This window comes from uncultured Ellagibacter sp., assembly GCF_934643285.1.
In the GTDB taxonomy this organism is placed as follows: Bacteria; Actinomycetota; Coriobacteriia; order Coriobacteriales; family Eggerthellaceae; genus Ellagibacter.
The window spans coordinates 230,248-286,509 of sequence record NZ_CAKUBT010000001.1; the positions used below are offsets into that span (position 1 = coordinate 230,248).

55 protein-coding genes, 1 tRNA gene and 1 pseudogene (1 of these 57 only partly in view) are annotated in these 56,262 nt (G+C 62.1%); 5 read left to right on the forward strand and 52 right to left on the reverse strand.

Features of this window, described 5'->3' with window-relative positions; genetic code table 11:
* Positions 1-26: 26 nt before the first annotated feature.
* The 9 genes and pseudogenes from rpsO to Q0I65_RS01080 form a co-directional block, all read right to left on the reverse strand.
* A complete protein-coding gene (gene rpsO, locus Q0I65_RS01040) occupies positions 27-314 on the reverse strand; it encodes a 30S ribosomal protein S15 (RefSeq protein WP_158048528.1) in 288 nt (95 codons plus the stop codon).
* A gap of 177 nt (positions 315-491) precedes the next feature.
* The gene (locus Q0I65_RS01045) at positions 492-740 is read right to left on the reverse strand and encodes a TIGR03905 family TSCPD domain-containing protein (RefSeq protein WP_296058857.1); all 249 of its coding nucleotides are present in this window, start codon (positions 738-740) and stop codon (positions 492-494) included.
* Between the two features lie 15 nt (positions 741-755).
* Positions 756-1,532, reverse strand: a complete 777-nt coding sequence (recO, locus tag Q0I65_RS01050; RefSeq protein WP_296058859.1) for a DNA repair protein RecO — start codon at positions 1,530-1,532, stop codon at positions 756-758.
* Positions 1,533-1,537: 5 nt separating this feature from the next.
* Positions 1,538-3,139, reverse strand: a complete 1,602-nt coding sequence (locus Q0I65_RS01055; protein ID WP_296058861.1) for a PASTA domain-containing protein — start codon at positions 3,137-3,139, stop codon at positions 1,538-1,540.
* Between the two features lie 126 nt (positions 3,140-3,265).
* Complete coding sequence (era, locus tag Q0I65_RS01060) at positions 3,266-4,171, reverse strand: GTPase Era (protein WP_296058863.1); 906 nt, start codon at positions 4,169-4,171, stop codon at positions 3,266-3,268.
* A 2-nt stretch (positions 4,172-4,173) separates the two neighbouring features.
* Positions 4,174-4,533, reverse strand: a complete 360-nt coding sequence (locus Q0I65_RS01065) for a diacylglycerol kinase family protein (RefSeq protein WP_296058865.1) — start codon at positions 4,531-4,533, stop codon at positions 4,174-4,176.
* On the reverse strand, positions 4,534-5,064 hold the full coding sequence (gene ybeY / locus Q0I65_RS01070) for an rRNA maturation RNase YbeY (protein WP_296058866.1): 531 nt from the start codon (positions 5,062-5,064) through the stop codon (positions 4,534-4,536). It lies immediately after the preceding gene.
* Positions 5,065-5,083: 19 nt separating this feature from the next.
* Positions 5,084-5,374, reverse strand: a complete 291-nt coding sequence (locus Q0I65_RS01075) for a PhoH family protein (RefSeq protein ID WP_296058868.1) — start codon at positions 5,372-5,374, stop codon at positions 5,084-5,086.
* Between the two features lie 64 nt (positions 5,375-5,438).
* Positions 5,439-6,083, reverse strand: a pseudogene (locus Q0I65_RS01080) (PhoH family protein); the annotation flags it as partial.
* Positions 6,084-6,115: 32 nt separating this feature from the next.
* Here Q0I65_RS01080 and Q0I65_RS01085 point away from each other — a divergent pair.
* The 3 genes from Q0I65_RS01085 (at position 6,116) to Q0I65_RS01095 (ending at position 10,281) form a co-directional block, all read left to right on the forward strand.
* Positions 6,116-6,985 carry a methylenetetrahydrofolate reductase gene (locus Q0I65_RS01085; protein WP_296058871.1) on the forward strand — a complete coding sequence of 290 codons (870 nt, stop codon included), beginning with the start codon at positions 6,116-6,118 and terminating at the stop codon, positions 6,983-6,985.
* Between the two features lie 85 nt (positions 6,986-7,070).
* Entirely contained in the window at positions 7,071-7,760 is a 690-nt protein-coding gene (locus tag Q0I65_RS01090; RefSeq protein WP_296058873.1) for a vitamin B12 dependent methionine synthase, read from the forward strand.
* Positions 7,753-10,281: a homocysteine S-methyltransferase family protein gene (locus Q0I65_RS01095; RefSeq protein WP_296058875.1), complete on the forward strand. Its 2,529-nt coding sequence runs from the start codon at positions 7,753-7,755 to the stop codon at positions 10,279-10,281. Before Q0I65_RS01090 ends, Q0I65_RS01095 begins: the two co-directional genes overlap by 8 nt.
* Positions 10,282-10,408: 127 nt before the next feature.
* Here the strand turns inward: Q0I65_RS01095 and Q0I65_RS01100 are convergent, their stop codons facing one another.
* The 8 genes from Q0I65_RS01100 to lepA all read right to left on the reverse strand — a co-directional run bounded on the left by Q0I65_RS01100 (position 10,409) and on the right by lepA (position 18,971).
* Complete coding sequence (locus tag Q0I65_RS01100) at positions 10,409-11,641, reverse strand: MiaB/RimO family radical SAM methylthiotransferase (protein ID WP_296058877.1); 1,233 nt, start codon at positions 11,639-11,641, stop codon at positions 10,409-10,411.
* Entirely contained in the window at positions 11,638-12,432 is a 795-nt protein-coding gene (locus tag Q0I65_RS01105; RefSeq protein WP_296058878.1) for an RsmE family RNA methyltransferase, read from the reverse strand. The genes Q0I65_RS01100 and Q0I65_RS01105 overlap by 4 nt, the downstream gene beginning before the upstream one ends.
* Before the next feature lie 29 nt (positions 12,433-12,461).
* Entirely contained in the window at positions 12,462-13,604 is a 1,143-nt protein-coding gene (gene dnaJ, locus Q0I65_RS01110) for a molecular chaperone DnaJ (RefSeq protein ID WP_296058880.1), read from the reverse strand.
* 54 nt (positions 13,605-13,658) lie between these two features.
* Positions 13,659-14,669 (reverse strand): heat-inducible transcriptional repressor HrcA, encoded by a 1,011-nt coding sequence (gene hrcA, locus Q0I65_RS01115; protein WP_296058882.1) that lies wholly within the window; start codon positions 14,667-14,669, stop codon positions 13,659-13,661.
* Positions 14,670-14,804: 135 nt separating this feature from the next.
* A complete protein-coding gene (gene hemW, locus Q0I65_RS01120; RefSeq protein ID WP_296058884.1) occupies positions 14,805-15,914 on the reverse strand; it encodes a radical SAM family heme chaperone HemW in 1,110 nt (369 codons plus the stop codon).
* Positions 15,914-16,933, reverse strand: a complete 1,020-nt coding sequence (gene dusB, locus Q0I65_RS01125) for a tRNA dihydrouridine synthase DusB (RefSeq protein WP_296059015.1) — start codon at positions 16,931-16,933, stop codon at positions 15,914-15,916. The genes hemW and dusB overlap by 1 nt, the downstream gene beginning before the upstream one ends.
* A 29-nt stretch (positions 16,934-16,962) precedes the next feature.
* The gene (locus Q0I65_RS01130) at positions 16,963-17,166 is read right to left on the reverse strand and encodes a hypothetical protein (protein WP_296058886.1); all 204 of its coding nucleotides are present in this window, start codon (positions 17,164-17,166) and stop codon (positions 16,963-16,965) included.
* 2 nt (positions 17,167-17,168) lie between these two features.
* Positions 17,169-18,971: a translation elongation factor 4 gene (gene lepA / locus Q0I65_RS01135; RefSeq protein WP_296059017.1), complete on the reverse strand. Its 1,803-nt coding sequence runs from the start codon at positions 18,969-18,971 to the stop codon at positions 17,169-17,171.
* Positions 18,972-19,343: 372 nt separating this feature from the next.
* Between lepA and rpsT the strand changes: the two genes are divergently transcribed.
* Positions 19,344-19,844, forward strand: a complete 501-nt coding sequence (gene rpsT / locus Q0I65_RS01140; protein WP_158048512.1) for a 30S ribosomal protein S20 — start codon at positions 19,344-19,346, stop codon at positions 19,842-19,844.
* A 122-nt stretch (positions 19,845-19,966) separates the two neighbouring features.
* Here the strand turns inward: rpsT and holA are convergent, their stop codons facing one another.
* From holA to Q0I65_RS01315, 35 genes are all read right to left on the reverse strand, one after another.
* Positions 19,967-20,977 (reverse strand): DNA polymerase III subunit delta, encoded by a 1,011-nt coding sequence (gene holA, locus Q0I65_RS01145; RefSeq protein ID WP_296058890.1) that lies wholly within the window; start codon positions 20,975-20,977, stop codon positions 19,967-19,969.
* Between the two features lie 9 nt (positions 20,978-20,986).
* The gene (locus Q0I65_RS01150; protein WP_296058892.1) at positions 20,987-23,269 is read right to left on the reverse strand and encodes a DNA internalization-related competence protein ComEC/Rec2; all 2,283 of its coding nucleotides are present in this window, start codon (positions 23,267-23,269) and stop codon (positions 20,987-20,989) included.
* A gap of 124 nt (positions 23,270-23,393) precedes the next feature.
* Complete coding sequence (locus Q0I65_RS01155) at positions 23,394-24,053, reverse strand: ComEA family DNA-binding protein (protein WP_296058894.1); 660 nt, start codon at positions 24,051-24,053, stop codon at positions 23,394-23,396.
* A 199-nt stretch (positions 24,054-24,252) separates the two neighbouring features.
* Positions 24,253-25,497 carry a tRNA uracil 4-sulfurtransferase ThiI gene (gene thiI / locus Q0I65_RS01160; protein ID WP_296058896.1) on the reverse strand — a complete coding sequence of 415 codons (1,245 nt, stop codon included), beginning with the start codon at positions 25,495-25,497 and terminating at the stop codon, positions 24,253-24,255.
* Positions 25,497-25,757 carry a DNA-directed RNA polymerase subunit omega gene (locus Q0I65_RS01165; protein ID WP_296058898.1) on the reverse strand — a complete coding sequence of 87 codons (261 nt, stop codon included), beginning with the start codon at positions 25,755-25,757 and terminating at the stop codon, positions 25,497-25,499. Before Q0I65_RS01165 ends, thiI begins: the two co-directional genes overlap by 1 nt.
* 16 nt (positions 25,758-25,773) lie before the next feature.
* Positions 25,774-26,337 carry a guanylate kinase gene (gene gmk / locus Q0I65_RS01170; RefSeq protein ID WP_296059018.1) on the reverse strand — a complete coding sequence of 188 codons (564 nt, stop codon included), beginning with the start codon at positions 26,335-26,337 and terminating at the stop codon, positions 25,774-25,776.
* A gap of 8 nt (positions 26,338-26,345) precedes the next feature.
* Positions 26,346-26,654, reverse strand: a complete 309-nt coding sequence (gene mihF / locus Q0I65_RS01175; RefSeq protein WP_158048505.1) for an integration host factor, actinobacterial type — start codon at positions 26,652-26,654, stop codon at positions 26,346-26,348.
* 441 nt (positions 26,655-27,095) lie between these two features.
* Positions 27,096-27,824 (reverse strand): orotidine-5'-phosphate decarboxylase, encoded by a 729-nt coding sequence (pyrF, locus tag Q0I65_RS01180; protein ID WP_296058900.1) that lies wholly within the window; start codon positions 27,822-27,824, stop codon positions 27,096-27,098.
* Positions 27,818-28,753 carry a dihydroorotate dehydrogenase gene (locus Q0I65_RS01185; protein ID WP_296058902.1) on the reverse strand — a complete coding sequence of 312 codons (936 nt, stop codon included), beginning with the start codon at positions 28,751-28,753 and terminating at the stop codon, positions 27,818-27,820. Before Q0I65_RS01185 ends, pyrF begins: the two co-directional genes overlap by 7 nt.
* Entirely contained in the window at positions 28,753-29,568 is an 816-nt protein-coding gene (locus Q0I65_RS01190) for a dihydroorotate dehydrogenase electron transfer subunit (RefSeq protein WP_296058904.1), read from the reverse strand. Before Q0I65_RS01190 ends, Q0I65_RS01185 begins: the two co-directional genes overlap by 1 nt.
* A 3-nt stretch (positions 29,569-29,571) precedes the next feature.
* Complete coding sequence (carB, locus tag Q0I65_RS01195; RefSeq protein ID WP_296058905.1) at positions 29,572-32,802, reverse strand: carbamoyl-phosphate synthase large subunit; 3,231 nt, start codon at positions 32,800-32,802, stop codon at positions 29,572-29,574.
* Positions 32,795-34,138, reverse strand: coding sequence for a glutamine-hydrolyzing carbamoyl-phosphate synthase small subunit (gene carA, locus Q0I65_RS01200; RefSeq protein ID WP_296058907.1), 1,344 nt, complete (start codon positions 34,136-34,138; stop codon positions 32,795-32,797). Before carA ends, carB begins: the two co-directional genes overlap by 8 nt.
* 73 nt (positions 34,139-34,211) lie before the next feature.
* Positions 34,212-35,516, reverse strand: coding sequence for a dihydroorotase (locus Q0I65_RS01205; protein ID WP_296058911.1), 1,305 nt, complete (start codon positions 35,514-35,516; stop codon positions 34,212-34,214).
* The gene (locus Q0I65_RS01210; protein ID WP_296058913.1) at positions 35,500-36,444 is read right to left on the reverse strand and encodes an aspartate carbamoyltransferase catalytic subunit; all 945 of its coding nucleotides are present in this window, start codon (positions 36,442-36,444) and stop codon (positions 35,500-35,502) included. The genes Q0I65_RS01205 and Q0I65_RS01210 overlap by 17 nt, the downstream gene beginning before the upstream one ends.
* Before the next feature lie 5 nt (positions 36,445-36,449).
* Positions 36,450-37,058: a bifunctional pyr operon transcriptional regulator/uracil phosphoribosyltransferase PyrR gene (gene pyrR, locus Q0I65_RS01215; RefSeq protein ID WP_296058914.1), complete on the reverse strand. Its 609-nt coding sequence runs from the start codon at positions 37,056-37,058 to the stop codon at positions 36,450-36,452.
* Positions 37,059-37,222: 164 nt separating this feature from the next.
* Positions 37,223-38,497: an ArsB/NhaD family transporter gene (locus Q0I65_RS01220; protein ID WP_296058916.1), complete on the reverse strand. Its 1,275-nt coding sequence runs from the start codon at positions 38,495-38,497 to the stop codon at positions 37,223-37,225.
* A gap of 157 nt (positions 38,498-38,654) precedes the next feature.
* Complete coding sequence (locus tag Q0I65_RS01225; protein ID WP_296058918.1) at positions 38,655-39,470, reverse strand: hypothetical protein; 816 nt, start codon at positions 39,468-39,470, stop codon at positions 38,655-38,657.
* Positions 39,471-39,527: 57 nt separating this feature from the next.
* Complete coding sequence (locus Q0I65_RS01230; protein WP_296058920.1) at positions 39,528-40,346, reverse strand: formate/nitrite transporter family protein; 819 nt, start codon at positions 40,344-40,346, stop codon at positions 39,528-39,530.
* 80 nt (positions 40,347-40,426) lie between these two features.
* Positions 40,427-40,523: transfer RNA gene (locus Q0I65_RS01235), tRNA-Sec, on the reverse strand.
* A 110-nt stretch (positions 40,524-40,633) separates the two neighbouring features.
* Positions 40,634-41,128, reverse strand: coding sequence for a transporter substrate-binding domain-containing protein (locus tag Q0I65_RS01240; protein ID WP_296058922.1), 495 nt, complete (start codon positions 41,126-41,128; stop codon positions 40,634-40,636).
* Positions 41,129-41,143: 15 nt separating this feature from the next.
* Positions 41,144-41,326, reverse strand: a complete 183-nt coding sequence (locus Q0I65_RS01245) for a hypothetical protein (RefSeq protein WP_296058924.1) — start codon at positions 41,324-41,326, stop codon at positions 41,144-41,146.
* A 187-nt stretch (positions 41,327-41,513) separates the two neighbouring features.
* A complete protein-coding gene (locus tag Q0I65_RS01250) occupies positions 41,514-42,062 on the reverse strand; it encodes a 2-oxoacid:acceptor oxidoreductase family protein (protein ID WP_296058926.1) in 549 nt (182 codons plus the stop codon).
* Positions 42,062-42,901 (reverse strand): thiamine pyrophosphate-dependent enzyme, encoded by an 840-nt coding sequence (locus Q0I65_RS01255; protein WP_296058927.1) that lies wholly within the window; start codon positions 42,899-42,901, stop codon positions 42,062-42,064. The genes Q0I65_RS01250 and Q0I65_RS01255 overlap by 1 nt, the downstream gene beginning before the upstream one ends.
* Complete coding sequence (locus Q0I65_RS01260; protein ID WP_296058929.1) at positions 42,901-43,968, reverse strand: 3-methyl-2-oxobutanoate dehydrogenase subunit VorB; 1,068 nt, start codon at positions 43,966-43,968, stop codon at positions 42,901-42,903. Before Q0I65_RS01260 ends, Q0I65_RS01255 begins: the two co-directional genes overlap by 1 nt.
* Before the next feature lie 3 nt (positions 43,969-43,971).
* Positions 43,972-44,178 carry a 4Fe-4S binding protein gene (locus Q0I65_RS01265; protein WP_296058931.1) on the reverse strand — a complete coding sequence of 69 codons (207 nt, stop codon included), beginning with the start codon at positions 44,176-44,178 and terminating at the stop codon, positions 43,972-43,974.
* A gap of 28 nt (positions 44,179-44,206) precedes the next feature.
* Positions 44,207-44,938, reverse strand: a complete 732-nt coding sequence (locus Q0I65_RS01270) for a ParA family protein (RefSeq protein WP_296058933.1) — start codon at positions 44,936-44,938, stop codon at positions 44,207-44,209.
* Between the two features lies 1 nt (position 44,939).
* Positions 44,940-46,727, reverse strand: coding sequence for an AMP-binding protein (locus Q0I65_RS01275; RefSeq protein WP_296058935.1), 1,788 nt, complete (start codon positions 46,725-46,727; stop codon positions 44,940-44,942).
* Positions 46,728-46,826: 99 nt separating this feature from the next.
* Entirely contained in the window at positions 46,827-47,411 is a 585-nt protein-coding gene (locus Q0I65_RS01280; protein ID WP_276996578.1) for a cupin domain-containing protein, read from the reverse strand.
* Between the two features lie 167 nt (positions 47,412-47,578).
* A complete protein-coding gene (locus Q0I65_RS01285) occupies positions 47,579-49,855 on the reverse strand; it encodes a transcription antitermination factor NusB (RefSeq protein WP_296058940.1) in 2,277 nt (758 codons plus the stop codon).
* The gene (fmt, locus tag Q0I65_RS01290) at positions 49,782-50,741 is read right to left on the reverse strand and encodes a methionyl-tRNA formyltransferase (protein WP_296058942.1); all 960 of its coding nucleotides are present in this window, start codon (positions 50,739-50,741) and stop codon (positions 49,782-49,784) included. The genes Q0I65_RS01285 and fmt overlap by 74 nt, the downstream gene beginning before the upstream one ends.
* Positions 50,742-51,284: a peptide deformylase gene (gene def / locus Q0I65_RS01295; RefSeq protein WP_296058943.1), complete on the reverse strand. Its 543-nt coding sequence runs from the start codon at positions 51,282-51,284 to the stop codon at positions 50,742-50,744.
* A 166-nt stretch (positions 51,285-51,450) separates the two neighbouring features.
* Positions 51,451-52,413 (reverse strand): stomatin-like protein, encoded by a 963-nt coding sequence (locus Q0I65_RS01300; RefSeq protein WP_158048483.1) that lies wholly within the window; start codon positions 52,411-52,413, stop codon positions 51,451-51,453.
* Positions 52,414-52,439: 26 nt separating this feature from the next.
* On the reverse strand, positions 52,440-52,877 hold the full coding sequence (locus Q0I65_RS01305) for an NfeD family protein (protein ID WP_296058944.1): 438 nt from the start codon (positions 52,875-52,877) through the stop codon (positions 52,440-52,442).
* 104 nt (positions 52,878-52,981) lie between these two features.
* A complete protein-coding gene (gene dnaG / locus Q0I65_RS01310; RefSeq protein ID WP_296058945.1) occupies positions 52,982-54,871 on the reverse strand; it encodes a DNA primase in 1,890 nt (629 codons plus the stop codon).
* 12 nt (positions 54,872-54,883) lie between these two features.
* Positions 54,884-55,603, reverse strand: coding sequence for a hypothetical protein (locus Q0I65_RS01315; protein WP_296058947.1), 720 nt, complete (start codon positions 55,601-55,603; stop codon positions 54,884-54,886).
* Between the two features lie 218 nt (positions 55,604-55,821).
* Here Q0I65_RS01315 and Q0I65_RS01320 point away from each other — a divergent pair, with 218 nt between their 5' ends.
* Positions 55,822-56,262, forward strand: the beginning of a protein-coding gene (locus Q0I65_RS01320) for an HD domain-containing protein (RefSeq protein ID WP_296058949.1). Its footprint extends 789 nt past the window's final position; only the first 441 of its 1,230 coding nucleotides appear in the window; it begins with the start codon at positions 55,822-55,824; its stop codon lies off the right edge, out of view.

Genomic DNA, 56,262 nt, shown 5'->3' on the forward strand with positions numbered 1-56,262 from the left:
GCAACTTGCGGGCCCACGTTCCAAGCTTAGATGTTGTCGCGAATACCGAGCTTCTTGATGAGTGCGCGGTACTCTTCGATGTCGCGCTCCTTGATGTGCTTCAGGAGGCCGCGACGCTTACCGATGAGCTTCATCAGGCCACGACGGGTGTGATTGTCCTTCTTGTGGGACTTCAGATGCTCGGTAAGATTGCGAATGCGCTCGGAGAGGATTGCGACCTGGACCTCGGCGGAACCGGAGTCGTTGTCGGACTTGCCGAATTCCTTGATGAGTTCGGCGGTCTTCTCCTTGGAGATGCTGAGCTTCGTTGCCATTGTTTTCCACCTTTCAAGTATCTAAGCTCTCGATCGTCCCGGGTAGGCAAGCGGGTGGCGCATGCGAACTAGGGGCGAACCAGCTGCCGTTATGACAGCCTGCTTATTGTAATGGGACGTCTTCGGTGCGGCAAGCGAGATAAGGGGCATTCCCACCTGTTCTGCACAATCTTGCCGTTATTCGGCCGCTTTCGCCTCGCGAAGGGCGTGGCAGAGCTGGTCTGCGCACGACGTAGAGCGGTTGCCGCAGGTGTTTCCGTCGAGGATCGAGCAGACATCGGCAATGTCTTTGCCCTCGACGAGCTTGGAGATGGCCTTCAGGTTGCCGTTGCATCCGCCGATGAAGTCGACGTGTTTGATTGTGTCGCCCTCGACCTCGACGTTGATGGCGCGGGAGCAAACCCCTTTGGTGCGATAGGTGTACATTTCTTCCTCTTTCCGTCATTTCGATTCGTAAAGCCCGCTCGTGAACATAAACGAGAGCGAGCGAAGCCTGCAGCCGACATGCTCGACGCACCATCTCTGGCACAGATCGAGCACCGAGAACGCCTCGCGTACCCCCATGCGCGCGCCTGCGATGTCGGAAAACGTCGAGCGCAGAAGGAAGTTCGACCACTCGGCGGCTTGGGCGTCGATGTAGCCGGCTTCAGTGTGCGCTCGACAGTGCGAGCATATCACACCGCCTTCGCGCGGGGAGAAGGCGAGCGAGCCGTCCGGCAGGGGCGTCACGGGATTTCCGCAAGCGGCGCACTCGGAGAGCACGGGTCGCACACCGGTCATGGCGAACGCCTTCAGAAGATGGCCGGCAGCGATTGAAGGCGAACCTGAGGCGTCGGTGTTGCACATCGCTCGAAGCGCGGTCTGCGTCATCGCAAAGAGGTTCGGGCATTCGAGGCCTGCTTGCGTGGTGCGCTCGACGAGCTCGGCTATCGGGGCGGCGGCGGAGATGCGCTCGATGTCGCCGCGCAGGGCGGCGTTGCCTTCGACAAGGCGCGCCTCGGACACCACGTCGAGCGAGCGGCCCTTTGCGCACAGGACGTCTGCCACCGAGAAGAGTTCGAGCCGCGAGGCGAAGCTGCTTTTCGGCTTGCGCGCCCCCTTGGCGACAGTACGAAGCTGCGAACCGTCCTCGGCAAGAAGGGTGAGGATAAGGTCGCTCTCCCCCAGCTTCGTCTTGCGCACGACGATGACGCGCGCGGTATAGGTGGGACGTGCCACAAGCGCTACTTCTTAAGCGATGGTTTGCTGGAGGCGATGCTGTTGTCTGAGTTCCACTTGATGGTGCCCGACTTCTGCTCCGCCGAGCCGTAAATCGTGCCGAAAAGCAGCGTGTTCTCGAACTTCTTGGCGGTGATTGTGTAGCTCACGACCCCGTCGCCCTCGTAGTTCACGCTGTCGCAGGAGACCACCTCGTAGTTAATGCCGTCCATGACAACGGTTGCGCCCTTGCTGAAGAAGGAATAGGTTTCGGAGACGAGCTCCTTCTCGCGCGACTTCGACACGGTGATCGTCACAGTGGAGCCCGATTTCAGCTTGGTCTCCGCGGCGGGATCGGTGGAAAGCACCGTGCCCTCGGAGCTGTCTTCGGAATACTTGGTTGCGACTTCAACGGCAAAGCCCGCCTCCTTGAGCGCGGCGGTGGCGTCGTCCTGCGATTTGCCAGTGACGTCAGGCACAACGTAGGATTCGGCAACCGTGACAGTCACGGCCGTCGCCGACTTCACCTTCGTTCCTGCTTGGGGCTCGACTTCGAGCACGGTGCCCTCGGCCTCGTCGGATTTCACTGTCTTGAACGTGACGTTGCCAAGACCCTCTTTCTCAAAGGCGGCCTTCGCCTCATCTTGGGTGCTCCCCACGATGTCGGGGACGGCACGCGGGGTCGCAATGGAGACGTTCACCGTGGTACCGCTGGGAACGCGCGAACCTGCAGCGGGGTCGGTGATGAGAACGATGCCCTCGACTTCGTCCGATTTTACCTGCGACGTGTCGACTGCGAATCCCTTGCTCTCGAGGAGCCAGATCGCGTCAGCCTGAGCCTCCCCCGTCACATCGGGTACAGTCTTTCCGCCCCAAAGCTCGAGAGAATAAGTAATACCGATTGCCGCGGCGGCAATGATGGCAACGACGACGACCGCGACAATCGCGCGGGTCCTACGGGCAGCCTTGCGTTTCTTCGCTTCCTTCTCGGCGTCGGGTGACTCGTATTTCTTCTGGGTGGGCGCGGGCTCGCCCTCGATTTTGGGAAGCTCCATCGTATCGCCGGAGCGCCACGAGCGCGCAGGCGGAACATAGCTCGAGTCGACGAGCCGTTCGAAGCCCGACAGGTCGACGGTGTTCGCCGCGTTCAGGTCGATCTTGTGGGTCTGCTCGCTGGCGAGGGAGTCGGCGCAATCGGCTCGAGGGATGCCAATGCGCGGCAGGGCCTCATCGAGTGCCTCGCGTTCGGCATCGTCGATCGAGTCATGTGAGGCCGCGTGCTCGTCGGAGCTTTGCCCGAGGTCCTCGTCTTCCGCTTCCTCGATGTCCGACAAAGCTGCATCGTCGATGGAATCGGAGTCGTCTTCGATGGCGGGCTCGATGGAGCTCGTCTCATCGGTGCAGGACACCATCGGGTCCTCGGTGGTCAGAGGCGCGGCAGCATCGATGACCTGCGTCTTGTCCGCATCGTATGCTTCCTCGCACCCGTCAGGATCCTGTATATCGCTGAGGGTCACCGCATCGATGACCTGCGTCTTGTCGGCGCTCGAGAGCAGAGGGCTCCCGCATTCATTGCAGAATTTGGCTCCTTCGCGATTTTCGCTTTGGCAATGAGGGCAGATCATCATGCGCGCATTCTCCCGTTCAAACGTCTCATCTGCGTTATTGTAGCTGAACGGCCGTCGGGATTTCGGCGTCGCGGCGCACTCCGGCCGATACGCGACAATACCTGCACAAAGCGAAGGCCGCGAGAATTAAGCGCCCTCGCCGTAGCCAAAGCGGCGAATTTGCGTGGCGTCGCGGCGCCAGTTTTTCTTCACCTTCACGTTCAAATCGAGGAACACGCGGCAGCCGAGCAGCTGCTCGAGGTCAGCGCGGGCCTCGCTGCCGATGCGCTTGATCGCAGCGCCCTTCTTCCCGATGATCATACCTTTTTGGCTGTCGCGCTCGACGTAGATGGTGGCGAAAATACGCTGGAGGTCTTTTTTCTTGTCGTACTGCATGTTGTCGACGGCGACGCCGATTGAGTGTGGCACTTCGTCGTGGAACGAGCGCAGGATCTTCTCGCGGATGAACTCGGCGATCACGACTTCCATCGGCTGGTCGGTCTGCATGTCGGGTGGGAACCATGCGGGGCCCTCGGGCAAGAAGAAGACAGCCTCTTCGACGAAGGCGTCGACGTTCGCGCCGCTGCGAGCGGAGAGCGCCACCATGGCGTCCCAGGTCATAAGGGCTTCTGCTGCCTCGCGCTGCGCAGCGATCTGCTCGGGTGTCGCGATGTCGGTCTTAGAGAGCACGCAGATGCGGCGCGCCTTGCAGGCGGCAACCTGCTTGGCGACCCATTCATCGCCGCGGCCAATTGGCTGGGAGGCGTCGATCACCATGGCAACGACGTCGATGTCTTGCAGGCCCTTGAGCGCGGACTCGTTGAGCTCCTCGCCGAGGGCGTCGTGGGGCTTGTGGATGCCCGGCGTATCGACGAGGATGAGCTGGAAATCATCGCGCGTCAAGACAGCGCGGAAACGGTGGCGGGTCGTTTGGGCGGTCGAGGAGGTGATGGCGATCTTCTTGCCCATGATAGCGTTCAAAAGCGTCGACTTGCCCGCGTTCGGACGTCCGACGAGGGTGGCGAAACCCGACTTGAAACCTTCTTTTTGCATTCCTAGCACAGCAGTTCTCCGATCTTGGGGATGAAAACGATGGCGGCGACGACAACCGAGGCAACGGCGAGAATGAAAGCCGCTCCCGCCGCACAGTCTTTGGCGTGCTTTGCGAGCACGTGGTATTCGGGCGACACCAAGTCGACGACTGCCTCGATGGCGGTGTTCGCGGTCTCGGCCGCCATGACAGCACCGATGCAGATGACGATAGCAAGCCATGAAGGGGCATCGATACGCAGGGCGAACCCAAGCACAACGGCGGCAACGGCGAAGCCGGCGTCTATGCGCATGTTGCGTTGCTTAAAGGCGAACGCGACGCCCTCGGCTGCGCATTTGAAAGCATGAGGGAGCGATTGGGTCATCTAATGCTCTCCCCTCACAAGCGCTCCCGGGCCGTTCATCTCGCCGAAGATGGAAAGCTCGAGCCCTCGCTTGCGCGCCCATTCGCGAAGAAGTTCCGCCTCGCGCGACTCCATGACCTCGGCCTCGTCATCTTCGATGTGGTCGTAGCCGCACAGGTGCAAAAGGCCGTGGACGAGAAGGACGGAAAGCTCGCCTTCGAAGGTGGTGCCGAACAGCTCGGTTTGCCGCTCGGCGACGTCGACCGCGATGATCACGTCTCCGAGCTCGAAGGGCATCCCGGGAATTTCGCCTTCCCCCTCGCCCATCTCGTCGTCGAGCCCGTCGCATTCGAACGAGAGGACGTCGGTGGGGCCGGTCTTTCCGCGGAATTCCTCGTTGAGGCGGGCCATCTCATCGTCGTCGATGAAGCTTACCGAGACCTCGGTGTTTTGCGGGCAGTCCTCTTGGGAGAGTACGAAGGCGGCAAGCTCGGAGACGGGCACGCTCGCGATGAGGTCCTCTTTGTATTCGCAGTTCACTTCGATGTTCATGAAAATCTCCTTGCGTGCTTTAAGCGTCGGCCCGGTCGTAGGCGGCGACGATTGCGGCCACGAGCGAATGTCGCACAACGTCTTTCCCCGAAAGGCGGCAAAACGACACGTCGTCGATGTCCCCAAGAACGCGCTCGGCGTCGGCAAGGCCCGAGCGCGACCCCGGAAGGTCCCGCTGCGTCAAGTCGCCGGTGACAATCATCTTCGAGTTGAAGCCGAGCCTGGTCAGGAACATCTTCATCTGCTCGGGCGTGGTGTTTTGCGCCTCGTCGAGGATGATGAAGCTGTCGTTGAGCGTGCGCCCGCGCATGAAAGCGAGCGCACGCGATCTCGATGACCCCGCTGTCGATGAGGTCGTTGGCGCGCTCCATGTCGGTCATGTCGAAAAGCGCGTCATAGAGCGGCCGGATATAGGGGTCGACTTTCTCGTTGATCGTACCCGGCAAAAAGCCCAGGTTCTCCCCCGCCTCAACGATGGGCCTGGTCAAGATGATGCGCCCGACTTCCTTGCGCTTAAGCGCGGCGACGGCCATCGCCATAGCAAGATAGGTCTTGCCTGTTCCTGCGGGGCCAAGCCCGAACGTGATGGCGTGGGAGCGGATGGCGTCGACGTAGCGCTTCTGGCCTGCCGTTTTCGGCCTGATGGCTCGCCCGCGGAACGTGAGGAGAATATCCTCGCGCAGCGCCTGGGGCGAGAATTCCGCGCTGCGGAGAAGCTCGATCGAGCGCAAGGCGTACTCGGGAGTCACTTCCTCGCCCCGTTCCGCAACCTTGATGAAGTCGGAGAAAAGTGCCGTAAGCGACTGCACTTCGCTTTGATCGCCTGCGAGGATGATGGAATCGCCCCTCACGGTGATGTTCGCCTCAAATGCCGATTCGACGACCCGCAGCGTCGAGTCCGCAGGTCCGACGACAAGCGCCAAATCGACGCTCGCCGGTGCAGTTAGTGTAATTTGCGTTTTGTCTGTCATGCTTGCCATTGTAGCATGCGGGCAACACGTTACCCTGATGCCCGACATTCACCACATCACTGGATGCAAAAGGAACTATCATGACCACGGTAAAGCAACTGTTCGACGAGTCGCGAGCCGCTTCGCGCCCAACGCTCTCGTTCGAGATCTTCCCGCCGAAGGGCGATCTGGACCACCGTACCGCGCGCGAGGTTGCAGGAGGCCTCGCCCCCCTTGGCCCCGACTTCATCTCTGTCACCTACTCGGCGGGCGGCGGCGGCAACAAGCATTCCACCAACGATGTGGCCGAGCTCATCCAGTCTGACTTCGGCACGGTCTGCGTAGCGCACCTCACCTGCGCGGGGGCGACCGCATCTTCGATTGCGGCCTCCATCGAGGATTTGCACGCGCACAACATCGAGAACGTCCTCGCACTGCGCGGCGATATCCCGGCAGGAGTCGAGCCCACTGAGTTCCGCTTCGCGAAGGACCTCATCCCCACGCTTGCCGACGCCGGCTTCTGCGTGGGCGCTGCGGCGTATCCCGAGGGGCACATCGACTGCATCGACCCGAAGGTAAACATCGAGCATTTGAAGGAGAAGGTCGATGCAGGAGCGAGCTTCCTCGTGACGCAGCTGTTCTTCGACAACGATTATTTCTACCGCTTCCGTGAGCGTTGCACCTCCGCGCGGATTTATGCCCCGATCACCTGCGGCATCATGCCGTTTTTGAGTAAGCAGCAGATCCAGCGCATGGTGTTCATGTGCGGTGCCTCTCTTCCGAGCCCCATCATCAAACTGCTCGCCCGCTACGAGGACGACCCCGCAAGTCTTCGTGCGGCTGGCATCGAGTATGCTTGCAAGCAGCTCGTCGACCTTGAGGAACACGGCGCGGACGGCCTTCATGTCTACACGATGAACCACCCCGACATCGCGCGCGCCTGCACCGAGGCGATACGCCGTGCCGGCTAGGAGCGACAGCGCTTCGCGTTTCGCTTGTTTCTTCGACGGGAAGCCGAAAAGCGCAACGTTTCCCTGCGCTCCGGCGGAAGGGTCTTTGCGACTCGATCGTGACGAGGCGCTCGGGTACCTTGGCTACGGCGACCAGGAACTCGATTGCAAGCTTGCTGCCCGCTTCGACGCGATAGCGAAAGAGTGCGAGGAGACGCTTTCGCCCGCCTACTCGTGGGCGGCGTTCGCCATCGATCGCAACGTGCCTGATGGAGAAGACGCAGGGGTGTATCTTTCCGGGACGTCCGCTCGCCTTGAGGGAATGAGCATGGCGGCGCACATGAAAGGTGCTGCTGGCGTGGCGCTGCTCTCGTGTACGGTGGGAATGGCATCCGAGCGCGCGATCGCGCGCTACCAAGCGACAAGCCCGACCGAGGCGCTCTTCTACAGCGCCTGCGCTTCCGCGCTTGTGGAAGCGTGCGCGAACCGCGTCGAAGCCGAGGTGGTCGCAGAAGCGAGCGAGGCGGGGCTACGCACCAACTGGCGTTTCAGCCCAGGCTACGGCGATGCGCCGCTCTCGATGCAGCCCGCTCTGCTGCGAGCGCTCGGCGCACCTGGGCGTTTGGCGGTGAGCTGCACCGACAGTTTCCTGCTCGTGCCGTCGAAGAGTATCACGTCGGCCATCGGGCTTTTCGAGCCTGGAACGCGTGCGGCAGGCGTAAGACGAAGCTGCGCCACGTGCTCGCTCGGGCAGGTGTGCATGATACGAAAGCAAGGGAGGACATGCCATGGCTAGCGATTTGAGCGGCCTTACCATCAAAGACGAGCACTTAAAGCGCGCACTCGAGGGGCGGGAGTACCTGCTCGTTGACGGTGCCACGGGAACGCAGATGCAGGAACGAGGCCTCGATGCGCTCGAAGCCGTCCCCGAGCTGCTCTGCAAGACGCACGCAGACGATATCACGGCGATTCACGCATCTTACATCGCGGCGGGCGCCGAGGTCATCACGACCAATACGTTCAGCGCGAACCGCCTGAAGCTCGGCGATAAGATGAGCGTCGAGGAAGCGTACCGGCTAGCTGCCGACTGCGCGCGAGCTGCCGGCGCGCCCTACATCGCGGGCGACATCGGCCCGACGGGCTCGCTGCTCGAACCGATGGGAACGCTTTCCTTCGACGAGGCCTACGACATCTTCGCTGAACAGGTGCGCGCAGCTGTCGCCGCGGAATGCGACATCATCCTTATCGAGACGATGGCGGATCTGCGCGAGGCGAAGGCCGCCCTGCTCGCGACGCGCGAAAACTCGACGCTGCCGGTGTTCGTTACGATGACCTTCGGGGAAGACAGCCGAACGTTCCTCGGTACCACTCCCGTGATCGCAGCCGAGGTCTTAAGCTCGCTCGGCGCGCAGGCGGTCGGCTTCAACTGCTCGCTCGGTCCGGCCGAGCTGACCGGTGCTGCGCGCGCCATGGCGTCCCGCGTGCGCTGCCCGCTCATAGCGCAGCCCAATGCCGGTTTGCCCCATATGGAAAACGGCGAGACCGTCTTCGACGTCGGTCCTGAGGAGTTCGCGCGCGCAATGGCCCCTCTGCTCGATGCCGGCGCGAGCATCGTCGGAGGCTGCTGCGGAACGAGTCCCCGATCAATCGAGCTGCTTTCAAAAGAACTCGCCCGCCGCGGGAAGCCGACGCCGCGTGCCTTCAAGCCTGCCTGCGTTCTTGCGAGCGCCCAGGAAGCGGTTGTGCTTGAAAAGGGAAAACACGCTGTTGCCGTCATCGGTGAGCGCATCAACCCCACGGGCAAGAAAAAGCTTAAAGCCGCGCTGCGCTCGGGCAATCTGGACTACGTCATCGGCGAAGCGGTCACGCAGAGAAACTCAGGCGCCGATGTGCTCGACGTGAACGTCGGCCTTCCCGAGCTCGATGAGCCCGCCATGCTCTCCGCCGTCGTCGAAAAGCTCTCGGCCACGGTGACGCTGCCGCTCGTCATCGACTCGAGCAACCCCGACGCCATCGAGCGCGTGGTCCGCAGCTACGCAGGAAAGCCGCTGATCAATTCCGTAAACGGCAAGCGCGAGAGCCTCGACGCCGTGTTGCCGCTCGCCAAGAAGTACGGCTGCGCGGTCATCGGGCTCGCACTCGACGAGTCAGGCATCCCGCCGACAGCCGAGGGGCGTTTTGCCGTTGCCGAGAAGATCGTCGCCGAAGCCGAGCGCATCGGAATCCCCCGCGAGGACATCGTGATCGACTGCCTCGTCATGGCCGTCGCCACAAATCAGAACGAAGCGATGGAAATCGTGAAGGCAGTGTCGCTTGTCAAGGAGCGCCTCGGAGTACGCACGGTGCTCGGTGTGTCAAATGTGAGCTTCGGCATCCCCCAGCGCGCGCTTCTGAACAGCACGTTTCTAGCGGCTGCTCTCGGCTGCGGGCTCGACTTTCCGATCCTTAACCCCTCTTCGGCGCGCTATATGGACACGGTGCACGCCTTCCGGGTCTTAAATATGCAGGACGAGGGCGCGGTGCGCTACATCGAGGACTACGCGAATGCGCCCGACCCCTACACGGCGTCCGTAGGCACGGCGGCGGCGCAGGCGGGAACCCTTCCGCAGCCGCAGCCCGCGAAGCCAACCGACGCCGCTTGCCCGATCGCTATACCGGAGTCGCTCGCGCATGCATCGGGCGAGATCGAGCAGGTTGTCAATCTCATCATGTCAGGCCGTAAGGGCCCTATGGGAGAAATGACCGAGAAGCTTCTTGCGTCCTGCGATGCGCTCGACGTCGTGAACGGGGCATTCATCCCCGCACTCGATGTCGTTGGCAAGAAATTCGATGCAGGCGAGTTCTTCTTGCCCCAGCTCATGGCGTCGGCCGAGGCCGTGAAGGCGGGCTTCGACGTCGTGCGCGAGCATATGGGAGAATCGGGCGCAGCCATCGACGACGGGCGCGCGATCGTCGTCGCGACCGTGAAGGGCGACATCCACGACATCGGCAAGAACATCGTGAAGATGCTGCTTGAGAATTACGGGTACCGTGTCATTGACCTGGGGCGCGACGTTGATCCGAGCGAGATTTTGCGCGTCGTGCGCGAGCAGAACGTCCGCCTCGTCGGCCTATCGGCCCTCATGACGACGACCGTGAAGGCGATGGAGGAGACGATCGAGCTGCTGCATCGCGAAGTGCCAGGGTGCTCGGTGTTCGTCGGCGGTGCCGTGCTCACGCCCGAATACGCCGCTCAGATCCACGCCGACCACTACAGCAAGGACGCGGCAGATTCGGCGCGCTATGCGGAAGAGTATTTCGCGAGCATCGGCCTGTAAGAGGCGCTGCTGCGTCATGGATGCGAAGGAGCCTTCCGTTTCCCGTGATCGGGAAACGGAAGGCTCCTTTAGCTTGGAGGCAATATTACTTCGGCGAACGTTCGTCTCGCACAGCGGGAAACCCCAGCTAGAGCGTAACCTCGATCATCTCGCCCGCCTTCGCGTTCTTTGGCGCGGGGACCTCGAAGTAGCTCTCCGTGAGGGCAATTCCCTCTTCCTCGACGACGGCGAGCTCGCGTGTGCCCTTGCGGGCCTCGCGCTCCTTGTCGCGCAGCAGGTCTCCCAAATCGCGCAGTCGCTGGGCGCGATCGGCCTTCACGCCGGGAGGTACTTGATCGATGCGCGCCGCTGCGGGCGTTCCCTCGCGCTTCGAGTACGGGAACACGTGAATCTTCGAGAACCGGCAGGTGCGGGCGACGCGGAGCGTGTCTTCGAACTCCGCTTCCGTCTCGCCGGGGAACCCGCAGATGATGTCAGTCGACAGCGACAGCTCGGGAACGCGCTCGTACAGGTTTGCGACGATTGCCTCGAAATGCTCTGCGCTGTAAGGGCGGTGCATCTCGCGCAGCACCTTCGAGTTGCCCGATTGCAGGGGAAGGTGAAGGTGTCGGCAGACGCGCCCGCCTGCCGTTGCGAGCACCTCGACCAGATCGTCATGCACGTCGCGCGGCTCGACGCTCGAAACGCGGAAGCGCACGGGGTATTCCCCCTCTTCGTGCAGGTCAGCCGTCTCTTCGAGAAGCGTCCGCAAAAGGTCGGCGAGCCCTGTCGCCTCCCCCGTCTCCTCGTTGCGCCATCGGTAGGAGCCGAGGTTTATCCCGGTGAGGACGATTTCTTTCACGCCGGCACTCGCAAGCGCTCGGCATTGACGCACGACCTCGCAAGGATCCACGCTGGTCGCCTTCCCGCGTGCAACGTGCACGACGCAGTAGGTGCAGGCATTGTTGCAGCCGTCCTGGACCTTTACGCCCACGCGGGTGCGGTAGCCCTCCCCAACGGGAAGCGCGGGCCCGTGCGCCGCGGCGTCAAGTCCCCAAGCGCCGGCATCGATCGAGGATGCAAGTTCGGCTTTCCCCATGACGCGCACGCGAGGATCCATTGCAAGGAAGGTGTCCTTGTCGATGGCCGCGGCGCACCCAGTGACGATGACGGTCGCACGGTCGTTCGCGCGCAACGCTCCTCGCACGGCCTTGCGCGTCTTCTTCTCGGCCTCGCCCGTAACCGTGCAGGTGTTCACCACGATGAGGTCGGCGTCGGCCGCATCGCAGCTTTTCGCACCGTGGGCATCGAGGGAAGACGCGAAGGCGTCCGACTCGACGCGGTTAACCTTGCAGCCGAGGTTGACGACGGCATACTTCATCGAGTGCCTCCAAGTTTTCCCAGCTCATACAAGGCGAGAGCTGGTGCTACGACGCCCGCCGTCTCCGTGCGGAGAATCGATGAGCCCAAGCTGACGAGCGATGAGCGGGGGTTCGCGTCCAAAAAGAATCCGACCTCGCGCTCGGTGAGCCCGCCCTCGGGCCCGACCACGACGGCGATGCGCGCATCGCTACGGCTGCAGGTGCACTCCGAAAGCCCCCGCTCGATCGCGTGCGCAAGCGAAGCAGTTTGGGGAGCCTCCTCCCAGCAGATGAGCACGGCGGTCGCCTCTGCAAGCTCGGACGCCGCCTCCTTCGCGCTCCGGGGCTCAACTACCTCGGGGATGCGCGGCTGACCCGACTGCATCGCGGCGCTCTTCGCGATGGAGCGCCAGCGGTCAAGGCGTGTCCTCGTTTTCTTCTGGTCGAGCTTCACGATGGAGCGCTCGCAGGTCAGGGGCATAAATGCCACCACGCCGAGCTCGGTTGCATGTCGAATGACCGAATCCATCTTCTCGCCCTTGGCAAGACCCTGCACGAGCATCACAAGCGGGCCGTCGTCGGTCGCGTCCTCGTGGCGCGTTATGCGCACGAGGGGGAAATCGTCGTCAAAGGATGTAATCTCGCATTCGAAGTAATCCTGAGCCGCATCGATGACCGCGATGTGCTCGCCCGGGGCCAAGCGCAAAACTTTAGCGTGCTTGGCGTCATCGCGCGCGAGCCGCAAGGGGAAAACCTCCTGCGGCTCGACGGCGATAACCTGACTCTCAAGGAAGAAACGTGGCAGTGACATGGGTGTTTGCAACCTACCCTTCAGGTGCGCTAATTGAAGGCGTCGCGCAGCTTTTGTAGCGGGCTTCGGGGAGCCGCCACCTCTTCGCCCATCTCGTCTGCGAGCTTCTCAAGCAGTTCGCGCTGCTTCTTCGTGATCTTTTCGGGGATGATAACGTTCACATGGACGTACATGTTCCCGCGGATGTCGCTCTTCAAGCGCGGCATGCCGAAGCCCTTCACGCGAACAACCTGCTCGTTTTGGCATCCCGCGGGGATGCGGACCTGCACCTTCTCGTCGGGCATGATGCCGTCGATCTCGATTTCGGCACCGAGAATCGCCTGGATGAAGGACACGTTCGCGCGCCCATGCAAGTCGTCGCCGTCGCGCTCGAAGAACTCATGCGGCTGGACGCGACAGGTGACGATAAGGTCGCCCGCCTGCGCACCCTGGATGCCTGCTTCGCCGAAGCCGCCCACGCGCAGCTGCTGGCCGTCGCGGATACCCGCAGGTACCTTCACCGTGACGCGCTGGCGATCGGGGACGCGGCCCTGACCTTCGCATTCGGGGCAGGGATTCTCGATCGACGAACCGGTGCCGTTGCACTTCTTGCAGGTCGTGGCCGTCTGCATGTCGCCCAAAAACGTGCGTTGAACGCTGACGACGCGGCCCTTGCCGCCGCATTCGGGGCAGGTGACGACCTTGCCGTTCTCGCCGAGGCCCGTGCCTTTGCAGTCGGGGCAGGGAGCGAGGCGGTCGTAGACGATTTCCTTCTCGACGCCGCGTGCGACTTCTTCGAGCGTGATGCGCAGGCCGACGCCCATGTCGCGGCCTTCCTTGCGCGCGGGCCGTCCGCCCTGGCCGCCTTGGCCGCCGAAGAACGACGAGAAGATGTCGCCCATGCCGCCGAAGCCGCCGCCAAACAGGTCGTCGAAGTCGACGTAGCCGGACCCGCCGCCGTATCCGCCGCCCGCAGCGCCGGGGATAGTCCCGAAACGGTCGTACTGCGCGCGCTTGTTGGGGTCGGAGAGAACGTCGTATGCCTCGTTGAGCTCCTTGAACTGGTCCTCAGCGTCGGCAGCTTTGTTCACGTCGGGGTGCAGCTCGCGCGCACGGCGACGAAACGCTTTCTTGATCTCGGCGTCGGACGCGTCCTTCGACACGCCGAGAATCTCATACAGGTCCTTGGCCATCTCTTGCCTTTCTCAACTACTCTCGTCAGCGGCTCGTCAAAGCCGCACAGTTCACTACGATTCGCCAAGCGCCGCGCTTGCCGCGCGCACGGCTTGGATAACCTTCGAATAATCCATTCGCGTCGGCCCGATGACGGCAACGACGCCTTCCGCCTCTCCGCGTCCGTAGCGGCTCGCCACGACGGACACCCCCGAGAGGCCCTCGGTCTTGTTTTCCTTCCCGATTTGCACGGAGAGGTCCTCGTCGGTGCTCGTCAGATCGTCGAGGATATGCAGAAGCACCGTGTCGTCCTCGAGCACCTGCACAAGCGGCAGCACCGCGTCGGTGTGCGAGAACTCGGGCTGCGCGAGAAGCGCGCTCATACCGAGCTGATGAGTGCGCCCCGTCTGCCCTTCCTGGATGCAGGAGAGCACCTCGTCGAGCACTGCGCGCACGAGCGGATCGGAGAAGGCGCGCTTCATGCCAAAAGACAGGCCGCGTTCCACGTCGGAGAGCGATTTCCCGCAAAGTGCCTTGCTGAGCAGGACTTGGATGCGCGAAAGCTCGTCGCTGCCGACGGGGATGGTGAAGTCCATTTGGCGGTTGAAGACGTTGCCGTCTTCGGTCACGACAACACAGATAGCGCGAAACGCCGTAAGGCTCACGAGCGTAATCTGCTTGATGCGCGTCTCGAGAACCGTCGGCGCAAGGACAATCGACAGGCAATCGGTAAGCCTGGCGAGCGCGCTTGAGGTTTGCTCGAGGAGCGAATCGAGTTCCGAGGCGCTTTTGCGCAGGTTCTCGGCGACCGCTCGGTAGCGCTCCTCGTCAGGAAGCGAATCATTTGCCAGCAAATCGTCCACGAAGGTGCGGTACCCGAAATCGGTCGGGATGCGACCTGCGGAAGTATGGGGCTGCGCGATATAGCCTTCGTCTTCGAGGATCGAAAGCTCGTTTCGGACGGTGGCAGGGCTCACGCCGAGCTTATAGCGCTCGGTGAGCGTTCGAGACCCGACGGGCAAAGCGCGCGCCACGTATTCCTCGATGAGCGCCGCGAGAACGCGCTGCCTTCTATCTGAGAGCATGACTTCACCCCTTTCATCTCGATGTCTGCCATGCCAAAAAGCCATTCTAGCAGCCGATGCCTTCGAGTGCTAAAGAATTTGGCAAGGTGCGCCATATCTTGATAGATGCATCACAGGACTCGTGTGCGCAGAGGCTTATGCGAGGTCGAAAAGCGCGCCGTAGAGCTCGTTTCCGAGGAGCCATCCCCGCTCGGTCGGGCGCAGGCGGCCCTCGCTCCAGTCTGCGAGGCCCTCCTCGACAAGCTCGCCGATCGTCTCGTCGAGGCGCGGGAGCATGAGCCTGGCCTCGGCAATCTTCTCCTCGGAGACGCCGCGCGTCATGCGCATGCCGAGCATGAGGTCCTCGGCGACCATCTGCGCGGCGTTCAAGTCGTCAGTCACCGAACCGTCGGTCATGCGCATCCGCCGCTCGCTGTTCTGCGTCATAGTTGCCGCTGAAGTGCCGATTCCCAAATACGGCACGCCCGTCCAGTAGGCGATGTTGTGGCGGCATGCAAAGCCCGGCTTCGCGTAGCTTGCGACCTCGTAGCGCTCAAAGCCGGCGGCGGTAAGAAGCGACTGCGCGATTTCCATCTGATCAGCCTCAACGTCGTCGTCGGGCTCGGGCAGCTCACCTGAGAGCACCATGCGGTCGAAAGGAGTATGCGGTTCGATGGTGAGCGGGTAGACGCTTATGTGAGAGACTCCGAGCTCGATAGCGCGAGAGACGCTTTGCTCGAAGGATTCCGCGCTCTGCCCGGGGATTCCGCACATAAGATCGCAGCTCACGTTGGCGAATCGCTCGTGAGCCGCCTCGATAGCGCGGCAGGCAGCCTGCGCGTCGTGGGCGCGCCCGATGGTTTCAAGCACCTTGTCGTCGAAGCTCTGCACGCCAATGGAGAGCCTGTTCACCCCAAGAGCCCAGATGTCGCGGACCATGTTCGGAGTGAGGCTTTCGGGGTTCGCCTCCATCGAGCATTCCACGTCGGGCTCGAGTCGCATCGATGTCGAGAGCGCGTAGAGCAGCATAGACAGCCGAGACATCCCGATATGGCTCGGAGTGCCCCCGCCCAGATATAACGTCTCGATTGCTGAGAGCTCGCCTTCCTTCGACTTGCGGCGGATTGCGAGGCAGAGGTCTTCCACGTACGCGTCGATGCGCGGGTCGTCCGCGGCGACGGCAGACGTGGTGAAATCGCAGTACGAGCAGCGCTTCACGCAGAAAGGCAGGTGCAGATAGAGAGCGCGGTAGGGATCGTGCGGCATCAGTTGGCCTCCTTGTTTATGAAAGCGCCCGACGCCGAGTTGTGCGCGCTATCGTGCGCTGCTGTGAAGGCGAGCAGCTCGTCGAACACCTTGTCGAAATCTTCCGGCGTGACGCAGGCGTTGATCTTCCCGCGCGCGGTCGCAGCCCCAGGAAGGCCCGCCATGTACCACATCGCGTGCTTACGCATCCGCACGATGTTGCGCCCTTCCCGCTCGGCGAGCAAGTGCGCATGGCGGCGCGCCATGGCAAGACGTTCGGCGATATTGGGCCGCGCAGGTTCTTCTTTACCCGCGAGTGCAGCTTTCACCTGGGCGAATACCCAGGGGTTGCCTTCGGCCCCGCGTCCGATCATGATCGCATCGCAGCCTGTTTTCTCGCGCAGGGCGACCGCATCGGTGCCGCAGCGCACGTCCCCGTTCCCCACGACGGGGATGGCGACGCCGCGCTTGACCTTCGCGATGACGTCCCAGTCGGCGCTCCCGCGGTAGAGCTGCTCGGAGTAGCGCCCGTGCACGGTGACGGCACACGCCCCTGCGTCTTCCATTCGGCGGGCGAACTCGGGGGCTGTTTCCTCCCCCATCTTGAACCCGCGGCGGAACTTCACCGTGACAGGATGTTTCACGGCGCCGCGCACCGCCGACACGATGGATGCGGCGAGCGCAGGGTCGCACATGAGCGCCGAGCCGTCGCCTTTCGTCACGATCTTGCGCGCGGGGCAGCCCATGTTGATGTCGAGGTACGCGAGCGTGTCGCCCATCGTCTGCTCGATCCATGCGGCCTGCTCGGCCATGACGGCGGGCTCGTGCCCGAACAGCTGCACGGCCACGAGGTCCTCCCCCGGAGCGAGGCGCAGCAGGTGGCGCGTCTTCTCGTTTGCGAAAGAAAGGCCCTTCGCTGAAACCATCTCGGTATATGCAAGCGAGGCTCCCTGCTCGCGGCAAAGCGCGCGGAACGCCTCGTCGGTCACGCCCGCCATCGGCGCGAGGAGCAGCCGATGCTCGGCGAAGAAATCATGCATCATGCGAATCTCTCAAAACGTCGTTGCTATTAAGCGCTCGCAAGCGTGCCGAGCGTAAGGGCGCCCATGACGAAGAGCGCCACGACGAGAATCAAGGCGACAACTCCCACGATGAGGCATCCGGCTACGGGGAAAGCCCCCTTCGCATTCATGCGCTCGCGCTCGGCAGCCGCTTTCTTCTCGTCGAAGGGGTCGTCTAACCAGTTGTAAGATTCTTTTTCTCTTCTCGACATGGTTAATCGTCAACCTTAAGGATCGCCATGAACGCCTCTTGCGGGACCTCCACGTTACCGATGGCCTTCATACGCTTCTTGCCCTGCTTCTGCTTCTCGAGCAGCTTGCGTTTGCGCGAAATGTCGCCGCCGTAGCATTTCGCGAGGACGTCCTTGCGCTTCGCCTTCACCGTCTCGCGCGCGAGCACGCGTCCGCCGATGGCTGCCTGAATGGGCACCTCGAACATCTGGCGCGGGATGATTTCCTTCAGCTTTTCGGTGAGCACGCGCCCGCGGTCGTAGGCCTTGTCCTTGTGGACGATGAACGACAGCGCGTCGATCGGCTTACCGGAGAGCAGGATGTCGAGCTTCACGAGCTGCGAGGGCTTGTAGCCGGCGAAGTCGTAGTCGAGCGACGCGTAGCCCTTCGTGTTCGATTTCAGCTTGTCGAAGTAGTCCATGATGAGCTCGGAGAGGGGGATCTCCCAGAGCATCTCGACCGTGTTCTGCGAAAGGTAGTTCATCGTGATGAACGTGCCGCGGCGGGCAACGGTTAAGTCCATGACGGCGCCGACGTAATCGGGCGGGATGAGGATTTTCGCCTTAAGATAAGGTTCCTCGATATGCTCGATCTCGCCGGGGTCGGGCATTTCCTGGGGGGAATGCAGGCTCATCATCTCGCCGCCCTGCTTAAAGACGTGGTATTCCACCGAGGGCGCGGTCGCGAGCAAATCGAGGTTGAACTCGCGCTCGAGGCGCTCCTTCACGACCTCCATGTGCAAAAGCCCCAAAAAACCGACGCGGAAGCCGAAGCCGAGCGCGTGGGACTTCTCGGGTTCCCACAATAGCGCGGGATCGTTGAGCGAGAGCTTCTCGAGGGCCTCCTTCAGGGGCTCGTATTGGTCAGACTCAATGGGGAACAGGCCCGTGTAGACCATAGGCTTGGCCTCGCGATAGCCGGGCAGCGGGTTGTCGACGCCGCCTTCCGCAAGCGTGATCGTGTCGCCGACCTTCACGTGGACAAGGTCCTTAAGCCCCGTGACCAGGTATCCGACCTCGCCGACGCCAAGCTCGGGCAGCGGCTCCTCGACGGGATGGCGCGCGCCCACTTCCTCGGCCAGGATGTCCTTGCCCGACGCCATGAGGCGCAGGCGCTGGCCTTTCTTCATCGAGCCGTCGACGATGCGGACGAGCGCCACGACGCCGCGGTACGGGTCGAAGTAGCTGTCGAAGATGAGCGCACGCAGCGGGGCGTTCGCGTCGCCGGTTGGCGCGGGAATGTTGTAGACCACGGCCTCGAGCAGGTCGTGCACGCCGACGCCAGTTTTTCCCGAGGCGAGCACCGCGTCGTCTGCGGGGATCGCAAGCGCGTCCTCTATTTCAGCGCGAACGCGCTCGGGGTCGGCCGAGGGCAGGTCGATCTTGTTGATAAGCGGGATGATCTCGAGGTTCGCGTTCATCGCCATCATGGCGTTCGCGACCGTCTGCGCCTCAACGCCCTGGGTCGCGTCGACCACGAGCACCGCGCCCTCGCATGCAGCCAAAGAGCGGCTTACCTCGTAGGTGAAGTCGACGTGGCCGGGAGTGTCAATGAGGTTGAACTGGTATTCCTCGCCGTCGTCGGCCTGATAGTTCACGCGCACGGCCTGGCTTTTGATCGTGATACCGCGCTCGCGCTCGATGTCCATCGTGTCGAGGAGCTGGGCTTGCATATCGCGCTCGGCGATGGTGCCCGTCATCTCGAGGATGCGGTCAGAAAGCGTCGATTTCCCGTGGTCGATATGGGCGATGATGGAGAAGTTCCTGATATGCGAGGGGTCGGTCATGACGATCGATAGGTCCTTATCTCTTGCAGTATTTGTGTTCAATGTATACGTTTGCACCTGAAAATGGCGCAATTCACTAAAAACTACGTGCAATTGGCGCAAGCGTTTGCTATTCTATCGCATTGCGTATCCAGCAAGCGTTCGCGTGGTGATATTCATCGGCGAATCCGCAGACATGGCTGCAACAGGGAAAGTGCTTGTGCTGGACGGCCGATTGGCCTGCGAGACAGAGAAATCCTGACTGTTTCCTATGCGAGACGCGCATCTTTGCGGTTTCTTCGTCTCGCGTGTCAATCTTGCCTTCCAACACTTTTCCTGCAACGTGTCGTGCTGCGCGCGCGGACTATCAGTTGTTTTAGGAAAGGAACGAACATGGCAAACATCAAGAGCCAGAAGAAGCGCAACATCACCAACGAGAAGGCGCATCAGCGCAACAAGGCTTGCAAGTCCGAGCTGAAGACCGCAGTTCGCCGCGTGCGCGAGGCTGTTGCCGCCGGCAACGGTGCCGAGGCTTACGCTGCCGCTCTCGCTGCGAGCCGCCTGCTCGACAAGGCTGCTTCCAAGGGCATCATCCACAAGAACCAGGCTGCTAACCGCAAGTCCGGCGTCATGCAGCTCGCCAACACCATCGTGACCGACGCCGATCGCGCCGCTTACGTGAAGCCGGAGCCGAAGAAGCAGGAGGCCACGGGCAACAAGAAGGCTGCCAAGAAGGCCGAGCGCAAGGCCGCTCTCGCTGCCGCTTCCGCCGAGAAGGCCAAGCGCCGCGAGAAGCAGCTCAAGGAAGAGGCTGCTGCTAAGGCTCGCAAGGCCAAGGAAGCCGAAGAGGCCGCCAAGGCCGAGGCTGCCGAAGCTGAGGAAGCTGCTGAATAAGCAAATCGCTTAACGCGACTTTCGAAGGACCCTGAGTTCGCAAGAACCCAGGGTCCTTTTTCTTTGGGAGTCAAGGTGAGGCGGGGATCGGGGGATTTGTCTCGCCCGTGGACAGCGCGAAGCTATCTTCCTTCGCAGACGGAAGTGACCCAGTCCATGAATGCTGCTTCAGGATCGGCGCCGCTTTTCATGGCGCGCTCGGCATCGCGCGCGGTGATGATTGCGCGGCGAAGCTCGTCTCGTGAGAATCGGCGCGCAAGAGTGCTGTGCCCCTTCACCTGCCATGCCTGCTTCGGGCGGGCCTTGGGATTCGATATCTTCGCGTACTCGGTGAGCGCCGAGGCTAGCGCATTGGGGTTGCCCCGCTCTGCCAGGACTTTCGCGCACATGATTTCGCGCAGCCGGGTAGTACACATCGCAATGAGCGCATGGGGCGAGGTCGACTCCATCTTCGCGCGATAGATGAGGCACTTCTTAAGGTCGCGCGCAGCGAAGGCATCGACGAACTCCCAAGGAGTTGCCTCAGTCGTGCGGCTTACAAGCGAGCGCACCTCATGCTCGGAAACAGGGTCGTTCCCCCGATGCGCGAGCGCAATCTTCGCGATCTCGCTGTCGAGATGCACCGTGTTCTCGCCTACTAGCTCGACCAGGGCATTTGCAGCCCCTTCGGTGAACGTCGTCCCGTGCGAGACGGCCATCGACCGGACGGTGTGGGGCAGCTCCTTCTTCTTCAGTGGGATGCACTCGATGACGGCGCTCTTCCCCACCCCAGCGACAGCCTTGTACAGGCGCGTGTTCTTCGCGAGCTTCTCCGCCTCAAGGGCAAGTACGGTCTGGTCGCTCGGGGAATCGAGGTAGGCAACAAGCTCTTCCGAATCGGCCTTCTTCAGCTTGTCAACATCGCGCACGTATACCAGTCGTTTCTCGCTTGCGAAGGGCATGGTGTTGCAAGCCGATACGATATCGGCCCCCAGCGCCGTCTCGCCGTCGAAGGTGTCGGAGTTGAAAGAGAGATCACCGTATTGCGCGAGGCGCTCGCGGAGCCGTCTCAACACAGTCGAGCGTTTAAGCGCGTCCTCCCCTACGATCAGGTAGGCGGGAATGAGTGGTTTTTGCTTTGCTGTTTGCGTCATGCAGCCATTCTATCCCAGGGCGGTAACGCGGATGCCATCGTTTGAGAATTCGCATGAAACATCTCCCATCTCGTCAGTGCGGAAGACGTGCGACCCAACGTTGTCCAGAAGCGAAAGCGTCTGCGCCGCAGGGTGGCCATATCGATTACCCTTCCCTACGCTAATGAGCGAAATCTCGGGGCGAATCGCCTCAACGACGCTCTCGGTGAGTGCCGCCTTCGAGCCATGATGGCCGACTTTGTAGATATCGATATCCCCTAACGCCCCCTCATCGATCATCTCTGTCAGTTGATCGGACTCGGCGTCGCCGCAGAACAATGCCGTCCACGTGCTCCCACTCGTCGCAAGAGAGGCAAGTAGGCAAAGGCTATCGGCATTGCCGCCCTCGTCTGAAAACCCGTGTGGCCAGATCACTTTCAGAGAGAAGTCTCCGCAGGCAATTGCGTCCCCAACAGCAAGAGGCCCAACATTGCTAACCCCTACGACCGATGACGCGCTCTTGATGAGGCTTTCGCACGACTCGCAGTCGCAGGTGACAGCATCGCGTGCCACGAGCACGCTATCGATCGCCACGACGCCGTCAAGTGCCTGCAGCGACCCGCAGTGGTCGTCATCGGCGTGAGTGATAAGCACCGCGTCGAGGTGGAATATGCCTTGCCTGGCAAGCGCTTCCTTGAGGAGCGTGTCGTGGTTTCCCGTGTCGATGAGGATCGCCGACCCTTTGCTTCGCACCAGGAACGCGTCCCCCTGCGCGACGTCGAGCATAACGATCTCGCTTGGCCTAAGAAGAGGAACAACGACGACGAACGCGATGGCGCATGCGCAGGCCGCTGACCCCATCGCGAAGATCGTCGCGCCCGTGAGCTGGGGCCATAAGAGCCAGAGCAGAAGCGGCCCCGCTATTGAGAGCGCAAGCCCCCACGGCGCGGAAAGCGATACCGGCACGCAGGCAAAGGGGACCTGGGCGAAAACCGTTATCGCTTGGGCAAGCAAGAAAGCGGCTCCTTTCGCGAAGGATAGCGCGAGCGGCGCAACAACGGGAGCTGCCAGGGAGGCAACGGATCCCATAAGGCTTACGGTGAGCGCAAGCGTGAACAACGGTGCGACGACAAGGTTCGCAACAGGGGATACGAGCGGCAACTGCGAGAAGAGCGCCGCGGAAAACGGTGTCGTTGCCACCATGGCCGCCAACGTGAGCGCTAGGGGCTCGGCGATGCGCCGCACGATGGGAACGCCCGACAGCCATGATGAAATGAGCGGCATGAGCGCGATGATTCCCAGCGTCGACATCGCTGAGAGGAAAAACGATATCGACACACTCGATTGCGGGGAGATGGCAATGATCACGACAATGCACGCGCCAAGCGCAGAGAGCGTCGCCCGACGTCGGCGTGCGAGGAACGACGTCATGCCGACGACAGCCATCGCCGCAGCTCGGAGTGCGGATATGGGCATCCCCGTCAGTACCAGATAAATCGAAAGCACAGCAAGCTGTATCGCAAGGGAGAACCTTCTCGGCGTTCGAACGACCTGAAGCACGGATGCAATCATCCCGCACGTGATGGAGAGGTGGGCCCCGGAAACTGCGACGAGATGGGCCACACCCACGGTCTTGCATGCTGCGTACAGATCGCTCTCTCGCAGCTGCTCCCGATATCCGCAGACGAGCGCCTGGCAGAGCGCACCGACATCTCCCTGACCGTCGAACAGCGCAATCACCGATTTCCGCACATTTGCGAGAACATCCCCAACGGAGCGCAAATTGTCCAGTCGTTCGATCGCTTCAGGCGATGACACGGCATCGATGCCTTGAAGATAGAACCGCTCGACAGAGGCCTCCCTCGGCTGAGAAAGCGCACACGTCGCGCTGAACGAGTCGCCGTAGAAAATGCCGCCTTCCCCTTTTGGCAGGGTGACGTTTACCGTATGCTCTTCCCCGCTCGATTGAGATCTGGCAACTGCGCGCACCGTGGCATTGAAATCGCCTTGCCTCGCGTCTTCTGCAGCGGTGAAACACCATTCCTGGACGGGAGAAGCTATGGCCTGGCCAGCTTTTGTTTCATAGGAAAGCGTAGCGGAGAAGCCAAGCGCGCATCCTATAACGAACCCCAGAACGAGAACAGCGAGCGTCGACAGTGCACCTCGCATAAACGCGAACATCGCAAGAGCGAAGAAGACGCATGCAACGACGATGACGGGAACTAAGAACTCCCGCGCGCATCGAAAACCCAGGGTATAGCTTCCCGCACAGGCGCCCCACAATGCGAGTGCAAGGATCGTAAGCGGTGACATCGAGGGACGCTTTGCGGAGCCTTGAGGGCATGACTCATCAAGGGTGTCGCTCGAATGCTGGCCGAGAACGCTCACCTTCATCGTGAGACGGTGTGTCGCTTCCTTAAAAGATTGCCATCTCTCGTTATCCAACGGTGATGCACCCCTCGAGCTGGGAAAATTTCTTATCACCAACTCCCGAGACGCGCTTTAGGTCCTCGATAGTTTTGAAGGGGCCGTTCGCCTCGCGGTCAGCGACGATTTTTGCGGCGGTGGATGCTCCGATGCCGGGCAACGTGTCAAGTGTTGCCGCATCGGCAGTATTGATGTTAACCTTCCCCGTCGCCGTACCAGGTGAAGCTGCGGTTGCAGGCGTAGTGTCCGAGCCGCCATCGGTTTGCGTGGTGGGAACGATGATCTGTTCACCGTCGGTCAAGACGCGCGCAAGGTTCACCGCGTCATGCCTCGCGTCTTCAGTAAATCCCCCAGCCGCTTGGATTGCGTCGTACACCCGCGAACCCTCGGAAAGCTCGAACAATCCCGGAGAAACAACCGCCCCCTCGACGTGTACGAATATCGTCTTCTCGACAACAGGCGCATCAGAGGACGCATCTTCGATAGGTTCCGAAGTGCTTGTCTGCGCTTTCGAGATTGAGAACTCGCTACCAGGCAGCAGTGCATGGGCAAGCTGCGAGCCTGCGATACAGAGTATCGCTACTGCTAGCGAAACAATCCCGATAACTACTGCAGGTTTCGGCTTGCGCTTGCTCGGCGCAGAAAAAGGTATTTTGTCGCGGCGCTTCATCGCTCCCCTTTCGATTGAGTAAGGGAGTATAGCGATGAAGCCTGGCGATTACCTGCCCAAATGCTTCCCGAATCGCGTTACCTTATCCGCGCATTTTAGGCAGGAATGCAACGCCAAAGAAGCAAAACCTCTGCTGAAACTCGCTCGAAATGCTGCAAACCCTGCCAGATTCCTTGCAGAAACCTGGCAGGGTTTGCAGTTAGTCTCCGTCGTTCTCCGTCATAAGGTCGTGCAAAGATTTCTTGCGCGGCTTATAGGCAGGGCAGGCGTAATCGTGCGGCTCGGCGGCGCAGGCGAGCTCTTCTACCCACTGGTCGATGGGGAAAGCGGCCTCAGCCTCGCGCACGGCCGTCAGGTTCGCGTGCGTCTCGGGGTTGCGCGGCATGAAGAGCGTGCAGCAATCCGGCGCGTCCTGCGACGAGATGGGGAACGTCCCCAACTGCTGCGATTGCGCGATGATTTCGAGCTTGTCGGAGCCGATGAGCGGGCGGAACACCGGAAGCGACACGGCGTCGTTCGTCGCCCTGATGTTGTCGAGCGTCTGCGAAGCGACCTGCCCGAGGCTCTCACCCGTGACGATGGCCTTCGCATGCTCGTAGTAAGCGATACGCTCGGCAACGCGGAACATGAGGCGGCGGTACAGGATAACGCGCAGCTCAGGGGGTGCCGAAAGGGCAATCTCGCGCTGATAGTCGCCGAAGGGGACAAAGTAGACGCGCGCGATGCAGCCCGTCTTCTCGAGCACACGCGCGATGTCGTCGACCAAGAACTCGGAGGCATCGGATGTCTGCGGCCTGCCCGAGAAATGCACGCCGATGCAGACGGCGCCGCGACGCGCAATGCGCCAGAGCGCCACAGGCGAGTCGATTCCGGAGGAAAGCAAGCTTACCACCGTTCCCGAGCTTCCGACGGGAAGGCCCCCGATGCCGGGGATGCTGCGCGCGTAGACATATGCCGCGTTTTGCACGACTTCAATCCCCACCGTGAGGTCGGGGTCCTTCATCTGGACTTTGACCTGGGGATAAGCATCGCTCAAACGCCCGCCCACAATCTGGTTGATCTCCATCGAGTTCACGGGGAAATCGGTGTGGTTGCGGCGCGCGTGCACCTTAAAGCTCGCAAACGCCCCCGATTCGCCCATCGCAAGGATGCCCGCCTCGGTCATCTGATCGAGGTCGCGCTCGCACTTGAACCCGCACGAGACGCGCGCAGTGCCGGGAATCGAGCGGATAGCATCGGCACATTCGACCATGGTGTCGTGCGAGGTTCCTTCCTTCAAGAACACGCAAAGACGCCCCGAGATGCGGTGAATCGTCACAACAGGGTACGCGCAAAGATGCGCCTCCAGATTCTTCAGAAGGCGCATCTCGAATTTTGATCGATTGTGACCCTTAAGGCCGATCTCGTGGTAGTGAACCAGACAGATTCGTTGATACTCAGCCATTAATGGTTCTTGATGTCGATGCTGTCAGGATCATAGGAAACGTCGCCAGTTGCGATTTCATTGAAGGCGATCGTGAGCGGCTTCTTGTCCGCAGCGCGAGCAATCTCGACGGCAGTTTGCAGCTGGATTGCGCGATCGCGCTGGCCGCGCATCATGTCGTTGATGTCGTGCGCGCGCTTGGACGCGAGGGCGCACAAAAGGAAGCGGTCCTGATCGGTTTCTTCCAGCAAATCGTTGATTCTCGGTTCGATGATACTCATCTTTGATGTTACCTCGTTATTCTTCAGCTTTTTCGTTCACGTAATCGACTAGCTGCCTGGTGGCGGTCTCAAGGTCGTCGTTCACGATCCGAATGTCGTACTCCATCTTGCGCGCAAGCTCTGCCTGCGCTGCTTCCATGCGGGAGGCTATCACCTCGTCGGTCTCCGTGCCTCGACCGCGCAAGCGTTCTTCGAGCACGGTAAGCGAAGGCGGCTCGATGAAAACCAGGTGCGCTTCGGGAAGCTTGGCCTTCACTTGGAAAGCTCCTTGCACGTCGATTTCGAGAACGACCTGCTCACCTTGGGCGATATGCCCCAGCACGGCGCTTTTCGGCGTGCCGTAGCGATGATCCGCGTACGTGGCCCATTCGAGAAGCCCATCTTCCTTTACAAGGGCATCAAATTCCTCGTCGCTCTTGAAGAAGTACTGGACGGCCTCCTGCTCGCCTTCGCGTGGGGAGCGCGTCGTTGCGGAAACCGAAACCCAGCAATCGGGAACTTCGCGCAACAAACGGGCCACCAGGGTGCCCTTGCCGGCACCTGATGGCCCTGAAATCACAAAGAGATTACCGCGGCGCATGGGCACGATTAGCCGAGACGCTCCAGCAGTGCGGCACGCTGACGGTCGCCAAGACCACGAAGGCGACGGCTCTCAGCGATCTGGAGTTCCTTCATGATCTTCTCGGCTTTGGCCTTGCCGTAACCGGGGAGGGTCTCGATGAGGGTGGAAACCTTCATGCGGCCGACGATCGGGTCTTCCTTCATGTCGAGAACCTTCTCGAGCGTGAGCTTGCCGCTCTTGAGATCGTCGCGAACCTCAGCGCGCTTGATGCGGGCGGCCTTGGCCTTCTCGAGAGCTGCCTGACGCTCTTCGGGGCTGAGTTGAGGAATTGCCATCGTGAATCTCTCCTTTTGTTTCTCGGCACGACGCCTACCGCCGATTGCCGTTATCAACAATAATTGTAAATGCCCAGTTGACCATTCAAGGAAAATAATAGTGGACGGGCATTGTTTTTCCGCGACCCTCCGCAAACTCAATCTTCCATCGGCTTGCTGACGGCGCGGTCAACGTTTGATTATCGTCGTGGATTTCCGCCGAATGGTCAAGTGTTTTTCGAAGAAATCACTGCTCATCAACGGAAAAATAAGCAGCAAGGCCAAATCCGGACACATCGCAGTGCATCTGAGCACAAAGCTTTCACAAATGGCGAACCCCCGATGTTAACCTGCGCCAGGATGCGAGCTATCCCATCAGACACCGAGGGGTGCGCGGAATTCCGTGCACCCCTCGGGCTTGAGCGTGCGCTCGTTTCGCGAGCGCTTATCGAGCTGAAAGGCTTAGGCCAGCTCCGCGGCGATTGCCTCGAACGCGGCAACCGGGTCTTCGGCCTGCGTGATCGGACGACCCACAACGATATGCGAAGCGCCGTTCTCGAAAGCCTGCGCAGGCGTGGCAACGCGGCTCTGGTCTCCCTTTGCGCTTCCCGCGGGACGAACGCCCGGGGTCACGATAAGCGCCTCCGGCCCGAGCAGCTCGCGCATCCCCTTGGCCTCTTGCGGCGAGCACACGATGCCCGAAAGCCCCGCCTCGCGAGCTTGTACGGCGAGCGCGCTCACTTGCTCGGGCAGAGCCCTTGAAACTCCCGTAGCTGCAAGCGATTCCGCATCCATGCTGGTGAGAACCGTAATTGCAAGCGTCGCCGGCGCCGGAACCTTGCGCTCGAACGCGGCAGCCTCAGCACCGCGGTGCCCAGCTGCCATCATTGCGGCGCCTCCCACGGCGTGCATCGTGAGCATGTCGGCTCCCGAAAGCACGGCCGATGCCGCAGCACCCTCCACCTGATGCGGGATATCGTGGAACTTCAGGTCGAGGAAGACATTGAAGCCGAGCTGCTTGAACGTCTGCACGATCTTAGGTCCCTCGGCATAGTAGAGTGTCATGCCGACTTTGAGCCACTTCGCATGGCCACGCAGCTGCACAGCAAGGCAAAGCGCGGTTGCCGCATCGCAGTCGAGTGCGACGATGACGCGATCGCGTGCGGGCTCAGTATGGAAATCCTCTAGCATTCAAGTGCTCCTATCAGGTCGTTCACATCGTTTACGCCTTGCTTCTCGCAGTAGTCGATGATGCCATCGATCACGTCGACGGTTGCTTGAGGGTTCATGAAGTTCGCCGTGCCGACGGCGACCGCGGTAGCACCCGCCAGCATGAACTCAACCGCGTCGGTGCCGGTCGTGATGCCGCCCATGCCGAGGATGGGAACGGAAACCGCCTTCGAACATTGCCACACCATGCGCAACGCAACGGGCTTCACGGCGGGACCCGAGAATCCGCCAACGACGCGCGCGAGCACTGGGCGGCGGCGCTTCGCGTCGATCGCCATGCCGAGCAGCGTGTTGATGAGCGAGATTGCATCGGCACCCGAAGCCTCGGCTGCGCGGGCGATCTCGGTGATATCGGTCACGTTGGGGGTGAGCTTCACGATAAGCGGGCGCGACGTCGCCTCGCGGCAAAGCGAAACCACCTTCTCGACGCTCGGGACGTGGGTGCCGAGCGTCATGCCGCCGGCATCGACGTTCGGGCACGAAATGTTCACCTCGTAGGCGTCGACGGGAGCATCCTCAAGCGCTTCGATGACCTGTACGTATTCGTCGAAGCTGTGGCCGGAGACGTTCACGATGGTCGTGGCTCCCTGCTCGCGCAGCCAGGGAAGCTCCTCGCTCTTCAAGTGGGCGACGCCGGGGTTCTGCAAGCCGATCGAGTTCAGCATGCCCGAAGGGACCTCAGCAATGCGCGGGCTCGCGTTGCCCTCCCAGCCATTGAGAGAGACGCCCTTCGTCGTGACGGCGCCCAAGGCGGACACGTCAACGAAATCGGAATACTCCATACCCGCGGCGAACGTGCCCGACGCCGTGGTAACGGGGTTCTTCATTGCAAGGCCACCGAGGTTGACAGACAGGTTCACGCTCGTCTCACGTGGGGTTCTCGCTACCATTACCACGCCACCTCCTGAGCATCGAATACAGGGCCGTCTACGCAGGAACGCTTCTTGCCGTTGACGGTTTCCACGACGCACGAAAGACAGGCTCCGACGCCGCACGCCATGCGCTTCTCCATCGAGACCTGGCAGGGAATGTTGGCCTCCGCTGCCTGGCCAGAAACAATCTTCATGAGCGGCTCGGGCCCGCAAACAGCCAGGTAGTCGAAGGGTTTCCCGCTTGCGTTCGCTTCGCTTATCGCGTCATCGACAAGCGAGGTGCAAAAACCCGAACGCCCGAAGGTGCCGTCGTCTGTTGCGCACAAAGGCGCGTTCTCGGCGCAGCACCCAGCGGTGGAAAGCACGCGAGCGTAACGCTCGCGGCATACGAGCGCCGCCTCGGTTTGGGCACCGAGCACCACGGTGACGTCGACGCCAGCAGCAACCAGCTGCTCGAAGAGCAGGTACAAGGGAGCCGCCCCGACTCCGCCGCCCACCAGAAGCGCGCGTTCGCACTTCTCGGGTGCGACCCAGCCGCGACCGACGGGCCCGATAAGCTTGGGCGCGACCTCGTCACCGGGCGCAAGCTTCGTCATGCGCTCGGAGCCGAAGCCCACCACCTGGTAGAGGATCTCAATTGTTCCCTCGCTCGCGTTCGCCGCATAGACCGAGAACGGGCGACGCAGGATATGGCCCTCCATACCCGGAATCTGCATATGGACGAACTGACCGGGCTTGATGCTCGAAGCAATTTCGGACGCGCTCAGCGTCATCAGGTAAAGCCTGGGGCCCACCTGGTGGTTATCGAGCACGGGCGCTATGATGTCTACCATGTTTTAGCCTTCCCACTGCGGCAGGTCTTGCAGCGCGATGACGTCGAGCCCTGTCTCGCGGACCGCTTCCATACCAGCAATAAGCGCCTGCGCGCCCGCGAGCGTGGTGCAGTAGCTCACGCCGTGGCGCACGCATGCCGCGCGCATCTCGTAGCCGTCGGTGTTGGTGGAGCTGCCGAACGGCGTGTTGATCATGAGCACGATCTCACCCGATGCGATGCGGTCGAGAATCGTGTGCGAGCCGGCGTGGATCTTGCCAACCTCCTCGCATTCGATGCCCGAGGCGCGAAGAGCGCGAGCGGTGCCCGTCGTTGCGACAAGCGAGAACCCGAGGCGCGCGATGGAGCGAGCGATCGCCGTGATGTTGCGCTTGTCGCCATCGTTCACCGAGATGAACACTTCCCCACCCCGCGGCGGCTCGTAGTCGATCGCGAGCTGGGTCTTAGTGAATGCTGCGGGGAAGTTGCCCGCGATGCCCATGACCTCGCCGGTCGACTTCATCTCGGGGCCGAGCACGACGTCGGAGCCGGGGAAACGGCCGAACGGCATGACGGCTTCCTTTACGCAGAAGTAGTCGAACTCGCGGTCGTCGGCGGGAAGGTGCAGATCGGCGAGCTTCTCCCCCGCCATGATGCGGGCCGCGATCTTCGCTAAGGGGACACCTGTGGACTTGGAGACGAACGGCACGGTGCGGCTCGCGCGCGGGTTTGCTTCGATTACGTAGATGACCTGGTCTTTAATGGCGAACTGAATGTTGAGCAGACCCACGACGCCAAGGCGCAGCGCAAGGCGGCGAGCGATGTCGCGCAGCTGCCCCTGAAGGCTGAGCGAGAGCGAGAACGGCGGCGTGCAGCAGGCGGAGTCGCCCGAGTGGATGCCCGCCATCTCAATGTGCTCCAAGATGCCGCCCACGAAGACGTCCTTGCCGTCGCAGAGCGCGTCGACGTCGACCTCGATGGCCGATTCGAGGAAGCGGTCGAGGTAGACCGGATGGTCAGGCGAGATCTTCGCGGCCTCGGCCATGTACTTGTCGAGCTGGTCATTGTCGTAGACGATGGCCATGCCGCGACCGCCGAGCACGTAGCTCGGACGGACGAGCAGCGGGAAGCTGATATGCTCGGCGACCTGGTGCGCCTCTTCGAGGGTCGATGCCTCGCCCGCTGCAGGGTAGATGATCTTGAGCTCGTCGAGCACTTGCGAGAAACGGTCGCGATCTTCGGCGAGGTCAATCGCCTCGGGACTCGTGCCCATGATGGGGACGCCCGCTTCCTGCAGGGCGCGCGCGAGCTTGAGCGGCGTCTGGCCGCCGAGCGTCACAACGACGCCGTCAGGGTCTTCCACATCGACGATATCCATCACGTCTTCGAAGGTCAGCGGCTCGAAATAGAGCTTGTCTGAGGTATCGTAGTCGGTCGAGACCGTTTCGGGGTTGCAGTTGACCATGATGGTCTCGAAGCCGGCGTCGGCAAGCGCGTAGCTTGCATGCACGCAGCAGTAGTCGAACTCGATGCCCTGGCCGATGCGGTTCGGACCTGCGCCGAGAATCATCGCGCGCTTTTTGGTCTTGGGCGCGACCTCGCTCTCGCAGGCGTCGTAGGTCTTGTAGTGGTAGGCCGTCTTGCTCGGCGTTTCAGCCGCGCAGGTGTCGACCGTCTTGAACGCGGGGACGACGCCGAGCGCCTTACGGTGGGCGCGCACGGAAAGTTCGTCGGAGCCGGTCAGGTGCGCGATCTGCACGTCGGAGAGGCCGAAGCGCTTAGCGCAGCGCATATCCTCCTCGTCGAGTTCCTCAAGCGCGTGGCCCGAAAGCGCCTGCTCGACGGCGACCATGTCGGCCATGCGGGCCAAGAACCATGGGTCGATGCCCGTCTTTGCATGGAGCTCCTCCACACTCATGCCGCGGCGCATCGCCTCGCCGATAAAGAAGATGCGGTTCGCGGTCGGGCGGCTCACCATGTCGTCGAATTCCGCGCCCTGCATGGTGCTTTCCGTACCCTTGCCGTCGGCACCGAGCCCCGCGCGGCCGTTTTCAAGGGAGCGAAGTGCCTTGCCGAGCGATTCCTCGAAGGTGCGGCCGATGGACATGATCTCGCCGACCGCCTTCATGCGGGTCGTGAGCGTGTCGTCGGTGCCCTGGAACTTCTCGAACGTGAAGCGCGGCACCTTGACGACGCAATAGTCGATGGAAGGCTCGAAGCACGCGGGCGTCGCCTTCGTGATGTCGTTCACGATCTCGTCGAGCGTGTAGCCCACCGCGAGCTTCGCCGCGGCCTTGGCGATCGGGAAGCCCGTCGCCTTGGAAGCGAGCGCGGAAGAGCGCGACACGCGGGGGTTCATCTCGATGACGATCATGCGGCCCGTCTTCGGGTTGACGGCGAACTGCACGTTCGAGCCGCCGGTTTCAACGCCGATCTTCTCGAGGATGGCGAGCGAGGCCGTGCGCATGCGCTGGTATTCAACGTCGGAGAGGGTTTGCGCAGGGGCGACGGTGATCGAGTCGCCGGTGTGGACGCCCATTGCGTCGAAGTTCTCGATGGAGCACACGATGATGCCATTGCCGACGCGGTCGCGCATGACCTCCATCTCGTACTCTTTCCAGCCCTCGATGGACTCCTCGACGAGCACCTCGCCTGCGGGCGAAAGCTCAAGTCCCTGGCTCACGATGAGATGGAGCTCGTCCATGTCGTGCGCAATGCCGCCGCCGGCACCACCGAGCGTGAACGACGGGCGGCACACCACGGGAAAGCCCAGCTTGGCGACGATCGATTCGGCGTCTTCCATGGAGTAGGCGTAGCCGCTGCGCGCGACCTCGATGCCGAGCTCCTCCATGCACTCGTTGAAGAGCTTGCGGTCCTCACCGCGCTCGATGGCGGGAAGGTCGCAGCCGACCATTTCGACGCCGTACTTGTCAAGGACGCCGGACTTCGCGAGGGCAACGGCGGTGTTCAGGCCCGTCTGGCCGCCGAGCGTCGGGAGAAGTGCGTCGGGGCGTTCCTTCTCGATGACTTTCTCGACGAACTCGGGCGTGATCGGCTCGACGTAGGTGCGGTCGGCGAGTCCCGGGTCGGTCATGATAGTCGCCGGGTTGGAGTTGACAAGGATGACGCGGTAGCCGTCGGCTTTAAGGACCTTGCAGGCCTGGGCACCCGAGTAGTCGAACTCGCATGCCTGGCCGATGACGATCGGACCCGATCCGATGACCAGGATGGACTTGATGTCGGTACGCTTAGGCATTGACTTCTCCCCCAAACTTCCATCCGGCCAAGCGGTCGGCGGCAATGTCGATATCGAGATAATCCTCGCGTCCATCCATGAGGCGCGAGAAGGCGGTGAACAGGTAGTGCGCGTCGGTCGGTCCGGGCGATGCCTCGGGGTGGTACTGCACCGAGAAGGCCGGGATGTCGAGGAACGCGATGCCCTCGGCCGTGCCGTCATTCAAGTTCACATGCGTGAGCTGGATGCGGCCGAACTTCTCGTTTTGCACGACGGGTGCCACGCGTTTTTCGACCCAGAAGCGCAGATCGTCGTGATGTTCGGTCTCGCCCGCCGACTCCTCGGGGATAAGCTCGCCGAGCGTCGGGAACAGAAGGCCGAAGCCGTGGTTTTGCGCGGTGATCTCGACGCGGTGGGTACGCAGGTTCATGACGGGATGGTTGCCGCCGCGATGGCCGAACTTGAGCTTCTCGATCTGAGCGCCCGCGGCCTTCGACATCATCTGGTGTCCAAGGCAGATGCCGAAGACGGGAACCTTGCCGAGCAGCTTCTCGACCTGGGAATACGTACCCGAAACCGCATCGGGGTCGCCAGGGCCGTTGGAGAGGAACACGCCGTCGGGGTTCATCGCGAGGACGTCCTCGGCGGGAGTGTCCCAGGGAACTGCGGTAAGCTCGCAGCCCACGCGCACGAGGTTTTGGAAGATGGAGAGCTTCGCGCCGCAGTCGTAAGCGACGACCTTGTACTTCGCAGGCGCGGGCGCCGAGAGTGCGAACGCCTGGGTTTTCGGCAGGTCGTCAAGGCCGAAGGTCGCCTTCTCGGAGCGAGAGACCGTCTCGGCGAGGTTCACGCCGACGATGGACTCGCTTGCGCGCACCTTGGCGAGGAGGCTCTCGGCGTCGGTGTCGAGTGTGGAGAGCACCGCGCGCTGGGCGCCGTTGTCGCGCACGTGGCGAACGAGGGCGCGCGTGTCGACGCCCTCGATGGCGACGACGTTGTTCTCGCGCAAAAAGTCGGGCAGCGAAAGCTCGCAGCGCCAGTTCGAGGGCACCTGGCACATGTCGCGCACGACGAGCCCGCGCAACGCCGGCTTCTCGGACTGGCAGTCCTCGCGGTTCACGCCGTAGTTGCCGATCTGGGGGTAGGTCATCGTGATGATCTGGCCCGCGTAGCTCGGGTCGGTGATCACCTCGAGGTAGCCCTCCAGAGAGGTGTTGAAGCAGATTTCGCCGAACACTTCGCCCTGCGCCGCGCAAGAGGTGCCGCTGAACACAGCGCCGTCTTCGAGCACGAGCAGCGCCGGTGCACCGAGCGGCTTCGAGGTGTTCTCGAGCAGCTTTTTCGTGATCTCGCTCACATCGTTCCTTTCTGTTCAAGCCCGCCATCGCGGGCGTCATCCGCTATCGTATCGAAATCGCCGTAAAGGCGCCTTACTTTTTGACCGTGGAGCAAACCACGCCGTCTTCCATCGTCGCATAGCCGCCGACGAACACGTCGGTCGCGCGCCCGCGAAGTTCCCACCCGACAAACGGCGTGTTCTGCGCCTTCGAGCAGAAGTCGTCTTTGGCAACCGTCCACTCCGCGTCGGGGTCGATGACCGTCAGATCGGCGATGGAGCCCGGCTCGATGGCCACGCGCTCGTCGCGCAGGATTGCCCGAGGGTTCACGGCCATGAGCTCGACGAGGCGGCTCAAGCTGATCACGCCCTCGCCGACCAGGTGGGTGAGCATAAGGCCGAGCGAGGTCTCGATGCCGGTCATGCCGAAGGGGGCAAGCTCGAACTCGCGGTCTTTCTCGTAGGTCGCGTGCGGCGCGTGGTCGGTGACGATGGCGTCGACCGTGCCGTCGGCGAGGCCGCAGCGAAGCGCAGCGACGTCGGCCTTCGTGCGAAGCGGCGGGTTCACCTTGTAGTTCGTATCGTAATCCTCGCCGATCATCGAGTCGTCGAGAAGCAGATGATGCGGCGTTACCTCGCAGGTGACGGGCAGCCCCTCCGCCTTGGCGGCGCGGATGAGCTCAAGCCCGCGCGCGGTCGTAACGTGCTGCGCGTGGAAATGGCAGCCCGTCAGGCGGCAAAGCGCGATGTCGCGCATGATTTCGAGCTCCTCGCCTTCCGCAGGCCAACCTAAAAGGCCAAGGCGCGTGGAGCATTCCCCTTCGTTCACCTGACCCGCGCCCACGAGACCCTCGTCTTGGCAGTGGCACATGACAACGCGGTCGAACTGCTTGGCGTAGTCCATCGTGCGGCGCATCATGCCCGAGTCCTGCACGCCGCGCCCGTCGTCGGTGAACGCGACCGCGCCGTGAGCGACCATATCCCCCATCTCGGAGAGCACCTCGCCTTTGAGCCCCTGCGTGAGTGCGCCCGACACAAGCACGCGGCAGAAGCCGACTTCGGAAGCCTTGCGCTGCACGTATTCCACGATGGTCGCGTTGTCGCAGACGGGGTTCGTGTTCGGCATCGCGCACACCGCTGTGAAGCCGCCGTGCGCAGCCGCCTTCGTCTCCGATTCGATGTCGCCTTTGTACTCGAATCCGGGGTCGCGCAAATGGACGTGCATATCCACCAGGCCGGGAACGACAATCTTTCCCGAAAGGTCACGCTCGATGCCCTTCGGCATCTCAAGGTCGTGGCCAATCTCCACGATGCGCCCATCGCGGATCAGGATGTCGGCAACCTCGTCGAGCCCAACCTGGGGGTCGAGAAGCCGCGCGTTCTTAAGCATCAACGCCATTGTCGGTTCCTCCTAACAGCAGATAGAGAACGGCCATGCGGACAAGCACGCCGGAATAGACCTGGTCTAAGATAACGGAGCGCTGCGGATTGTCGCACATGTAGTCATCGAGCTCGACGCCGCGGTTCACCGGTCCTGGATGGCAAACGATGGCGTCGGGGCGCATGAGCTTCTCGCGCTCCTCGGTCAGGCCGAAGAGCAGGTTGTACTCGCGAAGGCTCGGGTACGGCGCGCCCTCGAGGCGCTCGCGCTGGATGCGCAGCATGTAGACCACATCGAGCTCGGGCAGCGCCGCGTCGAGGTCGCTCGTGATTTCGTCGGCCCCTAAGATTTCGGGAGCTGCCGGCATAAGCGTCGGCGGTGCGATGACGGTGACGTGGGCGCCCATGATCTTGAGCGCGGGGATGAGCGAGCCGCAGACGCGCGAATGGCCGATGTCGCCGACGATGCCGACGCGAAGGCCCTCGATGTGCCCGAAGCGCTCGCGGATGGTGTACAGGTCGAGCAGCGCCTGGGTTGGATGCTGATGCTTGCCGTCACCTGCGCAGATGACGGACACGCCGGAAACATCGGCGACCTTGCGCGGAGCACCTGCGTGCTTGTCTCGCACGACGATGGCATCGATCTTGTACGAGCAGAGCGTCTGCACGGTGTCGCGCAAGCTCTCGCCCTTCACCGTGGAGGTAGAGGACCCACCGAAGTTGAGCGTATCGCACGACAGGCGCTTCTCGGCGAGCTCGAACGACGAGCGCGTGCGGGTGGAAGGCTCATTGAACATGTTCACGACCGTGAAGCCCTTGAGCGTCGGCACCTTCTTGATGCGCCGCTCGTTCACTGCGCGGAAGCTTGCGGCCGTGTCGAGGATGCGCGTGATGTCTTCCGCAGAGTATTCCGAGATGTTGATGAGGTGCTTGTGGTTGAAGGCCATGGCTGCTACGCCTCCTTTTCTTGGGGCTGGTCAAAGCCAAGCGGGGCGGATCCCGCACGGTCCCCCGGCGCCATTTCGAGGACCTCGACGGCGGAGACGCCATCGACTTCCTCCAGGAAGAGGCGGACGTTCTCGTGCGACGAGGATGGGACGTTCTTGCCGACGAAATCGGCGCGGATGGGAAGCTCGCGGTGCCCGCGGTCGACGAGGACCGCAAGTTGCACGCAGGAAGGGCGACCGAAATCGCTTAGCGCGTCAAGCGCCGCGCGGATGGTGCGGCCGGTGAACAGGACATCGTCGACGAGTACGACGGTTAGCCCGTCAATGTCGAAGCGGATGTCAGTCGAGTGGACCTCGGGGGAAAGATGCGTCGCGAAATCGTCGCGATAGAAGCTGATGTCAAGCGCGCCGAGCGGAACGTCGGTGCCTTCGATCTGCTTGATCTTGCTCGCAAGACGATGAGCGAGCAAGTCGCCTCGGGTGAGGATTCCCACCAAGGCGATGTTCGAGGCGCCGTGGTTGGCCTCGAGAATCTGGTGCGCGATGCGCGTGAGCGATCGCTCAATTTCGTCTGCGTCCATACAGACGGATTTCACTGTTCTAGAATCTGTCATTCGCACCCTCTTCCAATCAGGGATGCAGGCAGACCGCTCGGTTCTGCGATAGTGCGATTTCACCTGGGTGAACCGCTCGCGCTCCTTGTCGGTCTCTCTGTACCGCTTTTAAAGGACTGAACGCAAGTATAGGCCAGCTTCGCGCCGCGCGAAACCCCGAAATACTACATTGGCGGAAAACGCACGATTAGATAGATTGCTGACACGGCGACGGTCGCGAGCATCGTGGGAAAGCCGACTTTGAAGAAGTGCGCAAACGTGATGACATGGCCGTTCTTGCGCGAGATGTCGGACATGACGACGTTCGCCGACGCGCCGATCAAGGTGCCGTTGCCGCCGAGGCATGCGCCGAGCGACACCGCCCACCACAGGGGCATGACGTCCATGCCGGTCGCCTCCATGGAAAGCAGGATCGGGATCATCGTGGCGACGAACGGGATGTTGTCGAGGAAGCTCGAGATGATCGCCGAGGCGAAGAGCAGCACGAGCATGGCGACGAAGGTCGACCCTCCCGTGACGTCGATCAAAGCCTGCGCAAGCATGCCGATGACGCCGACCTCGGAGAGCGCGCCCACGATGATGAACAGACCGGCGAAGAAGACGAGCGTGGTCCACTCGACGTGCGCGAGCGCCTCCTCGATGCGCTCGCCCGAGATCAGCATGAGGACGCCCGCCGCGGTGAGCGCGACAACGCAGGACTCGACGCCGAGCGAGCCGTGGGCCATGAAGCCCACGACGACGAGGGCGATCATGACGACGCTCTGGCGCAAGAGGATCGGGTTCTTGATCTGCTCCCGCTCGTCGAGGTCCGCGAGCGCGTCTTTGTGCGCGTCGTCGACGTGGAGCTTTCGGCCGAAGAGCAGGTAGAACAGCGCGAGCATCACGGCGAGCGAGAGCAGCGCCGCCGGGGTGTCGTAGAGGATGAAGTCGACGAAGGAGTAGCCCGCCGCCGAGCCGATCATGATGTTGGGCGGGTCGCCGATGAGGGTCGCCGTGCCGCCGATGTTGGAGGCCATGATCTCGGCGAGGAAGAACGGCACCGCGTCGATGTCGAGCAGGCGGCACACCGTGATGGTCATGGGGCCGATGAGCAGGACCGTCGTCACGTTGTCGAGCAGCGCCGAGAGCAGCGCGGTCAGGCAGACGAAGAGCACCATGACGTGCCAGGGGTTGCCCTTCGCGAGGCGCGCGCACTTGATGGCGAGGTACTCGAAGATGCCCGAGAGCTTCACCACGGCGACGAAGAGCATCATGCCCAGAAGGACGCCGAGCGTGTTGAAGTCGACGTGGCTCATGGCCTGGTCGAAGGTTACGACGTGGACGATGAGCAGGATCATCGCGCCGACGATGGCGACGAGCGCGCGGTGCACCTTCTCCGACATGATGGCGACCATCGCGACGACGAACACCACCACGGCCACAATCTGCATCAAGTCCATACCACTACCCCACTCATACCGTGAATTGCAAAAACGTTCGGAATTATAGGAGTCTTTTGTTTCGAACGTGCTAACAGTTCCCAGCGGTATTCCGTAAGCGGGGGCACCACTTCCGAGAGGGGCGTTTTAAAGTCGCCTGCGCCGATGCAGCTGCACCTTACCCTCCGAAGAAGGCGCGGGCTGTGCGCGCTGCGGGGAGATCCTTGCCATTATCGGCGGCGAAGCGCATGCAGCCTGCTGCCGCATCGCGGTTGCCCGCCGCAGCGTGAAGCTCGCCTTCCTTGGCGGCATACACGACGCGCAAGCGCGTGCACTGGTCGTGGTTGTCCCAGATGGAGCGGTAAAGCCCGATGAGCTTCGACTCGTCGTGATCAAGTTCTGCCTGGGCGACTTCGCGCGACCAGGAAAGATAGGCACGGCGCTGCTGCGTGATAGCATCATCCCCCAAGTTTGGCAGCGAGAGCGCCTCGTCGATGAGCGCGATCACTCGGTTGTTGTCAAAGAGGCTTTTCACGAGGGGAACCAGATCGGCATACAACGCGATTTTCGCCTCGTCGGTCGGCGCATCCTTCACGCTGTCCTGAATCATGAGGCCGAACTTCGCTGCCTCGCTCTTGCGATCGACGTTGATGAGCGCGCACGCGTAGAAGGACAAAAACCACGCGGGAAGCTCGCCCAAGGGCGGCTCGGCGGATTCCGCGATTTTCGACGAACCTTCGAGGAAGGCCATAGCATCGCAGTCATCGTTGTAGAGGGAGACGAGCTTTTCGAGCTTAGCCTGCGCTGCGCGAGCAAACACGCGCGTGAAGACGAACAGGCCAGCGAGCAAGAGCACGACAGATACGCCCGCGCCCGCTGCAGTGAAGCCCATCGCGCGCCCCTCGATGTTCGACCAGATGAAGACCACGGCGAGGGGAATGACGACGGCAATAGCGCAAGCCGCTATCTCATAGCGTTTGAAATACGTAAGCACGAACCTCACCCTTCCCCGTTGACTGTTGAAAGGTAAGTGTAGCGTATGCACGCGGGTTTACGCGAGATTCTCACGAGTTCGATACGCGAACCAATACGCCGCGCCGACCGCCACGCCGCCGACGATGTTGCCGAGCGTCGCGATGACGATGTTCGCGACGAGCCCCTCGAGCGTGATCGCCCCCGGGTTGCCGACGCCGAGCGTGTTCATGAGAAGCCCGCTCGGAAGGAAGAACATGTTCGCCACGCAGTGCTCGAACCCGCAGGCCACAAACGCAGTGATAGGAAGAAAGATGCCGAGCACCTTATCGACCACCGAGCGGGCGGAAAAGCCGATCCACACGGCCAGGCACACGAGCACGTTGCAAAGGATGCCCTTCGCGAAGATGGTGGCGGGTGCAAGTGAGGCCTTCGAGGAAGCAACGTTTACCATGGTCGTCCCGACCGCTCCCCCGTTCATCGCGCCCATCTGCGAGGCGCATACGAGGAACACGACGACGAGCGAACCGGCAAGGTTTCCCAGCCACACAATCGCCCAGTTGCGCGCGAGCTGGCCTGAGCCGATCTTTTTCGAGAACAGCGAGCACACCATAAGCGAGTTGCCGGTGAAAAGCTCCGCGCCGCAGCAGAGCACGAGCACGAGGCCTAAGCAGAAGCAAGCGCCACCGCCAGCGCGTTGCACAGCGAAAGGAAGCGATGAATCGCTTGTGAACAGGCAAAAGAACATTGCGCCGAATCCGATGAAGGCGCCTGCGAGCATCGCGGCGACAAACATGCGGCCAGCGGGCATCGAGCCCTTCGAGATGCCGAGGGTCTCCGCCTTCGCCTCGGTTTGAGCCGGGCTTAACGCGTCGACGGAAATTGATTGATCTGCCATAATCCCCCCCCCATTTCCTGGAAAAGACAACAAGCACGCAAGCACCTTGCGGCGCCGATCACGTCGTTTCATGGAAATATTGGCGGAGATGCGTGCGAATCGAACACACCCAAGACGTTCTGCGCGCCTCACAACGGCTTTGAAGGCCGCGGGGCCCACCAGGACCCATCCATCTCCAAGAAGAAAGCTTCCTAAAGCGTGACAATCATACCGCATGCCCGCGCGCAACCCCCGACCCGTTGAGCAAAGGGCGAAAAATCCCGCCAATGACACCACGGCGGGCGCAATTACGGGGGCACCTTAGCTACACAAGATATGCTTCCGTAATGCCGAACGGCACGAACATCAGCAAGGTCCCTACGAAAGTCATCACGAGAAGCCGAAGCAGGCAACACGTCGGCAGCAGGCGAACGCAAAACGGGCAAAGCATTAGCGGCGAGCGCTTGCTTGACCTTCTCCATGTCGATGGGTTTAGTAAGATGCCCGTTCATGCCTGCATCGTGGGCTCGCTGGGCATCTTCGGCAAGTGCAGGGTCGCCCACGGTAAGGTCGTCGCGATCGGACTTCACGTAGATGTAATAGCGCTCCTTGCCCGAAGGGTTCGTCGAGTAGAGAAGGTTCTCGGCTCGTTCGGGAGTATAGGAGATGTTCGACATGAGGTCGATTTCCCCCGCCTCATGCTTAGCAATGAGCTCAGAGAACGTTCCCAGGACGTACTCGTATTTCCAACCCTCGGTGTGGTAGGAAATGTCTTGCAGGTATTCGTATCCCCAGCCCGACATATACGTGTCGGGCGTTCAGGATTGGTAGTCCTGATTGTCGATGAGGTAGCCGACGCGAATCACTTTCGAGGAAGCCGCCTCGTCCTGAGATTGCCCCTGCTCGTCGGCCGAAGCCACTCCTAAGGTGCCGACGGATGCCAAGGAAAACGCGAGCATGATCGCGAGAACGAAGCGCAACGCGATAGTACGTGACCTCAAGGCACCCTCCGACCTACTGATAGCGTAATAGAAATATCATACCAGCAACTTGCAAGTAAAGAAGGCGCGGCAAGCGAATCTCGCGTGCCGCGCCTCAACTGGGGCTTCGCGTCAACCGTGCGCCTTTGAGGGTAAGAAGCTGCGGCGAAGGGCGTCCCTTTAGCGCCCCGCGCCGCGCACGCTGCCCTTACGCCTCGATACCGAGGGCGAGCGCCTGCTTGTTCTTATCGAGCATCGCAGCTTTGCGCGCGGGAACGCACTTCTCGATCGCCGCCGTGAGCACCTCGGAATCACAGAACGGGTCCGCCGCAAAGAGAGCGCCCACCAGCACGATGTTGCCCAAGCCCTTAAGCCCCGCCTTCTCGGCGATATCGGCAGCGGGGATGGCCTTCACCGTGACGTCGTTGCGCTCAGGAATGTTCTGCACGAGCGTGGAGTCGGCAATGATAAGACCGCCGGGAACGACCGCATCGATGAACTTGTCGAGGGAGGGTTGGTTCATCGCGATAAGGACATCGGGCGCGGTAATGAGCGGGCTGCCGATGGGGTCTGCCGCCAAGCTGACGCTGCAGTTCGCGGTGCCGCCGCGCATCTCAGGGCCGTAGGAGGGCAGCCACGAAACCTCGCGGTTGCCGATGAGCCCGGTATAGGCGATGACCTTGCCGGCGAAGAGCACGCCCTGCCCGCCGAAGCCGGCGAGCACGATCTTGCGATCGGGATACGTCGTCTCAGCCATTAGTTGCCCCCTTCCGACTTCTCGGGATGGGCAATGGGACACGCCGCTGAGCGCGCCGACGCCGCCTCGGCCGCGTTCGCGTAACCATCGGCGACGACATCGCGGTAGACGCCGAGCGGATAGTACGGCAGCATGTTCTCGCGCATCCATTCGAAGGCCTCTTGCGGCGTCAATCCCCAGTTCGTGGGGCAAGTGGAAACGACCTCGATGAACGAGTAGCCCACGCCGTCGATCTGGTACTGGAACGCCTTCTTGATGGCGTTTTTCGCCTTGCGGATGTTCTTCTTGCAATCGACGGTGACGCGCTCGATGTACGCCGGGCCATCGAGCGTGCTCAAAAGCTCGCACACGCGCACGGGATAACCCGCCTTCGAAACGTCGCGCCCATAGGGGCTCGTCTGCGTGACCTGGTTCGGAAGGCTCGTAGGCGCCATCTGACCGCCCGTCATACCGTAGATCGCGTTATTGATGAAGATGACGGTAATGTGCTCGCCGCGCGTCGCCGCATGGACGGTCTCCGCCATGCCGATCGAGGCGAGATCGCCGTCGCCTTGGTACGCGAACACCACATGGTCGGGCAAAACGCGCTTCACGCCGGTCGCAACCGCGGGGGCGCGGCCGTGAGCAGCCTCGATCATATCGCAACCGAAGAAATCGTAGGACATGACCGAGCAGCCGACAGGCGCGACGCCTACGGTCTGGCCCTCGATATCGAGCTCGTCCATGGCCTCGCACACGAGGCGATGGACGATGCCGTGCGTGCAGCCCGGGCAATAGTTGGTCACCACCGGCAACAGCGAATGCGGGCGGGAAAACACGAGCTTCTCGTCTTGTGCCATTAGAGAACCCCTCCCCTCTTCGCAGAATCCTTGATAGCGGAAAGCACCTCTTCAGGCGTCGGGATGACGCCGCCGGTGCGGCCGTAGAAGTCAACTGCCGCGCGCCCGTTCACCGCAAGGCGCACGTCGTCGACCATCTGTCCCATGTTCATCTCAACCGACAGGAACGCCTTCGCATGCGAGAGCGCGTCTTCGATCGCCTTCGTCGGGAACGGCCACAGCGTGATCGGGCGAAGCAGACCGACTTTGATGCCCTCCTCGCGCGCCGCGACGACCGCACTTCTCGCCACGCGGCTCGATGCGCCGAACGCGACTACGACGATTTCCGCATCGTCGAGCATGAAAGCTTCTGCGCGCTGTTCCTTCTCGCGGATGACCTCGTAGCGCTCGAACCGCTCGATGTTGAGCTTCTCGAGGGCGTCGGCGGTCAGATAGAGTGAGTTCACGATGTTGTGGGCGCGCTTGCCCTTATGCCCCGTCGTCGCCCAGGGCTTCTCGGGGAGGCTTTCCTTGGGCTCCGGCAAAACGACGGGCTCCATCATTTGGCCGAGCATGCCGTCGGCAAGCACCATGACAGGCGTGCGATACTCGTCGGCCAAGTCGAAGGCACGGTAGACGCAGTCGGCCATCTCCTGTACTGTCGAGGGCGCGAGCACGGGCATGAAGAAGTCGCCATGCCCCGTCGCGCGCGTGGCCTGCCAATAATCGGACTGGGAAGGCTGGATGCCGCCGAGACCCGGGCCCCCTCGCTGCACGTTAATGATGACGCCCGGCAGATCCGAGCCCGCCATGTACGAGATGCCCTCGCCTTTAAGCGAGATTCCAGGGCTCGATGAGGACGTCATCGCGCGAGCGCCGGCGGACGCGGCGCCGTACACCATGTTGATGGCCGCGATCTCGCTTTCAGCCTGCAGATACGTCCCGCCAATCTTCGGCATGCGCTTGGACATGTAGGCCGCAAGCTCGGTCTGCGGCGTGATGGGATAGCCGAAGAAGAAACGGCACCCGGCGCGCAACGCACTTTCTGCGAGCGCCTCGTTTCCCTTCATAAGAACCTTTTCAGCCATAACTCACCTCCAAACCGAGATGGCGACGTCGGGGCACATGACCGCGCATGAGCAGCACCCCGTGCATTTTGACAGATCGATGCAGTGCGCAGGATGATAGCCCTTGGCCGTTATCCTCTCCTGATCGAGCTCGATAATGTGGGTCGGGCACGCATCCACGCAAAGGCCGCAGCCCTTGCAGAAGCCCTCGTCCACGCTGATTCTTGCCATTTGACGTTAACCCCCGCCCTCTTGACTATCAGTTACTCCACGGCGTTTGCCGATAGGGATTTATTTCGTAGAGCGCCACGTCGGCGCCCTCTTGGGAAAGCCGCTCCCTCGCCGCATCCGCGCAAGATGCGGGAACGCAGACGGCAGCAAGCGGCAGACCCGCCGCACATGCCACTTCGCGGGCAAACGGCAGCGAAGTGGAAATCGCATCTTCGTCGGTGTCGCCCATGAGATGGGAGTTCGCGACGATTGCCGTCGCACGAAGGCGCGATGCACGCTCGATTTCGTAGAGCACCTCGCACGCTTCGCGCGGATCGCGGGTAAGCGCTCGGTAGCGATTCACGACATACCACATCTCGTAAGGTGCCGAAGCGATTGTGCGTGAGAAACGCCCGAGCGCCGCCGCACCGGCATCGTCGCCGCCGACATCGATGACGCACAGCTCGCCCGCGTCGGAGCTCGCACGCTCAATCGCGGGAGCGACCGCGCCGGTGAGCGCCGGCATGTCGATGTTGCAGTCGGGGCCGGCATAGACCGGCGTTATCACCGAGATACCCGCCGCCCGAAGCGATTGCGCCTGGTCACTCGACCTGAAGTAGGGATTCACCACATCGAGGTCGACAAGCGTGACGTGTTTTCCCGCGCACGCGGCATTCTTTACGAGCGAAAGCGAAAGTGCCGTCTTCCCCACACCGTAGTGGCCGCACACGACAAGCACGCCGCCCAGCTGCGAAACGTCGAAGTCGCGAACCTGCGCCATGCTAGATAAGGCCCTCGGGAAGCTTCGGCGACTTCAAGTCCGCCCCGTCCTTCTGCCTGATGGCGACGCGGCGGATCTTGCCGTTCACGGTCTTGGGCAGCGCGTCGACATATTCGACGATGCGCGGGTATTTGTAAGGAGCCGTACGATGCTTCACCCATGCCTGCAGCTCACGGGTCAGCTCGTCGGAGCCCTTAAAGCCATCGGCAAGCACGACCGTTGCCTTGACGGCGAAGCCGCGAACAGGATCGGGCACGCCGGTGACAGCGCACTCGCGCACCGCCTCGTGCTCGAGCAGCTCGCTTTCGATCTCGAAAGGCCCGATGCGGTAGCCGGACGACTTGATGACGTCGTCGTTTCGGCCGACGTACCAGAAGTACCCGTCCTCGTCGACCCATGCGGTGTCGCCGGTGTGATACCAGCCGTTGTAGATCGCGTTCGCCGTCTTTTCGGGGTCGCGGTAATATTCCACCATGATGCCCGCGGGGCGCGGCTCCATGCAGATGCAGATCTCGCCCGTCTCGCCGGTGTTGCAGCGCGAACCGTCGTCGCGCTGAATCTCGACGTTGTAGAGCGGCACGGGCTTGCCCATCGAGCCAGAACGCGGCGTCGAATGCTTGAGGTTGGCGATGGTGAGCGGTGTCTCCGTCTGGCCGAAGCCCTCGTAGATTGTGAGCCCCGTGTGCTCTTTCCAGAAGTTGAACAAATCGGGGTTGAGCGCCTCGCCTGCGGTCGTCGAGTACTGAAGCGACGAGAGGTCATAGGCGTCGAAGTTCTCCGACATCATAAGGCGGTACATCGTCGGCGGGCAGCACATAGACGTGACCTGGTACTTCGAGATAATCGAGAGAATCTCACCCGCGTTGAAGCGGTCGAAATCGTACGTGAGGACGCAGGCCTCCATAAGCCATTGCCCGTAGTATTTGCCCCAGACCGCCTTGCCCCAGCCCGTGTCGGCGATGGTGAAGTGAACGCCGTCGGGCTGCACATTGTGCCAGTGCTTGGCGGTGATGAGGTGCGCAACGGCGTAGCCAGAGTTGTGGAGCACCATCTTCGGGTTGCCGGACGTGCCGGAGGAGAAGTACATGAGCATGGGCTCGGCCGCTACCGTGTCGCAACGCTCGAAGACCTCGCTCGCCGCGCGGACGCCGCTGTTGAAGTCGACCCAACCTTCGCGCTCGATGGACGCGGCGCAGATGCCTTCCTCGCCGGAAAGCGCCGCGCCGACGGTGCCCGCGACGGCGATGAGGTTTCCATCCTCGTCGCGTCGGGTCAAACCGCCACCCGCGCCGTTCACGAGGATGCGCGAGGTGACCGTGGGGCATTCGGAGATGACGTTGTCGGCAACCTCGGCGATATCCCCAACGGAGGTGCAGATGATGGAGCTGATGGAAGCGCCGTTTAAGCGGTATTCCAGGTCGTGCTCCTTCAACATGAAGGTCGCGGGAACCATGACCGCGCCGATCTTGGCCAACGCCGTTGCAACGAACCAGAACTGGTAGTGGCGGCGCAGCACGACAAGAACGTAATCGCCGCGCTTGATACCCTGATCAACCAGGAAGTTCGCCGTTTTGTCGGACCAGCGCTTCATGTCGGCGAAGGTGAAGATATGCTCCTCGCCTTCGGGGTTGCACCAGATCATCGCGCGACGGTCGGGGTCGTTCACCGCGATGTCGTCGACGACGTCGTAGCCGAAGTTGAAGTTGTCGGGATAGTGGACGCTGAACGTCTTAAGCTGCCCATCGGGAGCGTAGGTCTCGTCAACGTAGCGCAGATTGATATTCCTCATGGGATAAAAGAACCTCTTTCAGTGCAAGCGGGGCAAAACACCCCTGAAGTCTCGTAGGAACCGAAGGGATGGCGCAACCCGGGACACGCCCGAGCGCGCCTACATAATCTCGATATCCTGCGGCTTCAAAACGATCGCGTAGAACACGCACGGCTCGCCGCCCGTGGCGATCATGCCATGCCCGCGGCCCGAATCGTACATAAGGACATCGCCGGGGCCCAGTTCCTCGACGTGGCCTTCGTAGGCGAAGCGCATATGCCCGGAGACGATGCAGTCGATTTCCTGACCGCGGTGATAGGACAGATGGATGGGCTTGTCCTGCTCTTCGGGAAGGTAGGGCATTGTGACCAAGAACGGCTCGGCGAGCTTGTTCTTGAACTGCGGCGCCTTGTGCAGGTACTCGAAGCCGGCACGACGCTTCACGGACAGCCCGTCGCCCTCGCGGATAAGGGAATACCCGGTCAGGTGAGGGTTCTCGCCAGTAAGCAGCTCGACGACGTCGACGCCGAAGCGCTTCGCGCACTTCGAGAGGAAGGTGAAGCTCAAGTCCTGCTCGCCGGATTCCTGTGCGGCGTATTCCGAAAGCGAGCGGCCCGTCGCCTGGGCCATTTCCTGCATCGAGATGTCGAGATCCTCGCGCAGCGACCTAATTCGCGAAGCCACCTCTTCGATCTTCGGTTCCATATGCGACTCCCCCTTTCATAGTGCTCGAACGATGCATCGCAAACGATGCCTAACGCATGGATTGTATCGCAACGTTGCGAAATGGAAGTAGTTTGATATGCAAACGGCGGCTAACCGTCATATGGATAGCCGCCGTTTCGGGCAGGCCCCCCGATTGGGGGTTTATCTTATTCCGCCGCCTTCAGAAGCCGCACGGCGAAGTGGGCATCGGGCGAGCCCGGCTTGAGCGCCGGGTTGAAGCACGGCGCCCCACCGATCGGGGCCAAGGCGAACGAAGTCCCCTCGTCGCTTGCGAGGAACGCCTTCACGACATCGATGTTCTCGGCGCGCGTGATGGTGCACGTGGAGAAGACGATGCTGCCGCCTGGGGCAACATGGGTCGAGGCGGACTTCAGGAGCGCCAAGCCAGTCTTTGCAAACTCGTCGATCTTCTCGGGGTTCAAGCGCCAGCGGATCTCCGGGTGGCGGCGCAGCGTGCCCAGGCCCGAGCACGGGGCATCGATGAACACGACGTCGAAGGCACGCTCGCCCACCACGTCATCGAGCGCCGTCGCGTCGCCGGTGATCGATTCGGAAACGTGGATGCCGTATTCCTCCGCGCGCTCGGCGGTAATGTTCGTCTTGAACTCCAGGTTGTCGACGGTCACGTACTCGTCGATCTGCGAGCCGTAGCGGCGCTGAGCGTCGCTTTGGATGAGGACGGTCTTCGTCCCGCGGCCGGCGCCGACCTCAAGAAGCGACGCGGGCTTCTCTTCGGGAAGCACAAGGCGCGCGATCTGCTGGGACGACGCGTCGGAGACGAGGAGCTGGCCGGTCTGGATCATATGGCGGACACGCCCGTCGAAGAGCACGCGCCCCTCGGAGAGGCAATAGCACCCGGGAATGTCCTCGCCGTTGACCGACACGGCCACCGGATCGCCGTGGGCCGCCACGATCGTCTCGACAACCTCGGACTCGTCCGCCTTCGCCGCGTTGATCGCGACGAACAGGGGTGCCGGCTCGTTCGACCCCGCGAGGTAATCGCGCGTGGCATCGGGGCCTAAGTCGAGCAGCGCCCGCTTGGCGAGCCACTCGGGGAAGGCATGCAGGCGCGCAAACGCCTCGATGTCGGTGCGAGGGTCGCCGAAGGGGAACTTGTGCGCCTTGTCGGCGATGCGGCGTAAAACTGCATTCGCCAGGCCGGACGCCTTCGGTGCGATTGTCTTCACCAGCTCGACGCCCTGGCTTACCGCGGCATGCGGCTCCTTCTTCAGGAAGATAATCTCGTAGGTCGAGATGCGCAGCGCGTCGCGCACGTCGTCGTCGATGTCGCTTATGCGGTCGAGGCAGCGGTTGATGACGTCGTCGAGCGTGCCGTACGAGCTCACCACGCCGAGCGTGAGACGCGTTGCGAACGCGCGGTCCTCGCGGGACATGCGGGAGGAATCGATGTACTTGTGGATAAGCTCCTGAGCGAAGGCATCGCGCTCACGGACGATCGACGTCACGCGCAGAGCTGCCTGGCGAGCTGGGGAGGCGCTGCGCTCGGAATCCTTGTGGACGACGCCGCTCGTGCGGGGCTTGTCGCCGAAGGAGTGCTTCGCACCGCGGCGCTCACCGCCCTTGGGACGATTGCGGTACTTAAGCTCGCCGTTCTCGTCAAGCTCGAGCTCACCGCGATAGACGCCTTCCTGCGGCTCGCGACCCTCGGCGAGGGCAGCATTCTGCTCGTTGGGACGCCACGGCCCGCGGCGTTCGAAGCCGCGATGCTCGCCTGCGTCTTTGCGCGAGAAGCCGCGATCGTCGGCGCGATCTTTCTTGAAGGGGGCGTCGCCGCGAGGAGCGCGGTCGAAATCACGCGCTGCGCCATCGCGCTTTTCGTAGGGCTTGCGGTTATCATCGCGCTTGCCGTAAGGCTTGTGGTCGCCATCATGTTTATTGAATGGCTTACGATCGCCGTCACGTTTTTCAAATTTGCGCTCGCCGTCGCGCCTACGATCGTCATCCCGCTTGCCGTAAGGCTTTCGATTGTCGTCTCGCTTGCCGTAGGGCTTGCGGTTGCCGTCCCCTTGCTTCGAGAAGGACTTGCCTCCCGAGCGACGGTCATCGCCGCGCTTACCGTAGGATTTGCGGTCATCGGAGCGCTCATTGTCGAAGGGCTTGCGGGAACGATGCTCGCCATCGCGGGAGGAACCGCCGCGCGAGTCGCGCTTGCCATAGCCGCCCTTGCCGCCTTTTCCGCCGTCGCGCGAGCCCTTATAGGAACCTCTGCGGTCGCCGTTTCCCTTCGAACCGTAGGAACCTGAGTTCGAGCGGCCGCGGCGATCTTGCGATCCCTGGCGCTTCGCGTCGCCGTTGCCGCGATGTTCTTCGTTATGCTGGTTGTTGCCATCAGGCATGTTGCGCCGTCCATTCTCCGTCGTGCCCATGAAGCGCCGCAGCTCCCGCCGCGAATGCCTGGGCATCCATTTCTTTCTTTCCATCTGGTTTCAAGCGGAAGACCTCGAGCGTGCCGTCGGCACACCCAAGCAGAAGCCGCTTCGAGGCGAAGCGCACCTGCCCCGCACCAAGCCCGCTTGCCGCAGCCTTTCCCTGCTCGTCGTAATCGGCGCGGCATGCGTCGATGATCGTCGCGCCCTTGCCGAGCACCAAGCATTTGCTCGGATGACCCGCGCTCGCTGCGCGGACGCGGCGAACAAGCAGGTCGACGCCGAGTGCCGGGTCCAAATCGAGCTCGCCCTTCTCGATCTTATGGGCATACGTAGCGTCCGATTCCTTCTGCACGACCCAGCGCTCTTGCCCGCGCAGGATCTGCATGATCGCCGTCAAAAGGGCATGCGAACCCAAGTTCGCAAGTTCGTCAGCAAGCACAGGAAGGGTCTTCTCCCCCACGTCGAGGGTCCGGCATACGCAGAAGGGGCCGGTGTCGAGGCCTTCCTCCATGCTCATGATGCACACGCCCGTCTCCTCGTCATCGGCGAGGATCGCATGCTCGATAGGAGCCGCGCCCCTCCAGCGGGGCAGAAGCGAGGCGTGCACGTTCAGGCAATGATACGTAGGGCACTCGAGAACTTCGACGGGCAGGATCATGCCGTATGCCGCAACGATGATGAAGTCGGGCCGATACTGCTCAAGCGTGGCGATGGCCTCGGGGTCTTTGAAGGTCGTCGGCTGCTCGACAGGAATACCGAGGCTCATCGCGGTTTCCTTCACCGGGGATGCGACGAGCTTTTTGCCCCGTCCGCGAACAGCATCGGGGCGCGTGTACGCGGCGACGACGTTGTAGTGCTGCGAGAGATCCTCAAGGATGGTTGCCGCGAAGTTCGGCGTGCCCATGAAGACGATGCGCATTCAATCCACCTCGATGGAGGTGTCGCCCGGCTTGGCGCCCTTCTTGCGCGCCTCGTCGTAGGCTTCGAGCGCGCGGATGCGCGTCAGGGGGTCGCAGGACTCGAAAAGCGTGCGTCCGTTCAAGTGATCGATCTCATGCTGAAGGCAGCGCCCGAGAAGACCGTCGCCTTCGATTTCCCACAACTCTCCGTCGAGGTCGTAATAGCGAACGCGGGCCCAGGGCTTGCGCGAAACGGGAACGGTGATGCCAGGGCAGGACAGGCAGCCTTCGCCCTGCGTCTCGGGCTCGCCTTTGAGCTCCATAATCTCGGGGTTGACCAAAACGATGGGGTTTTGCTCATTGGAGTCGTCAACATCGATGACAATCAGGCGCTTCGTCACGCCGACCTGCGGAGCTGCAATTCCGCAACCATTGTTGTTGTACATAGCTCTCGCCATCTGCTTGGCGAGCTTTTTCAAGCTGTAGTCGCCCGGCGTGCACGGCTCGCACACCTGGCGAAGAAGCGGGTCGGGGGCAATAACGATACTGACCACTGGCAACACGTCCTTTATTCGATTGACATGCGGGCGCGCAGATAGAGCGCGCCCGACTTTTTCGCTTGCGACATTGTGGCAAGCACGCCCGCGCCTGTCCACCCGAAGTGCCAGGTTGAGCGGGAAACGAACACAAATCTACGGGATGCGGGCCCACGTGAGGTCCAAAACGCGCCTACGCGTTCGGCGTCTCGCTTTGCTTCGGGGCGTTGGGGTCGTCGGTCACTATTTCCTTGATCGACGCCGCAAGGCCGGCGATTCCCTGGATATCGGAGGGGATGATGAGCTTGGTCGCGCGGCCATTCGCGACGCACTTCAGGGCCTCGTATGCCTGAAGCGTCAAAACGGCGTTGTCGGCGCCCGCCTCGCGCACCATCGCGATGCCCTCTGCGGTTGCACGCTGGACGTTGCGAATTGCCTCGGCCTCGCCTTCCGCCTCGCGGATCTGCTTTTCCTTCTCAGCTTCCGCAGCGAGGATGATTGCCTGCTTCTCGGCTTCGGCGGAGAGGATCTGCGCCTGCTTCTCGCCCTCGGCGACCGTGATGGCGCTCTGCTTCTGGCCCTCTGCCAAAAGCACCGCCTCGCGCTTCTCTCGCTCGGCCTTCATCTGCTTCTCCATCGCCTGCTGGATGGCGGCAGGCGGCGTGATGTTTTTCACCTCGACGCGGTTGACTTTGATGCCCCACGCGTCTGTCGCCTCATCGAGGATGGAGCGCATCTTTGCGTTGATCGTGTCGCGGGAGACGAGCGTCGTGTCGAGGTCGAGCTCGCCGATAATGTTGCGGATCGTGGTCGCGGAGAGGTTCTCAATAGCGACGATGGGGTTCTCCACGCCGTAGCAAAAGAGCTTCGGGTCGAGAATCTTGAAGAAGACGACCGTGTCGATCGAGATCGTGACGTTGTCCTTCGTGATGACCGGCTGCGGCGGGAAATCGAAGACCTGCTCCTTGAGCGAGATCCCCATGCGCACATGGTCGATGAAGGGAACCTTGATGTGGAGGCCGTTGTTCCAGGTGGTGAGATACGATCCCAGACGCTCGACGATGGCGGCTTCAGCCTGCGGAACGATCTTCACGCAGGTGACGGCCAAGACCACCACGATGACGACGAGCACGATGAGGAAGGTGAGCAGTGGCATAGCGTTTCCTTTCGATAGCGGACGGTTTACGCTTCCGGTTCACAGGGTTTGACGATGAGCTTGATGGACACCTGGGCAACGACCTCGACGCGCATGCCCATGGGAAGGACCTCCCCCGTAGCAGAGCGCGCCGACCAAGTCATATGGTCGGAAAGCTCGACCCTGCCCGTCAGCCCGTCGTTGTCGATCGTCTCGCACACGACGCCGCGCTCGCCAACGAGCGTAGGCTCAGCCGAGTGCCCGCGGTTGCGGTGCTTCACGACGACGGGACGAAGGAGAACGAGGCAGAGCACCGAGACCACAAGGAACAGGACAATCTGCACGACGAAGCTCGCACCGAGCAGATCGGCGACGAAGGCAACGAGCGCGCCGACGACGAACCACATCGTGATGAGACCGAACGAGAAGGCCTCGATAAGGGCCATGACGGCGGCCACGACGAGCCAAAGAACCATATGAGACATTGGTGCACCTCCTTATTCACAAGCATGCCTAATTATACCAGAGCGTATTTCCGCATCGATGCACCGCAGGCAAGACTTTACGGGGTTTTGCAACTGGTTGCATACTACAGACGGCCTTCGTGCGCGACGGGCTTGTGGGCAAGGCGCTTCTCGAGCAGCTCCTTTTGAAGCGCCGTCGTGGCCTGGAAAAGAAAGTCGTATTCCTCGGTCCCTTTAAGCGACTCGTCGGCAAGTTGACAGCGGAGCTCCTCGATCGCGTCCTCGGCATCGCCGATGGCAAGTTCTTCGGCGAGGAAGCGTGCGATCTCTTCGGGGGACGCCGTCTCGGTGGAGTTGCCCCCCGCAGTGAGAACACGCCCAGCACGGCCATCGACGGCAGCCGCGTTCGACACGATCGCCGCAGCGCTTGCGGCAGGATCGGACATGAGCGTGTCGAGAATGCTCGACGCGATGGCGGAATGCAGCGGGTCGTGCCACTTGGTCTGCGCGAGGGAATCCGCATGGGCAAGCGCGATAAGCGGGCTTTGGGCGAGCACGCTGAGAAGCTCGCGCTCAAGGCGCAGACGATTGAGCTCGGTCTTCGAAAGCGCCCGACGCTGCGACGCTTGGACGGGAACGGGGGCTTGAGTCGCCGCTTCCTCATCTGCCGCTTCGCCGTAGCGCGCAGGGGGCGCAAGCTTCGAGAGCGCCTCGAGCACATCTTCCTCGCGAGCGCGGGTACGCCCGGCTATTTGGATGGCGTAGTCCTTCGCGAGCAGGGAGTCTTTGATGGGGGCGAGCACCGAGAGCGCCGATGCGAGCGCGGCGGACCTGCCCTCTGCGCTCGAGAGGTCGTGCGCGGCAAGGCGACGATCGATACCGTACTTCAAAAGCGGCTGCGCGTGCTCGATGAGCTCCTCAAGCTCGACGGCAGTGTGCGAGGCCATGTACTCGGCGGGGTCGAGGTTGTCGGGCAGGGTGACGGCGCACAGCTCGATCCTCGTTTTACCCGCCTCGGGCGTCATCGAGGAGTCGATGAACTCCAGCGCGCGGTCGGCCGCCTTCTGACCTGCGGCGTCACCGTCGAAGAGATAGACGATCTTCTTTTGCGCATGACGACCGAGAATGCGGATGTGGCGCATGGTGAGCGCCGTGCCGAGCGTGGCCACCGCGTTGCGCACTCCCCCTTCGTGAAGCGCGATGACGTCGGTGTAGCCTTCGCACACGATGGCAACTCCGCTCGATGCCATGGCGACTTTCGCCTTGTCAAGGCCGTAGAGCACCTGCGACTTGTGGAACAGCGGCGTCTCCTGGGAGTTGAGGTATTTCGGCTCCCCCTTCCCGACGACACGCCCGCCGAACGCGATACAATCGCCCGCCACGTCGTTTATGGGGAACATGATGCGGTTGTAGAAACGGTCGCGCAGCTTGCCCTGGGAATCACGGCTGCACACGTTCGCCTCGACCATCTCGTCGGCCTTGAAGCCCTTCGAGGAAAGATGGCGCGTGAGCACACCGCGCCCGGGAGCGAACCCCAAGTTCCAATCGTTTGGGACCTTGCCGCCCAAGTCGCGTCCCGAAAGGTACTCGCGCGCAGCCGACGCCTCGGGCGACTTCAAGCGCATGAGCTGGAGATGGTAAAACTCAGCGGTCGCCTTGCAGATGTCTTTCAGGCGCGCCTTCTTACTCGCGGGTGCCGCAGGCTTGCCGCCAACTTCGACGATGTCGATATGCGCGCGCTCGGCGAGCCTATGGACCGCCTCGGGAAACGAGAGGTCTTCCGCCTTCATGATGAACGCGAACACGTCCCCGCCCTCTCCGCAACCGAAACAGTGCCACAGCTGCAGCGCCGGATCGATCTTGCACGAAGGTGATTTCTCGTTATGGAAGGGACAGCAGCACCAGAAGTCTCGGCCGCGCTGCTTCACGGGAACGCGCTCGCTGAACACGGCAACGATGTCGCTCGCGTCGCGAACCTTCTGGATGTCCTCATCGGTTATGCGCCCGCCGGGCATAGGATGCCCCGCCTACTCTTCGTCTTTTCGCTGGGCAGGATCGGAAGCGGCCGCAGGGGCGGGCTTGCTTCGCTTCTCGAGGCGCTTCGCCTGCTCCCTCACGTGCTCGGGGACTTCCCATTCCTTATCCTGCAGATCGAGCAGAAGCGCAGCCGCCGCCGTGCGCTGGGAGAGGCGCACGCAACCGACGGTCTCGTCGGCGAACTCGCGGGCGAAGGTGACGCGCGCGGGAAGGATCGCAGCCCCCACCGAGGCGCCCACGGCCCCGAAGATGGCCGTGAAAGCGTTCACTTCGGCGGTGGAAACCGACACGTAGGCGCTCGTGATCAGGATGAGGACGGTGCAGGCGATGCCAAGGCCCACCACCGCGTAGCAGAATGCGCGGCCGGCATCGTTTTTCCCGCAGACGAGGGTCGCGATGACGAGCGATGCGAGAAGCGATACCACGGTAAGCACGTTGCCGTAGGAGACGATTGGCCCGAACATGGTGAATATCGCGCAGATGGCTGCGATGACGATGCACGGGAGCAGCACTTTCTTCGCAATCTCACCGCGTTCATGCTCCTTTTCCGCAGAAAGGATACGCGTGCGGACGACCTTGCCGTGCGGCCAGCGGAACGACCCCGCAGCATGCTCGCGGCCGATTCCGGAGAGCTCGTCGACCTTAGACGACAAAAACCCGAACAGGCCGATTGCGACGACGACGATCAGTATGATCAAAACCCACGGCATTGGCGCTTCCCCTCAGCTGGTATACGGTGCTTGCTAAACAATGGGATATGGTAGCACGACCGACGAACGCCCGCCCCGCGAGCGCGGCCAAATGCGCAGTGCGCCTACAACCCGATCCGAATGCGCGCGTCACTGCTACAATGGCGGCAAACAAGGAAAGCGCGGCGAGCGCTCGTCTTCACGGCAGGGTCGCACCCGCCGCGAGAAGGAAGGCAACCATGTCGAAGGATTCCATACCCTATCTGACGATCGACCCGGCAATCGAGGCAGAGATTCTCGCCGACCGCGCGGCGGGGCGAATGAGCCCCTACCGCTTTCGCGACGAGGACGTGGCCAGGCGCGAGCCGAACCCGCACGACACAGCGACGATCGCACGGCCCGCGTTCGCGCGCGACATCGAGAAGATTGTGAACATGCCTGCCTATAACCGGTATGCGGGCAAGACGCAGGTGTTCTCCTTCGTCGAGAACGACGACATCTGCCGCCGCGGCCTGCACGTGCAGCTGGTGAGCCGCGTCGCACGGGGAATCGGGCGGCTACTCGGGCTGAACTGCGACCTCATCGAGGCCATCGCGCTCGGGCACGATTTGGGGCACACGCCGTTCGGGCATGCGGGCGAGCGGTTCTTGTCCCGCTGCTACCACGAGCGCACCGATCGC

Excerpts from the sequence above, each read along its gene's own strand:
- Q0I65_RS01105 (WP_296058878.1), bottom strand. The coding sequence starts at position 12,432 with ATGTCACTGCCACGTTTCTTCCTTGAGAGTCAGGTTATCGCCGTCGAG.
- Q0I65_RS01130 (WP_296058886.1), bottom strand. The coding sequence starts at position 17,166 with ATGTCGAGAAGAGAAAAAGAATCTTACAACTGGTTAGACGACCCCTTC.
- Q0I65_RS01250 (WP_296058926.1), bottom strand. The coding sequence starts at position 42,062 with ATGGCTGAGACGACGTATCCCGATCGCAAGATCGTGCTCGCCGGCTTC.
- Q0I65_RS01240 (WP_296058922.1), bottom strand. The coding sequence starts at position 41,128 with ATGTCGGGCTGGGGATACGAATACCTGCAAGACATTTCCTACCACACC.
- Q0I65_RS01065 (WP_296058865.1), bottom strand. The coding sequence starts at position 4,533 with ATGACCCAATCGCTCCCTCATGCTTTCAAATGCGCAGCCGAGGGCGTC.
- hemW (WP_296058884.1), bottom strand. The coding sequence starts at position 15,914 with ATGCCGCACGATCCCTACCGCGCTCTCTATCTGCACCTGCCTTTCTGC.
- Q0I65_RS01055 (WP_296058861.1), bottom strand. The coding sequence starts at position 3,139 with ATGATGATCTGCCCTCATTGCCAAAGCGAAAATCGCGAAGGAGCCAAA.
- Q0I65_RS01190 (WP_296058904.1), bottom strand. The coding sequence starts at position 29,568 with ATGGTAGACATCATAGCGCCCGTGCTCGATAACCACCAGGTGGGCCCC.
- mihF (WP_158048505.1), bottom strand. The coding sequence starts at position 26,654 with ATGGCAATTCCTCAACTCAGCCCCGAAGAGCGTCAGGCAGCTCTCGAG.
- rpsT (WP_158048512.1), top strand. The coding sequence starts at position 19,344 with ATGGCAAACATCAAGAGCCAGAAGAAGCGCAACATCACCAACGAGAAG.
- Q0I65_RS01165 (WP_296058898.1), bottom strand. The coding sequence starts at position 25,757 with ATGAGTATCATCGAACCGAGAATCAACGATTTGCTGGAAGAAACCGAT.
- ybeY (WP_296058866.1), bottom strand. The coding sequence starts at position 5,064 with ATGAACATCGAAGTGAACTGCGAATACAAAGAGGACCTCATCGCGAGC.
- Q0I65_RS01155 (WP_296058894.1), bottom strand. The coding sequence starts at position 24,053 with ATGAAGCGCCGCGACAAAATACCTTTTTCTGCGCCGAGCAAGCGCAAG.
- thiI (WP_296058896.1), bottom strand. The coding sequence starts at position 25,497 with ATGGCTGAGTATCAACGAATCTGTCTGGTTCACTACCACGAGATCGGC.
- Q0I65_RS01100 (WP_296058877.1), bottom strand. The coding sequence starts at position 11,641 with ATGAAGTATGCCGTCGTCAACCTCGGCTGCAAGGTTAACCGCGTCGAG.
- dusB (WP_296059015.1), bottom strand. The coding sequence starts at position 16,933 with ATGCATGATTTCTTCGCCGAGCATCGGCTGCTCCTCGCGCCGATGGCG.
- holA (WP_296058890.1), bottom strand. The coding sequence starts at position 20,977 with ATGACGCAAACAGCAAAGCAAAAACCACTCATTCCCGCCTACCTGATC.
- Q0I65_RS01220 (WP_296058916.1), bottom strand. The coding sequence starts at position 38,497 with ATGGACTTGATGCAGATTGTGGCCGTGGTGGTGTTCGTCGTCGCGATG.
- Q0I65_RS01085 (WP_296058871.1), top strand. The coding sequence starts at position 6,116 with ATGACCACGGTAAAGCAACTGTTCGACGAGTCGCGAGCCGCTTCGCGC.
- Q0I65_RS01045 (WP_296058857.1), bottom strand. The coding sequence starts at position 740 with ATGTACACCTATCGCACCAAAGGGGTTTGCTCCCGCGCCATCAACGTC.
- pyrF (WP_296058900.1), bottom strand. The coding sequence starts at position 27,824 with ATGCTAGAGGATTTCCATACTGAGCCCGCACGCGATCGCGTCATCGTC.
- lepA (WP_296059017.1), bottom strand. The coding sequence starts at position 18,971 with ATGACCGACCCCTCGCATATCAGGAACTTCTCCATCATCGCCCATATC.
- gmk (WP_296059018.1), bottom strand. The coding sequence starts at position 26,337 with ATGCGCCGCGGTAATCTCTTTGTGATTTCAGGGCCATCAGGTGCCGGC.
- Q0I65_RS01305 (WP_296058944.1), bottom strand. The coding sequence starts at position 52,877 with ATGTCTCATATGGTTCTTTGGCTCGTCGTGGCCGCCGTCATGGCCCTT.
- era (WP_296058863.1), bottom strand. The coding sequence starts at position 4,171 with ATGCAAAAAGAAGGTTTCAAGTCGGGTTTCGCCACCCTCGTCGGACGT.
- Q0I65_RS01075 (WP_296058868.1), bottom strand. The coding sequence starts at position 5,374 with ATGCGCGGGCGCACGCTCAACGACAGCTTCATCATCCTCGACGAGGCG.
- Q0I65_RS01300 (WP_158048483.1), bottom strand. The coding sequence starts at position 52,413 with ATGCCACTGCTCACCTTCCTCATCGTGCTCGTCGTCATCGTGGTGGTC.
- Q0I65_RS01095 (WP_296058875.1), top strand. The coding sequence starts at position 7,753 with ATGGCTAGCGATTTGAGCGGCCTTACCATCAAAGACGAGCACTTAAAG.
- Q0I65_RS01270 (WP_296058933.1), bottom strand. The coding sequence starts at position 44,938 with ATGGCGCAGGTTCGCGACTTCGACGTTTCGCAGCTGGGCGGCGTGCTT.
- Q0I65_RS01280 (WP_276996578.1), bottom strand. The coding sequence starts at position 47,411 with ATGGAACCGAAGATCGAAGAGGTGGCTTCGCGAATTAGGTCGCTGCGC.
- dnaJ (WP_296058880.1), bottom strand. The coding sequence starts at position 13,604 with ATGGCCAAGGACCTGTATGAGATTCTCGGCGTGTCGAAGGACGCGTCC.
- Q0I65_RS01260 (WP_296058929.1), bottom strand. The coding sequence starts at position 43,968 with ATGGCTGAAAAGGTTCTTATGAAGGGAAACGAGGCGCTCGCAGAAAGT.
- pyrR (WP_296058914.1), bottom strand. The coding sequence starts at position 37,058 with ATGACAGATTCTAGAACAGTGAAATCCGTCTGTATGGACGCAGACGAA.
- Q0I65_RS01255 (WP_296058927.1), bottom strand. The coding sequence starts at position 42,901 with ATGGCACAAGACGAGAAGCTCGTGTTTTCCCGCCCGCATTCGCTGTTG.
- Q0I65_RS01285 (WP_296058940.1), bottom strand. The coding sequence starts at position 49,855 with ATGCCCAGGCATTCGCGGCGGGAGCTGCGGCGCTTCATGGGCACGACG.
- fmt (WP_296058942.1), bottom strand. The coding sequence starts at position 50,741 with ATGCGCATCGTCTTCATGGGCACGCCGAACTTCGCGGCAACCATCCTT.
- Q0I65_RS01230 (WP_296058920.1), bottom strand. The coding sequence starts at position 40,346 with ATGGCAGATCAATCAATTTCCGTCGACGCGTTAAGCCCGGCTCAAACC.
- Q0I65_RS01265 (WP_296058931.1), bottom strand. The coding sequence starts at position 44,178 with ATGGCAAGAATCAGCGTGGACGAGGGCTTCTGCAAGGGCTGCGGCCTT.
- Q0I65_RS01150 (WP_296058892.1), bottom strand. The coding sequence starts at position 23,269 with ATGTCACCGCTTACGATCCTTGCACTCGCATTGTGGGGCGCCTGTGCG.
- Q0I65_RS01275 (WP_296058935.1), bottom strand. The coding sequence starts at position 46,727 with ATGAGGAATATCAATCTGCGCTACGTTGACGAGACCTACGCTCCCGAT.
- Q0I65_RS01205 (WP_296058911.1), bottom strand. The coding sequence starts at position 35,516 with ATGGCGTTGATGCTTAAGAACGCGCGGCTTCTCGACCCCCAGGTTGGG.
- dnaG (WP_296058945.1), bottom strand. The coding sequence starts at position 54,871 with ATGCCCGGCGGGCGCATAACCGATGAGGACATCCAGAAGGTTCGCGAC.
- Q0I65_RS01210 (WP_296058913.1), bottom strand. The coding sequence starts at position 36,444 with ATGGCCTTCAACCACAAGCACCTCATCAACATCTCGGAATACTCTGCG.
- Q0I65_RS01315 (WP_296058947.1), bottom strand. The coding sequence starts at position 55,603 with ATGCCGTGGGTTTTGATCATACTGATCGTCGTCGTCGCAATCGGCCTG.
- hrcA (WP_296058882.1), bottom strand. The coding sequence starts at position 14,669 with ATGCTCTCAGATAGAAGGCAGCGCGTTCTCGCGGCGCTCATCGAGGAA.
- Q0I65_RS01185 (WP_296058902.1), bottom strand. The coding sequence starts at position 28,753 with ATGGTAGCGAGAACCCCACGTGAGACGAGCGTGAACCTGTCTGTCAAC.
- rpsO (WP_158048528.1), bottom strand. The coding sequence starts at position 314 with ATGGCAACGAAGCTCAGCATCTCCAAGGAGAAGACCGCCGAACTCATC.
- carB (WP_296058905.1), bottom strand. The coding sequence starts at position 32,802 with ATGCCTAAGCGTACCGACATCAAGTCCATCCTGGTCATCGGATCGGGT.